This is a genomic window from Vagococcus changpingensis (genome assembly GCF_058211775.1).
Genome location: NZ_JBYVZB010000003.1, coordinates 115,344 through 173,014, shown reverse-complemented (window position 1 = coordinate 173,014; position 57,671 = coordinate 115,344). Strand labels below are relative to the sequence as shown.

Annotated in this window: 52 protein-coding genes, 3 pseudogenes and 1 other annotated feature (2 of these 56 cut by a window edge); of the genes and pseudogenes, 40 read left to right on the top strand and 15 right to left on the bottom strand. The window is 33.8% G+C overall.

Features of this window, described 5'->3' with window-relative positions; translation table 11 throughout:
* Window positions 1-180, bottom strand: the 5' portion of a protein-coding gene (locus AC37UB_RS07315) for an NAD-dependent epimerase/dehydratase family protein (protein ID WP_490685531.1). 453 nt of this gene lie to the left of the window's left edge; 180 of the gene's 633 nt are visible here — the first part of the coding sequence; it begins with the start codon at window positions 178-180; its stop codon lies beyond the left edge, outside the window.
* A 146-nt stretch (window positions 181-326) separates the two neighbouring features.
* Here AC37UB_RS07315 and AC37UB_RS07310 point away from each other — a divergent pair, with 146 nt between their 5' ends.
* From AC37UB_RS07310 to yajC, 11 genes are all read left to right on the top strand, one after another.
* Window positions 327-1,127: a TIGR00282 family metallophosphoesterase gene (locus tag AC37UB_RS07310; protein WP_117973326.1), complete on the top strand. Its 801-nt coding sequence runs from the start codon at window positions 327-329 to the stop codon at window positions 1,125-1,127.
* 24 nt (window positions 1,128-1,151) lie between these two features.
* Window positions 1,152-1,535 carry a YlbF family regulator gene (locus AC37UB_RS07305; protein WP_490685530.1) on the top strand — a complete coding sequence of 128 codons (384 nt, stop codon included), beginning with the start codon at window positions 1,152-1,154 and terminating at the stop codon, window positions 1,533-1,535.
* A gap of 12 nt (window positions 1,536-1,547) precedes the next feature.
* On the top strand, window positions 1,548-4,142 hold the full coding sequence (mutS, locus tag AC37UB_RS07300; RefSeq protein ID WP_490685529.1) for a DNA mismatch repair protein MutS: 2,595 nt from the start codon (window positions 1,548-1,550) through the stop codon (window positions 4,140-4,142).
* A 15-nt stretch (window positions 4,143-4,157) separates the two neighbouring features.
* The gene (mutL, locus tag AC37UB_RS07295; RefSeq protein ID WP_490685528.1) at window positions 4,158-6,083 is read left to right on the top strand and encodes a DNA mismatch repair endonuclease MutL; all 1,926 of its coding nucleotides are present in this window, start codon (window positions 4,158-4,160) and stop codon (window positions 6,081-6,083) included.
* 14 nt (window positions 6,084-6,097) lie between these two features.
* Complete coding sequence (locus AC37UB_RS07290) at window positions 6,098-6,649, top strand: Maf family protein (RefSeq protein WP_117973322.1); 552 nt, start codon at window positions 6,098-6,100, stop codon at window positions 6,647-6,649.
* The gene (msrB, locus tag AC37UB_RS07285; RefSeq protein ID WP_199500912.1) at window positions 6,646-7,080 is read left to right on the top strand and encodes a peptide-methionine (R)-S-oxide reductase MsrB; all 435 of its coding nucleotides are present in this window, start codon (window positions 6,646-6,648) and stop codon (window positions 7,078-7,080) included. The genes AC37UB_RS07290 and msrB overlap by 4 nt, the downstream gene beginning before the upstream one ends.
* Before the next feature lie 121 nt (window positions 7,081-7,201).
* On the top strand, window positions 7,202-7,819 hold the full coding sequence (gene ruvA, locus AC37UB_RS07280; RefSeq protein ID WP_241699467.1) for a Holliday junction branch migration protein RuvA: 618 nt from the start codon (window positions 7,202-7,204) through the stop codon (window positions 7,817-7,819).
* Between the two features lie 15 nt (window positions 7,820-7,834).
* Window positions 7,835-8,848: a Holliday junction branch migration DNA helicase RuvB gene (gene ruvB / locus AC37UB_RS07275; RefSeq protein WP_241699466.1), complete on the top strand. Its 1,014-nt coding sequence runs from the start codon at window positions 7,835-7,837 to the stop codon at window positions 8,846-8,848.
* Between the two features lie 80 nt (window positions 8,849-8,928).
* Window positions 8,929-9,963, top strand: a complete 1,035-nt coding sequence (gene queA / locus AC37UB_RS07270; RefSeq protein ID WP_490685527.1) for a tRNA preQ1(34) S-adenosylmethionine ribosyltransferase-isomerase QueA — start codon at window positions 8,929-8,931, stop codon at window positions 9,961-9,963.
* Between the two features lie 17 nt (window positions 9,964-9,980).
* A complete protein-coding gene (gene tgt, locus AC37UB_RS07265) occupies window positions 9,981-11,126 on the top strand; it encodes a tRNA guanosine(34) transglycosylase Tgt (protein ID WP_117973317.1) in 1,146 nt (381 codons plus the stop codon).
* Between the two features lie 83 nt (window positions 11,127-11,209).
* Window positions 11,210-11,584, top strand: coding sequence for a preprotein translocase subunit YajC (gene yajC / locus AC37UB_RS07260; protein ID WP_490685526.1), 375 nt, complete (start codon window positions 11,210-11,212; stop codon window positions 11,582-11,584).
* Between the two features lie 47 nt (window positions 11,585-11,631).
* On the opposite strand, the pseudogene AC37UB_RS07255 reads toward yajC, so the two are convergent.
* From AC37UB_RS07255 to AC37UB_RS07245, 3 genes and pseudogenes are all read right to left on the bottom strand, one after another.
* A pseudogene (locus AC37UB_RS07255) lies at window positions 11,632-11,942 on the bottom strand (transposase); the annotation flags it as partial.
* A 108-nt stretch (window positions 11,943-12,050) separates the two neighbouring features.
* On the bottom strand, window positions 12,051-13,979 hold the full coding sequence (locus AC37UB_RS07250) for a heavy metal translocating P-type ATPase (protein ID WP_490685525.1): 1,929 nt from the start codon (window positions 13,977-13,979) through the stop codon (window positions 12,051-12,053).
* 135 nt (window positions 13,980-14,114) lie between these two features.
* Complete coding sequence (locus AC37UB_RS07245; RefSeq protein ID WP_490685524.1) at window positions 14,115-14,684, bottom strand: GNAT family N-acetyltransferase; 570 nt, start codon at window positions 14,682-14,684, stop codon at window positions 14,115-14,117.
* A gap of 232 nt (window positions 14,685-14,916) precedes the next feature.
* On the opposite strand from AC37UB_RS07245, the gene rplK reads away from it, so the two are divergent.
* The 7 genes from rplK to AC37UB_RS07210 all read left to right on the top strand — a co-directional run bounded on the left by rplK (window position 14,917) and on the right by AC37UB_RS07210 (window position 20,251).
* Entirely contained in the window at window positions 14,917-15,339 is a 423-nt protein-coding gene (rplK, locus tag AC37UB_RS07240; RefSeq protein ID WP_071457521.1) for a 50S ribosomal protein L11, read from the top strand.
* A 105-nt stretch (window positions 15,340-15,444) separates the two neighbouring features.
* On the top strand, window positions 15,445-16,134 hold the full coding sequence (rplA, locus tag AC37UB_RS07235; protein WP_117973313.1) for a 50S ribosomal protein L1: 690 nt from the start codon (window positions 15,445-15,447) through the stop codon (window positions 16,132-16,134).
* Window positions 16,135-16,179: 45 nt separating this feature from the next.
* Window positions 16,180-16,307: a sequence feature (ribosomal protein L10 leader region), on the top strand.
* 36 nt (window positions 16,308-16,343) lie between these two features.
* Window positions 16,344-16,844 (top strand): 50S ribosomal protein L10, encoded by a 501-nt coding sequence (rplJ, locus tag AC37UB_RS07230; RefSeq protein ID WP_117973312.1) that lies wholly within the window; start codon window positions 16,344-16,346, stop codon window positions 16,842-16,844.
* 66 nt (window positions 16,845-16,910) lie between these two features.
* Entirely contained in the window at window positions 16,911-17,282 is a 372-nt protein-coding gene (gene rplL / locus AC37UB_RS07225; protein ID WP_117973311.1) for a 50S ribosomal protein L7/L12, read from the top strand.
* Between the two features lie 137 nt (window positions 17,283-17,419).
* Window positions 17,420-18,886, top strand: a complete 1,467-nt coding sequence (locus AC37UB_RS07220) for a nicotinate phosphoribosyltransferase (RefSeq protein WP_117973310.1) — start codon at window positions 17,420-17,422, stop codon at window positions 18,884-18,886.
* Between the two features lie 18 nt (window positions 18,887-18,904).
* Window positions 18,905-19,369: an ASCH domain-containing protein gene (locus tag AC37UB_RS07215; RefSeq protein WP_242093789.1), complete on the top strand. Its 465-nt coding sequence runs from the start codon at window positions 18,905-18,907 to the stop codon at window positions 19,367-19,369.
* Window positions 19,370-19,552: 183 nt separating this feature from the next.
* Window positions 19,553-20,251 carry a winged helix-turn-helix domain-containing protein gene (locus AC37UB_RS07210; RefSeq protein ID WP_241699461.1) on the top strand — a complete coding sequence of 233 codons (699 nt, stop codon included), beginning with the start codon at window positions 19,553-19,555 and terminating at the stop codon, window positions 20,249-20,251.
* A 424-nt stretch (window positions 20,252-20,675) separates the two neighbouring features.
* On the opposite strand, the gene pgmB is transcribed toward AC37UB_RS07210, so the two are convergent.
* Window positions 20,676-21,335: a beta-phosphoglucomutase gene (pgmB, locus tag AC37UB_RS07205; protein WP_242093787.1), complete on the bottom strand. Its 660-nt coding sequence runs from the start codon at window positions 21,333-21,335 to the stop codon at window positions 20,676-20,678.
* Window position 21,336: 1 nt separating this feature from the next.
* Window positions 21,337-23,616: a maltose phosphorylase MdxK gene (locus tag AC37UB_RS07200; protein WP_117973306.1), complete on the bottom strand. Its 2,280-nt coding sequence runs from the start codon at window positions 23,614-23,616 to the stop codon at window positions 21,337-21,339.
* Between the two features lie 200 nt (window positions 23,617-23,816).
* Here AC37UB_RS07200 and AC37UB_RS07195 point away from each other — a divergent pair, with 200 nt between their 5' ends.
* From AC37UB_RS07195 to AC37UB_RS07160, 8 genes are all read left to right on the top strand, one after another.
* On the top strand, window positions 23,817-25,988 hold the full coding sequence (locus AC37UB_RS07195; protein ID WP_241699458.1) for a PTS transporter subunit IIBC: 2,172 nt from the start codon (window positions 23,817-23,819) through the stop codon (window positions 25,986-25,988).
* A 15-nt stretch (window positions 25,989-26,003) separates the two neighbouring features.
* A complete protein-coding gene (locus tag AC37UB_RS07190; protein WP_071457512.1) occupies window positions 26,004-26,831 on the top strand; it encodes an endonuclease/exonuclease/phosphatase family protein in 828 nt (275 codons plus the stop codon).
* 18 nt (window positions 26,832-26,849) lie between these two features.
* The gene (locus tag AC37UB_RS07185; RefSeq protein WP_117973304.1) at window positions 26,850-27,857 is read left to right on the top strand and encodes a LacI family DNA-binding transcriptional regulator; all 1,008 of its coding nucleotides are present in this window, start codon (window positions 26,850-26,852) and stop codon (window positions 27,855-27,857) included.
* A gap of 92 nt (window positions 27,858-27,949) precedes the next feature.
* Complete coding sequence (locus AC37UB_RS07180) at window positions 27,950-28,825, top strand: AraC family transcriptional regulator (RefSeq protein WP_242093781.1); 876 nt, start codon at window positions 27,950-27,952, stop codon at window positions 28,823-28,825.
* Between the two features lie 77 nt (window positions 28,826-28,902).
* Window positions 28,903-29,982: a Gfo/Idh/MocA family protein gene (locus tag AC37UB_RS07175; protein WP_241699456.1), complete on the top strand. Its 1,080-nt coding sequence runs from the start codon at window positions 28,903-28,905 to the stop codon at window positions 29,980-29,982.
* Between the two features lie 8 nt (window positions 29,983-29,990).
* Window positions 29,991-30,701 carry a ThuA domain-containing protein gene (locus AC37UB_RS07170; RefSeq protein WP_242093779.1) on the top strand — a complete coding sequence of 237 codons (711 nt, stop codon included), beginning with the start codon at window positions 29,991-29,993 and terminating at the stop codon, window positions 30,699-30,701.
* Window positions 30,702-30,716: 15 nt separating this feature from the next.
* Window positions 30,717-31,685, top strand: a complete 969-nt coding sequence (locus AC37UB_RS07165; RefSeq protein WP_490685523.1) for a sugar phosphate isomerase/epimerase family protein — start codon at window positions 30,717-30,719, stop codon at window positions 31,683-31,685.
* An 11-nt stretch (window positions 31,686-31,696) separates the two neighbouring features.
* Window positions 31,697-32,722, top strand: a complete 1,026-nt coding sequence (locus AC37UB_RS07160; RefSeq protein ID WP_241699454.1) for a Gfo/Idh/MocA family protein — start codon at window positions 31,697-31,699, stop codon at window positions 32,720-32,722.
* 354 nt (window positions 32,723-33,076) lie between these two features.
* On the opposite strand, the gene AC37UB_RS07155 is transcribed toward AC37UB_RS07160, so the two are convergent.
* Window positions 33,077-34,033, bottom strand: a complete 957-nt coding sequence (locus tag AC37UB_RS07155) for a LacI family DNA-binding transcriptional regulator (protein ID WP_117973298.1) — start codon at window positions 34,031-34,033, stop codon at window positions 33,077-33,079.
* 190 nt (window positions 34,034-34,223) lie between these two features.
* Between AC37UB_RS07155 and AC37UB_RS07150 the strand changes: the two genes are divergently transcribed.
* The 6 genes from AC37UB_RS07150 (at window position 34,224) to AC37UB_RS07125 (ending at window position 42,046) form a co-directional block, all read left to right on the top strand.
* Complete coding sequence (locus tag AC37UB_RS07150) at window positions 34,224-35,864, top strand: alpha-glucosidase (protein WP_490685522.1); 1,641 nt, start codon at window positions 34,224-34,226, stop codon at window positions 35,862-35,864.
* A gap of 22 nt (window positions 35,865-35,886) precedes the next feature.
* Entirely contained in the window at window positions 35,887-37,659 is a 1,773-nt protein-coding gene (locus AC37UB_RS07145; RefSeq protein ID WP_490685521.1) for a glycoside hydrolase family 13 protein, read from the top strand.
* 81 nt (window positions 37,660-37,740) lie between these two features.
* Window positions 37,741-39,000, top strand: a complete 1,260-nt coding sequence (locus AC37UB_RS07140; RefSeq protein WP_117973295.1) for an extracellular solute-binding protein — start codon at window positions 37,741-37,743, stop codon at window positions 38,998-39,000.
* Window positions 39,001-39,075: 75 nt separating this feature from the next.
* A complete protein-coding gene (locus AC37UB_RS07135) occupies window positions 39,076-40,377 on the top strand; it encodes a sugar ABC transporter permease (RefSeq protein ID WP_117973294.1) in 1,302 nt (433 codons plus the stop codon).
* A 2-nt stretch (window positions 40,378-40,379) separates the two neighbouring features.
* Complete coding sequence (locus AC37UB_RS07130) at window positions 40,380-41,228, top strand: sugar ABC transporter permease (protein ID WP_490685520.1); 849 nt, start codon at window positions 40,380-40,382, stop codon at window positions 41,226-41,228.
* Between the two features lie 8 nt (window positions 41,229-41,236).
* Window positions 41,237-42,046 (top strand): DUF1189 family protein, encoded by an 810-nt coding sequence (locus AC37UB_RS07125; protein WP_241699451.1) that lies wholly within the window; start codon window positions 41,237-41,239, stop codon window positions 42,044-42,046.
* An 18-nt stretch (window positions 42,047-42,064) separates the two neighbouring features.
* Here AC37UB_RS07125 and AC37UB_RS07120 read toward each other — a convergent pair whose 3' ends face one another.
* The 4 genes and pseudogenes from AC37UB_RS07120 to AC37UB_RS07105 all read right to left on the bottom strand — a co-directional run bounded on the left by AC37UB_RS07120 (window position 42,065) and on the right by AC37UB_RS07105 (window position 44,076).
* Window positions 42,065-42,535, bottom strand: coding sequence for a sensor histidine kinase (locus AC37UB_RS07120; RefSeq protein WP_490685589.1), 471 nt, complete (start codon window positions 42,533-42,535; stop codon window positions 42,065-42,067).
* 39 nt (window positions 42,536-42,574) lie between these two features.
* A pseudogene (locus AC37UB_RS07115) lies at window positions 42,575-42,748 on the bottom strand (histidine kinase dimerization/phospho-acceptor domain-containing protein); the annotation flags it as partial.
* Between the two features lie 19 nt (window positions 42,749-42,767).
* Window positions 42,768-43,397, bottom strand: coding sequence for a hypothetical protein (locus tag AC37UB_RS07110; protein ID WP_490685519.1), 630 nt, complete (start codon window positions 43,395-43,397; stop codon window positions 42,768-42,770).
* Window positions 43,394-44,076: pseudogene (locus tag AC37UB_RS07105) on the bottom strand (response regulator transcription factor). The gene AC37UB_RS07110 and the pseudogene AC37UB_RS07105 overlap by 4 nt, the downstream one beginning before the upstream one ends.
* A gap of 564 nt (window positions 44,077-44,640) precedes the next feature.
* Between AC37UB_RS07105 and adhE the strand changes: the two are divergent.
* Window positions 44,641-47,241, top strand: a complete 2,601-nt coding sequence (gene adhE / locus AC37UB_RS07100) for a bifunctional acetaldehyde-CoA/alcohol dehydrogenase (RefSeq protein WP_117973291.1) — start codon at window positions 44,641-44,643, stop codon at window positions 47,239-47,241.
* A 45-nt stretch (window positions 47,242-47,286) separates the two neighbouring features.
* On the opposite strand, the gene AC37UB_RS07095 is transcribed toward adhE, so the two are convergent.
* The gene (locus AC37UB_RS07095) at window positions 47,287-47,937 is read right to left on the bottom strand and encodes a hypothetical protein (RefSeq protein ID WP_242093764.1); all 651 of its coding nucleotides are present in this window, start codon (window positions 47,935-47,937) and stop codon (window positions 47,287-47,289) included.
* Window positions 47,938-48,112: 175 nt separating this feature from the next.
* Here AC37UB_RS07095 and mreC point away from each other — a divergent pair, with 175 nt between their 5' ends.
* The 7 genes from mreC to AC37UB_RS07060 all read left to right on the top strand — a co-directional run bounded on the left by mreC (window position 48,113) and on the right by AC37UB_RS07060 (window position 54,339).
* Window positions 48,113-48,982: a rod shape-determining protein MreC gene (gene mreC, locus AC37UB_RS07090; RefSeq protein WP_242093762.1), complete on the top strand. Its 870-nt coding sequence runs from the start codon at window positions 48,113-48,115 to the stop codon at window positions 48,980-48,982.
* A complete protein-coding gene (mreD, locus tag AC37UB_RS07085; protein WP_117973288.1) occupies window positions 48,982-49,500 on the top strand; it encodes a rod shape-determining protein MreD in 519 nt (172 codons plus the stop codon). The genes mreC and mreD overlap by 1 nt, the downstream gene beginning before the upstream one ends.
* 158 nt (window positions 49,501-49,658) lie before the next feature.
* Window positions 49,659-51,050, top strand: a complete 1,392-nt coding sequence (locus AC37UB_RS07080; RefSeq protein ID WP_117973287.1) for a C40 family peptidase — start codon at window positions 49,659-49,661, stop codon at window positions 51,048-51,050.
* Between the two features lie 150 nt (window positions 51,051-51,200).
* Window positions 51,201-51,536, top strand: coding sequence for a PadR family transcriptional regulator (locus AC37UB_RS07075; protein ID WP_117973286.1), 336 nt, complete (start codon window positions 51,201-51,203; stop codon window positions 51,534-51,536).
* On the top strand, window positions 51,511-52,182 hold the full coding sequence (locus AC37UB_RS07070; protein WP_158559442.1) for a DUF2812 domain-containing protein: 672 nt from the start codon (window positions 51,511-51,513) through the stop codon (window positions 52,180-52,182). The genes AC37UB_RS07075 and AC37UB_RS07070 overlap by 26 nt, the downstream gene beginning before the upstream one ends.
* An 11-nt stretch (window positions 52,183-52,193) precedes the next feature.
* The gene (locus tag AC37UB_RS07065) at window positions 52,194-53,096 is read left to right on the top strand and encodes an ABC transporter ATP-binding protein (RefSeq protein ID WP_117973284.1); all 903 of its coding nucleotides are present in this window, start codon (window positions 52,194-52,196) and stop codon (window positions 53,094-53,096) included.
* Entirely contained in the window at window positions 53,089-54,339 is a 1,251-nt protein-coding gene (locus AC37UB_RS07060) for an ABC transporter permease (protein ID WP_117973283.1), read from the top strand. Before AC37UB_RS07065 ends, AC37UB_RS07060 begins: the two co-directional genes overlap by 8 nt.
* A gap of 36 nt (window positions 54,340-54,375) precedes the next feature.
* Here AC37UB_RS07060 and AC37UB_RS07055 read toward each other — a convergent pair whose 3' ends face one another.
* The 3 genes in view from AC37UB_RS07055 to AC37UB_RS07045 are tightly spaced (at most 12 nt apart) and all read right to left on the bottom strand, a layout consistent with a single transcriptional unit that may run on beyond the window.
* A complete protein-coding gene (locus AC37UB_RS07055) occupies window positions 54,376-56,319 on the bottom strand; it encodes a glucose PTS transporter subunit IIA (RefSeq protein ID WP_241699443.1) in 1,944 nt (647 codons plus the stop codon).
* A gap of 12 nt (window positions 56,320-56,331) precedes the next feature.
* Complete coding sequence (gene murQ, locus AC37UB_RS07050) at window positions 56,332-57,228, bottom strand: N-acetylmuramic acid 6-phosphate etherase (RefSeq protein ID WP_490685518.1); 897 nt, start codon at window positions 57,226-57,228, stop codon at window positions 56,332-56,334.
* Window positions 57,221-57,671 carry the end of a DUF871 domain-containing protein gene (locus tag AC37UB_RS07045; RefSeq protein ID WP_490685517.1) on the bottom strand. It continues 614 nt past the right edge of the window, so the window shows 451 of its 1,065 coding nt (coding positions 615-1,065); the start codon falls outside the window, past its right edge — the gene reads right to left on this strand; it ends in the stop codon at window positions 57,221-57,223. The genes murQ and AC37UB_RS07045 overlap by 8 nt, the downstream gene beginning before the upstream one ends.

The following is a 57,671-nucleotide window of genomic DNA, read 5'->3' as shown; positions in this document are numbered from 1 at the left end:
ATGGTCTACTACGTCGCTTGCAATCCAAGTCATGTTCGCATGATGGACCCAATCTTCATTTAAACTAGGTTTTCCATGCGTTGAAATGCTATAGACGTGATATCCTTGAATTAAAGCCTTTTGGCAAATGTTTCTTCCAATAAAACCGCTTCCTCCGAAGATAAGTAGTGTGTTTGGCATGATGTTTCACCCTTTCAAGAAACACTATTTTTTCCATTCTAACATAAAAATAATAGAATGAAAGATAGAAAAAATTTTGATTTCTTTTATTTAGGTTTGAAACTTGTTAAAATATACAGGTAGCTAATTAGAAAAGAGGAAAATAAATGCGTTTATTATTTGTTGGAGATGTTGTCGGGTCATTAGGAAGAGAAACCTTAGGCACCTATCTTCCAAAGTTAAAGAAAAAATATCATCCCCAAGTCACGATTGTGAATGGTGAAAATGCCGCAGCAGGTCGTGGGATTACAGAAAAAATATACAAAGAAATCTTACAATATGGGGCAGATGTGGTGACTTTGGGTAACCACGCTTGGGATAATCGCGATATTTTTGAGTTTATACAGGACGCAAAAAAAATGGTTCGACCAGTGAATTTTCCAAAAGACACAACACCTGGAAAAGGGATTGTTTATGTCAAAGTAAATACGATTGAGTTAGCCGTCATTAACTTACAAGCAAGAACGTTTATGATACCAATAGATGATCCATTTGATGTGATTGATAAATTAGTTGAAGAAGCATCACAAAGAACATCTCATATTTTTATTGATTTTCATGGAGAAGTAACGAGTGAAAAACAAGCAATGGGTTGGTTTTTAGACGGACGTGTTTCTGCTATTGTTGGGACACATACACATGTTCAAACAAATGATGCACGTATTTTGCCAGAAGGAACAGCTTATTTATCAGATGTTGGGATGACAGGGCCATATGATGGTATTTTAGGTATGGAAAGAACAGCTGTTATTGAAAAGTTTCGTACCGCTTTGCCACATCGTTTTGAAGTGGTTACAAGTGGGCGTTCAATCTTATCTTATTGTGTGATTGATATTGATGATAAGACAGGAAAAGCGAAAAAAATAGAAGCAAATACCATTAGTGCAGATAGTCCGTTTAGAGAATAGTGTAATAAGAAAGGGGCTTTTATGATGGAGAAAAGAGAAGTCTATGACACAAAAATAAATGAGTCTTTATCTATCTTGTTAGAGAGTTTAGAAGATCACGACACCATAAAAGCTTATAAAAGAATAGAGAAAAAAATTGATAAACACGATGGATTAAAAGAGATGGTGGAACAAATCAAACAGCTGCAAAAAGAAGCAGTGAAGTTTTCTCACTATGACAAACCAAATGCTGAAAAAGAAGTGTTAAGACAAGCCGATGAACTGCAAGAAGCATTTGATCATCATCCACTAGTACTTGAATATAGGGAGTGTTTGGTTGAAGCCAATGATTTGTTGCATCATTTAACGTCTTTATTGCAATCGCAAGTGAACGAGTCATTAGAAAAGTTATTAAATGAAAAAGAGTAGGGAAGTGATTGTATGCCACAAAAAACAAAACATACGCCAATGATGGAGCAGTATTTTGAAATCAAAGCGCAATATCCAGACGCTTTTTTATTTTATCGTTTGGGTGATTTTTATGAAATGTTTTATGAGGATGCAGAAAAGGTATCTCAATTATTAGAATTAACGCTAACTAGTCGAAATAAAAATGCAGAAAATCCGATACCAATGTGTGGGGTGCCCCATCATTCTGCTGCCAATTATATTGATATTTTAGTTGAAAAAGGGTATAAAGTGGCAATCTGTGAGCAAGTTGAAGATCCTAAAACCACAAAAGGTATGGTGAAACGTGAAGTCGTTCAGTTAGTCACACCAGGGACTGCGCTAGGAAAGCAAGAAACCGATGCAAAGCAAAATAATTTTTTAACAGCGATTGTCTATGATGAGGTTAGTGGCCGCTATGGTTTTTCTTATACGGATTTAAGTACAGGGGAAATGAATGTTGCCACATTGCTAGATGAAGAGACAGTTCAAAATGAGTGTAGTGGGTTAAGAACGAAAGAAATCGTAATCGGAAGTGACTTGCCACAGTCGTTATTAGAGTGGCTTGAATCACAATCGATTGTTCAGTCACCTCAAACGATAGGCGAAATAGAATCTGAATTTAGTTATTTGATGGAAAAAATAGAGGATAAGTTAGCCAAATTATCAACACAGATATTACTAACGTATCTTTCCAACACACAAAAAAGACAGTTAAGTCATTTACAGCAAGCTCAAGTCTATGAGCCAAGTCACTTTTTAAAAATGGATTATTACTCTAAATATAATTTAGAATTAACGCAATCCATTCGATCAAAAGATAAAAAAGGCACATTGCTCTGGCTACTTGATGAAACCCAAACAGCGATGGGTGGGCGTTTATTAAAACAATGGATTGATCGCCCTTTATTAAAGTTATCAGCTATTAAAGAGAGGCAAGAAATGGTTGAAAGTTTGACTCAAGCTTATTTTGAGCGAATGGATTTAAAAGAGTATTTACGCCATGTCTATGATTTAGAGCGATTAGCCGGACGCGTGGCATTTGGGACAGTTAATGGGCGTGATTTGCTTCAATTAAAACAATCACTTGAGCAAATTCCGATGATTCAAAATATCATTCAAGGATTAGATAATGGTCAGTTTGGTACATTGTTAGAACAAATTACACCAATGGATGATTTAGTTGCGATTATTAGTGAGTCAATTAATGAAGAAGCCCCTTTATCGATTACTGAGGGGAATGTTATTAAAGATGGCTTTAATGATGAGTTAGATAAATACCGTGATGCTATGAAAAATGGCAAACAATGGTTAGCCGAAATGGAAGCCAAAGAACGCCAAGCGACAGGCATAAAAACATTAAAAATTAAATTTAACCGAGTATTTGGCTATTTTATTGAAGTGACAAAAAGTAATATTCAAGATGTACCAGTTGATCGGTATGAAAGAAAGCAAACACTAGCCAACGCAGAAAGATATATTACACCTGAGTTGAAAGAGATGGAAACACTAATTTTAGAGTCACAAGAAAAATCACAAGAATTAGAATATCGTTTGTTCTTAGAAGTAAGAGAAACGGTCAAAGAGTCAATTGAACGGTTGCAGTCACTCGCAAAAGCTGTGGCAACACTTGATATTTTACAAGGATTTGCTGAAATTAGTGAAACATATCAATATGTTCGACCTGAAATGACAACGAATCAATCGATTATTCAAGTAGATAATGGAAGACATCCGGTTGTTGAAAAAGTATTAGGCAGTCAAGAATATGTGCCAAATAGTATTGAGATGGATAAAGACACGATGATTTTACTAATAACTGGACCAAACATGTCAGGAAAAAGTACCTATATGAGGCAACTAGCTCTAACAGTTATTATGGCTCAAATTGGCTGTTTTGTTCCCGCTGAAAAAGCAGTTTTACCTATTTTTGATCAGATTTTTACCCGAATTGGGGCATCAGATGATTTGATATCAGGACAAAGTACGTTTATGGTTGAGATGATGGAAGCAAATCAAGCATTGCAGTATGCGACACCAAATAGTTTGATTTTATTTGATGAGTTAGGTCGTGGAACTGCAACGTATGACGGAATGGCATTAGCTCAAGCAATTATCGAATATATTCACGAATATGTGGGAGCTAAAACTCTTTTCTCTACGCATTATCATGAAATTACAACACTTGAACAAGAATTAAAAGGTGTTAGCAATCGTCATGTTGGAGCAGTGGAAGAAAATGGTGAAGTCGTCTTTTTACACAAAATGATGGAAGGTCCAGCTGATAAAAGTTACGGGATTCATGTAGCTAAACTAGCAGGATTACCAACGAATTTACTACATAGAGCATCTGATTTATTAGAAAATTTTGAATCACAAGCAGTTCATACAACAGAAGTTAGTGACGCACATCTAATTTTTGAAAAAGAAATAACATCAACAGAAGATGCGGCACAACTATCATTGTTTTCAGAAGAAACACCTGAATCAGTTGAAGTGGTGAATGATATTAAAAATTTAAATCTGTTAAGTGTAACGCCACTCGAAGCGTTAAATATTTTATTTGAATTACAAAAAAAAGTGCAGTAAAAGGAGGCTAGAAGCATGGCGAAAATTGAAGAGTTATCACAGATTTTAGCCAACCAAATTGCTGCTGGTGAGGTAGTGGAACGTCCCGCTTCAGTCGTCAAAGAGTTGCTTGAAAACTCGATTGATGCTGGTAGTACGAAAATTGATATTTTTATTGAAGAATCAGGATTAAAGAAAATTCAAGTAATTGATAATGGGGAAGGTATTGCATCAGATGATGTATTAAATGCCTTTAAGCGACATGCTACCAGTAAAATTCATACACGTGAAGATTTGTTTCGTATTCGTTCACTAGGATTTCGTGGTGAAGCATTACCAAGTATTGCCTCAGTATCTGAAGTCACACTTGAAACATCCACTGGTGAAGAAGGAAGCTATCTTTTCTTATCGGGAGGTGTGGTGAAAGAGCATAAGTCTCACTCATTGCGTAAAGGAACTAGTATAACGGTTGAAAATATCTTTTTTAATACACCAGCTAGACTAAAATATGTTAAAACATTACAAACAGAGTTAGCTAATATTGGTGATGTAGTCAATCGGTTAGCTATGAGCCATCCAGATATTTCGTTTTCATTAACGAATGATGGTCATCGAATGTTACGAACACTAGGAAGTGGTAATTTAAAACAAGCGATTGCCGGTATTTATGGTGTTAATACAGCAAAAAAAATGATTGAAGTATCAGGGGATGATTTGGATTTTAAGCTAACAGGTTATGTGTCTTTACCAGAAGTGACACGAGCTAGCCGTAATTATATCTCACTCATCATCAATGGTCGCTACATCAAAAATTTTATTTTAAATAAAGCCATTGTGTCTGGCTATGGATCAAAACTGATGGTGGGTCGATTTCCGATTGCCGTGTTATCAATTGAGATGGACCCATTGCTTGTTGATGTGAATGTTCATCCAACTAAACAAGAAGTTCGCCTAAGTAAAGAAAAAGAACTCGTTACGCTAATTGAAACAAGCATTGCTAAAACGTTGGGTGAGGAAGTGCTGATTCCTCGCGTGAATGATAGCAAACCATTTAAAAAACAAGTTGAAACGGTTAAAGTGGAGCAACAACAATTGCCATTTGAGCATTCATCTAAATCACTAGAGCGTGAACAACAAATTAAAGATACCAATTTAGCTTATGATTCATTGACAGGTGAATTTTATTTAAAAAATAATGAAGAAAAAGAACTATTTAAAGAAGCAAAAGATTACACAAATGGTGTCTCAGAAAAATTAGATGATGCGACTTATACGCAAGAGAGTGACATAGAATCAAATACTGTTTCTCATGAAGTGATTGAAGAAGTGGTTGATCTACCAAAAACTGATACGCAAGAAACATCAACGCACAGTTTTCCCCATTTAGAATATTTTGGTCAAATGCATGGCACCTATTTATTTGCCCAAAGTGATGAGGGACTTTATATTATTGATCAACATGCCGCTCAAGAACGTATCAAGTATGAGTATTTTAGAGAAAAAATAGGAGACGTTGGGGAAGACAAACAACAACTTCTTGTGCCAATTATTTTGGAATACTCAGTAGATGATTACATAAAGATTAAAGAAAATCTATCGGTGTTTGAAGAAGTCGGGATTGAGTTAGAGGATTTTGGACAACAGAGTTTTATTATCCGTTCTCATCCAACGTGGTATCCAGTTGGAAAAGAAGAGTCGACCATCCGTGAAATGATTGATATTTTCCTAGAAGAAGGAAAAGTTGAAGTAAAATCCTTTCGTGAGGCTACAGCAATTATGATGAGTTGTAAGCAATCAATTAAGGCCAACCATCATTTGGATGAACGTCAAGCACGAGCTTTATTAGACGAGTTAGAAACATGTGAGAATCCGTTTAATTGTCCGCACGGTCGCCCTGTGTTGATTCACTTTACCAATCAGGATATGGAAAAATTATTTAAACGAATTCAAGAGCCACATTAGAAAGGAAGACGTACATGATACTAGCGTCAGCATCACCTAGAAGAAAAGAGTTATTGTCATTTGTGACAAGTCATTTTACGATAAGCCCAGCCGATATAGATGAAACGGTCAATTTAGATGAATTACCCAAAGATTATGTTCGTCGCATGGCCAGAGAAAAAGCTAAAGAAATTATTAAACTTTATCCAAATGAAACAGTAATTGGGTGTGATACAACAGTTGTGTTAGATAATAACATTATGGGGAAGCCGATTGATGAAAAAGATGCTTACAACATGCTAGAAAAACTAAGTGGCACCACACATAAAGTGATGACAGCCGTTTGTGTGATAACCCCTGAAAAAATATATGAACATATCGAAGTTGTGGATGTTTTGTTTTATGATTTGGATGAAGAAGACATCACTGGTTACATTAAAACTGGTGAACCAATGGATAAAGCAGGGGCTTATGGTGTCCAAGGAAAAGCAAGTGTGTTTGTCAAAGAGATAAAAGGGGATTATTTTTCTATCGTTGGCTTACCAGTTGGTTATTTAAACCAACTATTTAAAGAATTAGGAAGGTGAATGAGTTGGTAAATAAAGATGAATTAAAAGAACAATTAACTCCCTTACAATATCAAGTAACACAAGAAAATGGAACAGAACGTCCTTTTTCAAGTGAGTACGACCAATTTGATAAAGATGGCATTTACGTAGATATCGTTAGTGGGGAACCATTGTTTTCTTCAACGGATAAATATGACGCTGGATGTGGCTGGCCATCATTTACAAAGCCTATAGCAACATTAAAAGAACTTGAAGACACTACGCTTGCAAGAGTGCGAACTGAAGTCAGAAGTTCCCAAGCTGATTCTCACTTAGGTCATGTGTTTCCAGACGGACCACAAGACAAAGGTGGACTAAGGTATTGTATTAATGGTGCTGCGTTACGTTTTGTTCCAGTTGAAGATTTAGAAAAAGAAGGCTATGCTGAATATTTAGCACTGTTTAATTAATTAGGGCTTCCCATATTTATGGGGGCTTTTTTTAATAAGGAAAGCATAGGAAAGCATAGGATAATTGTTCGGGATATGGTACAATTTTAGGGAACATGCGTACGTGAAAGGAAGAAAACAAGTGTATGAATACATCAAAGGGACAGTAACATTTACTAGTCCTTATTATATAGTCGTTGAAACAAATGGATTAGGTTATCAAATTGCGGTGGCAAATCCATTTCGCTATTCAGCTTATTTAAATCAAGAGGTGACGGTTTACTTGCATCAGGTTATTCGTGATGATGCCCATTTACTTTATGGGTTTGCCACATTAGAGGAAAAACAACTATTTTTAAAATTAATTAGTGTCTCAGGAATTGGACCAAAAAGTGGATTAGCGATTATGGCGTTAGATGACCATTCAGGTTTAGTTCAAGCAATCGAAGCGCAAGACGCGACGTATTTAACGAAATTCCCAGGTGTTGGAAAGAAAACAGCACAACAAATGATTTTAGATTTACAAGGTAAATTAGATGATGTTGCAGTCGAAGCATCTGAAACGACCACTATTTCCACACAAGAAGATTTATTTACTGTAGAGACAACGCAACAATTAGATGAAGCAATCGAAGCCCTAAAAGCACTTGGGTATTCTGAAAGAGAGATTAAGAAAATTAAAAAAGAGCTTGAAAGTTATCAAGATAAGACAACAGACGAGTACTTACGTATTGGGTTGAAATTATTAATGAAAAAGTAGGGGATGGTAAAGAAGATGTCAGAACAAGAAGAAAGACTTGTCTCTTCTGAAACATTAGACGCGGAAGAAATGGTAGAAAAGTCGCTTAGGCCAACACGATTATCGCAATACATTGGTCAACAAAAAGTGAAAGATGAATTGACAATTTACATCAAGGCAGCCAAACAACGAAATGAAGCACTTGACCATGTCTTACTCTATGGACCACCGGGATTAGGAAAAACAACGATGGCTATGGTGATAGCAAATGAAATGGATGTCAGCATTAAAACAACGAGTGGACCAGCCATTGAAAAACCAGGAGATTTAGTGGCAATACTAAATGAGTTAGAACCAGGGGACGTGTTATTTATTGATGAAATTCATCGTTTACCACGTGTGGCGGAAGAACTTTTGTACTCAGCTATGGAAGATTTTTATGTCGATATTATGATAGGACAAGGGCCTACTTCTCATCCTGTTCATTTTGAGTTGCCTCCATTTACTTTGGTAGGGGCAACGACACGAGCTGGTATGTTATCAGCACCTTTGAGAGATCGCTTTGGGATTATTTGTCATATGGAATACTATGATGAAGCTGATTTGAAAGAAATTGTTATTCGCTCGTCAGATATTTTTGATGTGGTGATAGAGGAAAGTGGTGCGTATGAAATTGCTAGACGTTCACGTGGCACGCCACGTATTGCCAATCGTTTATTAAAACGTGTGAGAGATTTTGCTCAAGTCACAGGGGAAGGTGTAGTCACAAAACAAATTGCTGATGATGCATTAAAAATGCTCCAAGTCGATGATAAAGGATTAGATTATGTCGATCAGAAATTGCTTCGTGCGATGATTGAGTTATACAATGGTGGACCAGTTGGATTAACGACCATTTCTGTAAATATCAGCGAAGAACGTGAAACAGTAGAAGATATGTATGAACCTTACCTTATCCAGAAAGGGTTCATCAAACGCACACAACGAGGACGTGTTGTGACAGAATACGCGTATCAACATTTAGGTTATCCTTATAATCAAAATAGTTAAGCTATCTTGACTGTTTTTATTTAAGAGTAAAAGTGTTAAAATACAACAGGAGATAGAACAGAAAGGAAATAGGTGAGGATATGACATTAAAAACCTCTGACTTTGATTTTGATTTACCAGAAGAGTTAATCGCACAAACACCACTAGAAAATCGTGCGGCATCAAAGTTATTAATATTAGATTCGAAAACTGGAGCAATTGAGGACACGCAATTTCCTGCAATTATAGATGAATTAAATGAAGGAGATGCTCTTGTTATGAATGATACAAGAGTTCTTCCTGCAAGGCTTCACGGAGAAAAACCTGATACAGGTGGTCATTTAGAAGTTTTATTGTTAACGAATACAACAGGTGACACATGGGAAACCTTAATTAAACCAGCCAAACGTGCCAAAAAAGGTACCGTGATTTCATTTGGAAATGGGGCATTAAAAGCAGTCGTTGAGGAAGAACTAGAACATGGTGGTCGCATGATTACTTTTTCTTATGATGGAGTCTTTCTAGAGATTTTAGAATCTCTTGGTGAAATGCCATTACCTCCATATATCAAAGAGCGACTAAATGATAACGATCGCTATCAAACCGTTTATGCGAAAGAAAATGGGTCAGCAGCAGCTCCAACAGCTGGGTTACATTTCACACCAGATGTCTTGAAAAAAATTGAAGATAAAGGGGTTAAATTAGTATATTTAACCCTTCACGTTGGACTTGGAACATTTAGACCAGTCAGTGTGGATGATGTGGAAAATCATAAAATGCATAGTGAGTTTTATCGTTTAACTAAAGATTCGGCAGACACATTGAATGAAGTCAAAGAACAAGGTGGAAAAGTTGTAGCAGTTGGAACAACATCTATCAGAACGCTTGAAACCATTGGGACAAAGTTTGACGGCAAATTACAAGAAGACAACGGTTGGACAGATATATTTATTAAACCAGGTTATGAGTTTAAAATAGTCGATGCGTTTTTAACTAATTTCCACTTACCAATGTCAACATTGATTATGTTAGTCAGTGCGTTTGCCGGAAAAGACAACGTCCTTAATGCCTATGAGCATGCTGTAAAAGAAAAATATCGCTTCTTTAGCTTTGGGGATGCGATGTTTGTTAAATAAAGAAAGAGAGAAAAGACATGACAGAACCAGCAATTAAATACCGATTGATAAAAAAAGAAAAACATACTGGCGCAAGACTAGGTGAAATTATTACCCCTCATGGAACATTCCCAACGCCAATGTTTATGCCTGTTGGAACACTTGCCACTGTAAAGACAATGGCACCGGAAGAATTAAAAGAGATGGGTGCCGGAATTATTTTAAGTAATACCTATCATTTATGGTTACGCCCTGGTGAGGACATTGTAGAAGGTGCAGGTGGACTACATAAATTTATGAACTGGGACCAAGGAATTTTAACCGATTCTGGAGGATTCCAGGTCTGGTCATTATCAGATATGCGACAAATTGAAGAATCTGGTGTTCATTTTAGAAACCACCTAAATGGTTCTAAGATGTTTTTATCACCAGAAAAAGCTATTCAAATTCAAAATAAATTAGGACCAGATATCATGATGAGTTTTGATGAGTGTCCACCATTCCAAGAAAGTCATGACTACGTGAAAAAATCTATTGAGAGAACATCACGTTGGGCTGAACGTGGACTAAAAGCTCATCAAAATCCTGATAGACAAGGACTATTTGGTATTATTCAAGGAGCTGGGTACAAAGATTTGCGTGAACAAAGTGCGCGTGAATTAGTTAGCTTAGACTTCCCTGGTTATTCTATCGGAGGATTGTCAGTAGGAGAACCTAAAGAAGAGATGAACAAAGTGCTTGAATACACAACACCACTGATTCCAGAAAATAAACCTCGTTACTTAATGGGTGTTGGAACGCCAGACTCATTAATTGATGGCGTAATTCGTGGAGTTGATATGTTTGATTGTGTGTTACCAACACGTATTGCAAGAAACGGAACATGTATGACAAGTCAAGGACGTTTGGTCGTTAAAAATGCAAAATACGCAGAAGACTATCGTCCAATTGATGAGAAATGTGATTGCTACACTTGTCGCAATTACACACGAGCTTACATTCGTCATCTCATTAAATGTGATGAAACATTCGGTATTCGTTTGACGTCTTATCATAACTTGTATTTCTTATTAAATACCATGAAACAAGTCAGACAAGCTATTATGGATGATAACTTATTAGAATTTAGACAAGCGTTTTTTGAAGAGTATGGCTTTAATAAAGAAAATGCCAAGAATTTCTAAAATTTATAGAATTTTTGTAGTTAAATAATTAAAAATTTGTTACAGTTATAGTTGAGTGAAATAAGAAAGAGGTGAACTAAGTTATGCAAACATTGATACCATTGATATTAGTGATGGGTGGAATGATGTTTTTTATGAGTCGTTCTCAAAAGAAACAACAAGCTCAACGTCAACAATTATTAGATAGTATGCAACCTGGTAGTGAAGTTGTGACTATTGGTGGACTATACGGAATCGTTCATGAAGTAGATAAAGAAAAAGGCACAGTGACTCTTGATTGTGAAGGAATCTATTTAGAATTTGAACGAGGAGCAATTAAAACAGTTAAAGCACCTGCAGCACCTACATCTAATGAACCTATAGAGGATAATACGTCAGAAGTTGAAGTAACTGAAGTAACTGAAGTTGAAGTGGTTGAAGAACCAGTCACTGAAGAAGAAAAAAAAGATAACGAATAATAAGAAAATAGTACTTTTTAAGTGCTATTTTTTATTTTTTTTATTTGTCAAATTAAGCTAGACAAAATATCATTATCTATATAACTCAAAAATACTTCCAATGGTGTTTTATAGTTTAATGATTTTCTAGGGATATTATTTCTTTTAGATGCGATAGATTGGATAAAAGATTCCTTAACTTCGTTGAAATCAATTTGATTAGGTAATCTATCTTTGCGTAATAACCCATTAAAGAGTTCGTTTAAGTCTTTTTTAGGGTGTTCCTGAATTGGCAAAATAAATATCAATATTATTTAGCTTGCTGATTGATTTAAATAGATGGCATGGAAATTTTTTTAAACCAATTATTTAAACTATTGTGATCACTTTCCTTGTTGTCTTTGGTTGTCTAGCTTAATTTTACAATCGGCGATACAAAAAAACAGGAGATAGAATTTAGTCTCTCTCCTGAATATAATGATATATTTTAATTTTTAAGTGGTGTTAAAAGTCTTAATCCATTAAATAAGACAACTAATGTAGATCCTTCATGGGCTAAAATACCAATAGGTAAGTTCATTTGACCAAAAATATTTAATACAACAAGTAATGCGACAACACCCATAGAGAAAATAATGTTTTGTTTAACCACTTTATCTAATTTTTTAGATAGACGATAAGCGTAACCTAGTTTGTCTAAGTCGTTTTGCATTAAAACAACATCTGCTACATCAATGGCAACGTCCGTCCCATCACCCATAGCCACACCAATATCAGCTTTTACAAGAGCTGGTGCATCATTGACCCCATCACCAACCATGGCTGTTAAACCATATTTGTCTTGAAGTGAGCTAACAATTTGTGATTTGTTTTCAGGTAGGACATTTCCTGCAACTTCGTCAATTTTAAGCGTACTTGCGACCGCATGACCAGTACGTTCAGCATCACCGGTGATCATTGTAGTGTGAATATTATGTTCTTTGAAGTAAGCAATAAGTTGCTGTGCTTTTGGATTTGGTAAATCCATCATGGCGATTAATCCAATGACCACATCATCTTCAGAAAATAGTACGACTGTTTTTCCTTCTTCAGCATATTTTCTTTCAAATGATTCAATGTCAGAAGACACGTTAGTAAATTGAGAAGCTTTCCCGATTTTGTATGTATGTCCTTTATAAGTTGATACGAGTCCTTTCCCAATTTGATTTTCAATAGTTAATGGAATGTCATTAACTATTTCAATTGATTCGACAATCGCATTAGCTAATGGATGATTGGCTTGTTTTTCCATGGCTATAATTAAATCAGTATAGAATGTTTCTTCGTTTGTGATGTGATCAATAAAGTGAACATCAGTGACTTTTGGTTTTCCTTCGGTTAATGTACCAGTTTTATCAAATGCGATAGCTTTAATTTCTGAAAGGTTTGAAAGGTAAGAGCCGCCTTTGAATAGAACTCCGCGTTTAGCTAAGTTTGAAATGGCAGATAGTGTCGCTGGAATATCACTCGCAGCAAGGGCACAAGGCGAAGCAACTGTTAAGAATACCATGCCTTTGTAAAAACTATCATACCAAGCCATATTGAAAACAAGTGGCATTAATACAATGTATAAGAATACAAGAACCATAACACTCGTGACATATTTGGGTTCTAAACGTTTAATCTTTGTGGCAGTTTTAGATAGGTTTGATTGAGATTCATTGACTAACTGTAAAATTTTAGCAAATACAGTGTCTGTACTATCTTTTGTTACAACCATTGTAATAGTTCCATCACCATTGATTGTACTACCAAAAACATTATCACCAACTGTTTTTTCAGCAGGAATACTTTCACCGTTGATTGATGATTCATCAATTGATGTGTATCCAGTTAGAATGATTCCGTCAGTTGGAATTTGTTCCCCATTTAATACTTTCAAATGATCGCCAATTTTTAGTTGAGCAATATCTACTGTCTTAGTAGAACCGTCTGAAAGTATTAATTTAGCATCAGTTGGATTCATTTTCATTAAAGAAGTAATTTCTTTTTTACTTTTATTTTCCACATAATGTTCTAAAAAGTGAGCGGCAGCAAAGATAAGAATTAGAAGAGCCCCCTCGGTATAATCTCCGATAAGTACTGCACCGATTGCTGCAAGGGACATTAAAACATGGACATTTGGCATAAATTTTTTAAGTCGTTTGGTTTCTTTAATGGTATCTTCAAAACCCTCAATCATAATGTGATACCCAGAAAGAACAATAGTTGAAACGGAAAGAATGGTTTTTAAAGTGCCAACTGGTAAAAATAAACTAATCAGAAATGTTGCTAAACCTAGAAAGAATAGAACGACTGGTAGATTACCATGATTGTGATTATGTGCGTGGCTACATTTTTCATGATTATGGTCAACGGCATGTTGTGATTGTGACATGTGGTTCAACTCCTTTTTATATAAGTGGGCAATCATATGAATATCTGTTCATGTTTAAATTATATATCCTTATACAAGAAAAAGCAAATAAAACCTCGATTATTTTTTCGAATAATCGAGGTTTTATAATTTTGGCTAAATATGTTTCTGTAAATGCTCGTATCTATGACCGGCAATATCAATTTCACCTGATTTTTCAAAACCATTGTTCAAATAAATTCTTTTGGCATTGTCATTAACTAAATCACAATTCAAACCTATAGTAGAAAGATTTGATTGTGTCGCTAATTCAGAAAGAGAGTTAAGCAACTCTTTTGCGACACCTTTACCACGATGATTAGGAGAGGTTACTAATGTATCCAAATACCATTCATTATCAAAGGCTTCTTTTTCAGTAAATAAACGATATTTTTCTATTGGTAAGTTGTGTTGTTCTAGAATGTCAAAGAATCCTTCATCAATATTTTTTTCTAAATGTTGTGGGTAGCCAAAAGCCACACCAGCGACTTCACCATTAATTTCTTTTACCAATGCATTTTTGTAACCGTAACGATGGGTTGGCTTTTCTATAAAACCAGTAACGAGTAAATTTTTTACCTCATCCTCAGGTAATTTATTGAAGATATCTAATTCCATATCTCTTAGAACGATCATCACTAAGTCGATGGCTTGGCTAGCATCTTTTTTTTCTGCAAAACGAATCATTTTGAACGGTTCCTCCTTTTGTTATAAATTAAGTACTGTTACTATATCATGCGTATAATATAGTAGCAACTTGCAAAAAAGTAAAAATATAAAAAAGAGTATTGATTATTTTAAAAATGATAGTATAATATGAAGGTGCGTGTAATACACGTATTTCTTTTTTATTTACAGTGTGGGAGGAGAAATTTACATCTCCATTAAACCACATCACGGACTTAAGGAGGTATGTCTCGTGGCAAAGAAAGTTGAAAAATTAGTTAAATTACAAATTCCTGCAGGGAAAGCAACACCAGCTCCACCGGTAGGTCCAGCGTTAGGTCAAGCGGGTATTAACATTATGGGATTCACAAAAGAATTCAACGCTCGTACAGCAGATCAAGCTGGTTTAATTATTCCAGTTGTAATTTCTGTATATGAAGACCGTTCATTTACATTTATTACAAAAACACCACCAGCTGCAGTTTTACTTAAAAAAGCAGCTAACATTGAAAAAGGTTCAGGAGAGCCTAACTCTAAAAAAGTAGCAACTGTTACTAAAGATCAAGTAAAAGAAATCGCTGAAACTAAAATGCAAGACCTAAACGCAGCTGATATTGAAGCAGCTATGCGCATGGTAGAAGGTACTGCACGAAGCATGGGTATCACTGTAGAGTAAACTTCTACAGCGAGTCTTGAAGTAGCTTCTCAGTCGAATTTATATTGAAAAATATAAATACGTGGGAGGTACAACCGTTATAACCACAATCAAGGAGGAAACAAAATGGCTAAGAAAAGTAAAAAAATGCAAGAAGCATTGAAAAAAGTAGATGTAACAAAAGAATACTCTGTAGCAGAAGCAGTAGCTTTAGCTAAAGAAACAAACATTGCTAAATTCGACGCAACTGTAGAAGTTGCTTACCGTCTAAATGTAGACCCTAAAAAAGCTGATCAACAAATACGTGGAGCTATGGTATTACCTAATGGAACTGGTAAAACTCAATCTGTATTAGTTTTCGCTAAAGGTGAAAAAGCTAAAGAAGCAGAAGCTGCTGGAGCTGACTTTGTTGGTGAAGCTGACATGGTAGAAAAAATTAAAGGTGGATGGTTTGGTTTTGACGTAGTCGTAGCTACTCCAGACATGATGGCGCAAGTTGGTCAATTAGGACGTGTATTAGGACCTAAAGGATTAATGCCTAACCCTAAAACAGGAACAGTTACTATGGACGTAACAAAAGCTGTTGAAGAAGTTAAAGCAGGTAAAGTAACTTACCGTGTAGACAAACAAGGGAATATTCATGTCCCAATTGGTAAAGTATCATTTGATGATGCTAAATTAATTGAAAACTTTGAAGCGTTAAATGATGTTATCGTAAAAGCTAAACCAGCTGCTACTAAAGGAACTTATATTCAAAACTTAACAATTACAACAACTTTTGGACCTGGTGTTAAAGTTGATAAATTTTCATTCTAATTAATAAAAACAGTTGACCTAGATAACTGTAGATGTTATAGTTATCTAGGTTAAAATATTATGCCGAAGACAGTAGGTGGTTCTAGAACCTTAATTTCCTACCGAGGACAATGATTAATACAATCAATAGTCCCTCTATGTCAACGGTGGCATGGAGTTTTTTTGTATAAAAAATTCCACCATCTATTAATTAACGGAGGTGAAAATAAATGAGTGAAGCATCAATTGCAAAAAAAGCACAAGAAGTTGAAGTGATTTCTGCTAAACTAAAAGAAGCTGCATCTGTTGTTGTAGTGGATTATCGTGGTTTAACGGTAGAAGAAGTAACTAACTTACGTAAACAATTACGTGATGCAAACGTTGAGATGAAAGTTATCAAAAATGGTATCTTACGTCGTGCCGCTGAAAAAGCTGGATTAGAAGGTATGGAAGATGTATTCTTTGGACCTACTGCTGTAGCATTCAGTAACGAAGACGTTGTTGCACCTGCTAAAATCATGAATGATTTTGCAAAAGAAGCAGAAGCGCTAGAAATTAAAGGTGGCATTATCGAAGGAAATGTTTCTTCTAAAGAAGAAATCATTGCTTTGGCAAAACTACCAAGTCGCGAAGGCTTACTTTCTATGTTACTATCTGTACTTCAAGCTCCTGTCAGAAACGTGGCTTATGCAGTCAAAGCTGTGGCAGAAAAAGAAGAAGAAGTTGCTTAATAGCAGCTTAGTTTATTAAAAAATAAAAATTAAATAATCGAAAGATTTAAAATGGAGGAAAACAACATGGCATTAAACGTTGAACAAATTATTGCTGATTTAAAAGAATCAACTATTTTAGAATTAAATGATTTAGTTAAAGCTATTGAAGAAGAATTTGGTGTATCTGCTGCTGCTCCTGTAGCTGTAGCTGGTGGCGCTGCTGAAGGCGGATCTGCTGCTGAACAAACTGAATTTACTGTAGAATTAACTTCTGCTGGAGATTCAAAAGTTAAAGTAATCAAAGCAGTTCGTGAAGTAACTGGTTTAGGATTAAAAGAAGCTAAAGCATTAGTTGATGGAGCTCCATCACCAATTAAAGAAGGCGCATCTAAAGAAGAAGCTGAAGAAATCAAAGCTAAATTAGAAGAAGTTGGCGCTTCAATTACATTAAAATAATCATTTATTTTAATAATTGAGAGGAAGAGAAATCTTCCTCTTTTTTTATTGTCTCAAAAGGATAAAAGTTGAGAATTTTGTTTATAAGACGTAAAATGTAAATGATAGAATAAAAGGAAAAAGAATTGGAGAAGATGATGATTAATCGATTACATGACGATAGTTTGGCATTACACACGGATTTATATCAATTAAATATGATGAAAACATATTGGGAATTAGGACGTGATGATAGACATGCTGTATTTGAGTGCTATTTTAGAGATATGCCATTTAAAAATGGGTATGCTATTTTTGCAGGATTAGAAAGAGTGATTGATTATCTTGATAATTTAGTATTTTCTGATACAGATATTGACTATTTAAGACGAGTTACAACCTACCCTGAGGAATTTTTAACTTATTTAAAAGAATTTAAATTTAAGTGTACAGTACGATCTGCTCTAGAGGGAGAATTAGTTTTCAATAATGAACCAATATTCCAAGTAGAAGGGCCTCTTGCACAATGTCAATTGATAGAAACGGCCGTACTCAACATTATAAACTATCAAACACTGATTGCGACAAAAGCTGCGAGAATCCGTGCAGTATGTGGCGATGATTTAATTATGGAATTTGGAACACGACGAGCACAGGAACTTGATGCATCAATTTGGGGAACTAGAGCAGCTTATATAGGCGGTTTTGATTCAACAAGTAATGTTAGAGCGGGTAAAATGTTTGGTATACCTATTGCAGGAACACACGCTCATAGTTTAATTCAATCGTATTTAAATGATTATGAAGGGTTTAAAGCGTATGCTCAAACGCATAAAGATTGTGTGTTTTTAGTTGATACATACGATACATTACGTTCTGGTGTACCTAGTGCGATACGAGTAGCCAATGAAATGGGTGATAAAATTAATTTTATTGGTGTTAGAATTGATAGTGGAGACATGGCTTATATCTCCAAAAAAGTAAGAAAGCAGTTAGATGAGGCAGGATACCCAGATGTTAAAATTTATGCATCAAATGATTTAGATGAATCGACCATTCTAAATTTAAAAATGCAACGGGCAAAAATTGATGTTTGGGGGATCGGAACAAAACTCATTACAGCTTACGATCAACCAGCGCTGGGTGCGGTTTATAAAATAGTTTCTATTGAGAATGATGATGGAAAAATGGTGGATACAATCAAGTTATCAAGTAATGCAGAAAAAGTTTCAACACCTGGTAAAAAACAAGTTTGGCGAATTACTGGTAAAGATGGGAAATCTGAAGGAGATTACATCACACTTTGGACAGAAGATCCACGAAATCAAGAAGAGTTATACATGTTCCACCCAGTTCATACTTATATTAATAAAACAGTGAAAAACTTTACAGCACGTCCAGTTTTACAAGATATCTACATAGACGGTAATCGAGTGTATGAGTTGCCCACATTAGAAGAAATCAAAAAATTATCTAAAGACAATCAAGACTCATTGTGGGAAGAATACAAACGTAATTTAAACCCTCAAAAATATCCAGTTGATTTATCAACAGAGTGTTGGAATCATAAGATGACAACGATTAAAAAAGTACACGAAATGACACATAACCAATCAAAAAAATAATCATATAAGGATAATCGCATGAATAAAAAAGAAGCTGCTTTTTGGCAAAAGTTTCTTAGTCAAACAACGATTGAAAATCCAATATTCGGTGAAGCTTGGTCATTTGGAGCTACAGATGAAATGGCTGATGAATTAGCAAAGCTTGTACTAAATGGTACCAAGACAGCAACAGCTAGTGCTAAAGTTGAGTATGACTGGGAAAACGAGGCGTTACCAAAATCTAATCATCATTATGATATGTTGTTAGATGGAAGTGGAAATCCAGTAGCAGTCCTTATGACAACTAAAGTCTATATGACAAAATTTTGTGAAGTAACACCAGAACATGCCTATAAAGAAGGAGAAGGGGATTTATCACTTAAATACTGGAAACAAGTTCATTACAATTTTTGGCAAACATTATTTAAAGATATCTATAATAAAGAAGTAGATATAACAAATATGGAAGTAGTATGTGAAGAATTTGAAATAATTTATAAATAAATAAAAAAAGACATCTTTTTTTGAAAAGTTGTCTTTTTTATTATCAAATATATTTAAATGATATTTAATGTAAAATATCAATTATTTTTTTATTAAAAGTTTATTATTATTACATATGATGATTATATGCATATGCTATATGATAAACTACCAGATATTACAATGAAAAAGGGGTATATAATGGTGGAACAAAAAAGTATTTATATAAATAGTTTTGGCAGAGGGCGTTTACTTAATGACAAAGGAGAACGTATTTTACTTCGTACAAAGAAAGCATATGAATTATTTTTTTATCTTTTCCATTATAGAGAAGAGTTGGTGACTAAAGATGATCTAGTTGATATATTATTTCCAGATATGACTGGTGAGCGAGGCGGAAGTAACTTACATACAACCATTTATCAAATTAGGAAAGAGTTTGATAAACATGGTTATCCTGATATTATCGTGTATAAATCTGGAACTTATTTTATTAATGCACAAATCAAAAGTGATTGTGAAGAAGTTCAAAAAATTTTAGTGGACATGTTAACAGAAGAATCCTTGAGGAGAATATTAAAAGTTTATGATGGTCAATATTTTGAAAGAGATAACTATGAGTGGAGTGAGTACCGAAGAAATGATATTCATAGTAAGGTTATACTAGGTGTGAAAGAAGCGATATCTTTAAATAAACTTTCTAATATGGTATTAATGCAATTTTTACTTGTATTTAAAGAGGATTGTTTATGTGATTTAGAATTATTGGATAGTATTTTAGACCAATTTAATCAAAGTAGGGATAGATTAAAAGTTAAAAAGATAATAAATGATGCACAAAGATATTGGGAAATTAATATGTTGTGCACTTTACCTGAAGAAATTAGTAAAAAGTATCAATAAATGTTAATACTGTATTATGATAAATAGTCTAATAAAGGTATTGGACTATTTTTTATGCGTATTATTTTTAGTTTTATTAGACTAAAAGTAATATTTTCGTTACCGAATAAGGTAAATTTTTCATGATTGACAAGACTTGTAGCCATATGAGATATTATAAAATATTATCATATGATACATATTTTATAATATCTCATATTGTTTAAAAAGTATAAATTGCGGTATTTTCCAACAAAATGGCTTATATGATATAAAGGAACTGCTTTTTTGAATAAAATAACTAAGCTAGTTAAAAGGTTAAGTTGACTTTAAGAGCAGATAAGTTTCTTTAACGTTACGTCAAAATAGATGGTTTGAACAAGTTTTATAACAAAGAAAAAAGCTTCGAGCCTTGGGTTATTCCATGGCTCGAAGCTTTTATAGATTAGTCCACCCAATTTTTTGTTAAAAACTCATAGGTTAAGTCGTTAGTTGTTGAAACTAGTGTGATGTCTGTGCCTAAATCTTGGCTGTTACCAACACCAATTGGTAAAGCACCACTTTTTTTGATTGCTGTAATACCTGCTTTTGAGTCTTCAACCCCAATACAACTTGATATCGGACAATCAATGGCTTTTGCAGCAGCGATAAAAATATCTGGTGCAGGTTTGCCAGAAGCCACACTAGTAGGATCAACAATAGCATCAAAATAACTCGTTAATTTCATTTTTTCTAATAATAATGGGCCATTTTTACTGGCGGAGGCTAAGGCTATTTTTATATGATGTTGCTTTAATTCTTTTAGTAGGGGAAGAATTCCTGGAAAAATATCGTCTTCTGAAAAATATTGTATCATCTCAACGTAAACATCATTTTTTTTTGCAGCAAGCTCTTTAAAGGTATCGTCATCAATATCAGACCTTTTTCTACCGTGTTTCAAAATTAAGTCTAGCGAATCTTCGCGACTCACACCTTTTAATTGTTCATTAAATTCTCGGTCGATATCAATACCTAACTCCTGAGCTAAACTTTTCCATGCTCTATAATGGTATTCTGCCGTATCTGTGATGACACCATCTAAGTCAAATAGTACTCCTTGAAACATATTATTCCACTCCTTTAGTCATTAATTTAACTGTTAATGAGTCGGTTAGTGTGTGCCTATTACCATAAATTGTGACATCTAAAGGTTCACCATTTAACAAATCAATGGTAATGTTGTCTGATACACTGATATAAAGTAGGCGACCTCGATAGTTTATATGGAAAGCATAACTGTCCCATTTTGTTGGTAAGAAAGGAGCAAAACTAAGTGATTCATTGAAAACTTTCATCTGTGCAAAGCCTTGTACAATGGTCAACCAACTTCCAGTCATTGATGTGATATGTAGCCCGTCATCTGTGTCATTATTGTAGTTATCTAAGTCTAGTCTAGCAGTTCGTTGATACATTTCTACCGCTTTTTCTTCTATCCCTAATTCTGCAGCTAATATGGAATGGATACATGGAGAAAGGGATGATTCATGTACGGTCATTGGCTCATAAAATTCAAAGTTTTTACGTTTTTCTTCAATAGTAAATTGATCGTTAAAGAAATAAATTCCTTGTAGTACATCTGCTTGTTTGATAAAACAAGAGCGTAAAATTTTATCCCAAGACCAGTTTTGATTCAACGGAACATCTTTTTTATCTAAATCAGTGACAGGCATTAAATCCTTGTCTAAAAAAGTATCGTGTTGAACAAAAATGCCGAGTTCTTCATCTTTCGGTAAATACATTTTATCGATAATATCTTGCCAATGTGCTATTTCTTCTTCAGACAAGGATATAGTTGTATCGTTTTTATAAAGTTGATAATTTTCGATTGTGTAGCTTAATACCCAGCGTGCAATATAGTTTGTGTACCAGTTATTATTAATATTATTTTCATATTCATTTGGTCCAGTAACACCATGAATCATGTAAGCGTCATGACGTTTAGAAAAATGAACTCTGTCAGCCCAAAAACGTGAAATTTCAGATAATACTTCTAGTCCTTCGTGTTTCAAGTAGGAAGTGTCACCAGTATAGTTTGTGTAATTATAAATAGCATAAGCAATAGCGCCGTTTCGGTGGATTTCTTCAAAGGTGATTTCCCATTCATTGTGGCACTCAACTCCTGTAAAAGTAACCATTGGATAGAGAGCACCTTGTAGTCCTTGCTGTCTAGCATTGTGCTGTGCTTGAGGTAACTGGTTATGACGATATTTTAATAAGTTTTTCGTTACATTCGGTTCTGCTAAGGACAAATAAAGTGGAACAGCATAGGCTTCTGTATCCCAATAAGTAGCACCGCCATATTTTTCACCAGTAAATCCTTTTGGACCAATATTTAGGCGTTCGTCTTCACCATAGTAAGTTGAAAATAATTGGAATAAATTGAAGCGAATACCTTGTTGAGCTTCGTCATCACCTGTAATAACCACATCTGCTATTTCCCAACGTTTTAACCAAGCGTTTTTATGTTGAGAGATTAATTCTTCTACAGTATTTTTATTAACTTGATTTAATAAATTTCTAGCATGCTCTAATTGATTATTTTCTGCAATATCTCGGCTTGTAACGACAATCACTTTTTTATCTAATGAGATGATATCGCCAGTTTGTAATGTCGTAGTGATTATTTCTGAAGCTTCAAACTCTTTGAATTCTTTTTTAGTAGGTAAGTTTGGTTGAGATAAATCATTTTGCATGAACGTTGTCACACAGAATTCATCTATACCAAAAGGGTTGCTGATAGTTTTCGCTGTGACAAAGTTCTCACCACTTTGTCTATGTTCCCAAAACATATCATCGTAATTGCTATCTTCATTATGAACATGGTTATCTAATTTAGAGACTAATGTAATTTCGCCTGAACCTTCTAACATTTCGACAGATACGTTAACTAAAGCCAGTTCTTTAATAGTTAAGCTAAGCAAGCGTTTGAAAGAACACTTAACAGTGCAATCGTTAATAGTTACTGTAAACTGGCGTGATAGAATGCCATGTTGCATGTCTAATTCTTGATAAAAATCTGTAGGTGTTATCGTATTTAAATCAACTTTATGATTGTTAACATATATATCAACAGCAATAAAATCAATTGCATTAATGACTTTTCCAAAATAGTCAGGGTAACCATTTTTCCACCAACCAACACGTGTTTTATCAGGATACCAAACACCTGCCAAATAAGTTCCTTTGTGATTATCTCCTGAGAAACCTTCTTCAAAGTTTCCTCTTAATCCCATATAGCCATTTCCAATACTTGTTAAAGATTCTTGCAAACGGATGTCTTCTTTGTGTAATGAGTGAGTGGTTAATTTAAATGGGTTAATGTCAAACAGTCTTTTTAAATGAGTCATACTATTCCCTCCATGGATTAAAGTTGTTAATTACATGATATACGCAAACGATTGCGAAAGCAATATAAAAATAAAAATGTTTTGTTTATATTGTTTAATTATGATTTAAAAAAGTGTTTACTTTTCATAAACTGATACGTATAATATGAATTACGCAAACGATTTCATTTAAGATTAATTTAAGAAAGAGGTAAGGTACAATGAAAAAGTTACTAAGTTTTGAGTTTTGGCAAAAATTTGGAAAAGCATTAATGGTTGTGGTAGCTGTCATGCCTGCTGCTGGATTAATGATTAGTATCGGAAAAACGATTCCGATGATGTCACCAGATATGGCGTTTTTAGTAACAACAGGTGGAGTAATTGAAAATATAGGGTGGGGAATTATTGGAAATCTTCATTTATTATTTGCACTAGCAATTGGTGGTAGTTGGGCTAAAGAACGTGCAGGTGGAGCTTTTGCTGCAGGTATTTCATTTATTTTGATTAATCGCATTACTGGCTCAATTTTTGGTGTGACTTCAGAAATGCTGACAAACGATGAAGCATTTACTCACACATTATTTGGAACTAAAATCATGGTTAAAGGATTTTTCACTAGTGTACTTGAAGCACCAGCATTAAATATGGGTGTTTTTGTCGGAATTATTGCGGGATTTGTCGGAGCGATGGCTTACAATAAATACTATAATTATCGTAAATTACCAGATGCATTATCATTCTTTAATGGTAAGCGCTTTGTTCCATTTGTTGTCATACTTTGGTCAACGATTGTTTCAATTGGTTTAGCTATTGTATGGCCAGTTATTCAATCAGGCATTAATAATTTTGGTTTGTGGATTGCTCAATCACAAGAATCTGCACCAATTTTGGCACCGTTTTTATATGGAACACTTGAGAGATTATTACTACCATTTGGATTGCATCATATGTTGACCATACCAATCAACTATACTCAGTTAGGTGGAACCTATGAGATTTTATCTGGGGCACAAGCTGGAACGCTTGTCTACGGACAAGATCCTCTATGGCTTGCTTGGGCAACTGATTTATTTAACTTAAAAAATGCTGGAAATATCGAACAATATAATTATGTGTTATCAAATTGGACACCAGCTCGTTTTAAAGTAGGGCAAATGATTGGCGCATCAGGTATTTTAATGGGCTTCACTTTGGCGATGTATAAAAATGTGGATAGTGATAAGAGAAAACAATATAAATCAATGTACGTCTCAGCAGCGTTGGCAGTATTTTTAACCGGTGTTACAGAACCGTTAGAATTCATGTTTATGTTTGCAGCCGTTCCGTTGTATCTAGTGTATGCAGTGATTCAAGGAGCGGCATTTGCGATGGCCGACATCATCTCATTACGCGTCCATTCATTTGGAAATATTGAGTTATTAACAAGAACACCATTAGCCATTAAAGCAGGTTTATCACAAGATTTGATTAACTTTGTAATTTGTATTATTGTGTTTGCTATTGTTTCTTATTTTATTGCTGGATTTATGATCAAGAAATTTAATTTAGCAACACCAGGTAGAAATGGAAACTATGATGTGGATACGTCAGATAACCCAACTTCATCAGGAAGTTATGAAGGAATCTCTCCACAAATTGTATCAATCATCCAACTACTTGGTGGAAAATCAAATATTTCTGAAGTAGATGCTTGTATGACCCGTTTAAGAGTTAGTGTCAAAGATGCAGAACTTGTCGGCTCAGAACAGGAATGGAAAAAAGCAGGAGCACTTGGTTTAGTGATAAAAGATAAAGGTGTTCAGGCGATTTATGGACCAAAAGCTGATGTCATTAAATCTGATGTGCAAGATGCTTTGGATAGTGGGGTTGACATTGATTCTCTTACTGTTGATACCGTTATTAATGAGCCAAACGAACAAACAACTGTTCAAACAAATGTTACCATTCCATTTGTTTCTGTAGCAGACGGAGAAGTCATTTCGATAGAAACTGTTTCAGATGATGTGTTTTCGCAAAAAATGATGGGCGATGGTTTTGCGGTAAAACCATCGAATAGTCAAGTGGTTTCACCAGTATCTGGTGTGGTTCAGTCTATTTTTCCAACAAAACATGCCATAGGATTATTAACACCTGAAGGATTAGAAGTGTTAGTACATATGGGACTAGACACTGTAGAGATGACTAAACAAGTATTTGACGTATCAGTTAAAGAAGGTGATACTGTAAAAGCGGGTCAATTATTAGCAACAGTCGATTGGAAAACAGTTGAGAATGAAGGGAAGGGTACCACGATTGTAGTAGTTTTTACAAATACACAAGAAATTAAAACGCTCGAGTTATCAACTGTTGGTGAACATAAATCATCAGAAAAAATTGGTCAAGTATCATTATAAAGTGAGGAAAAAAAGATGAAGTGGTTAACACTAAATATACATAGTTGGATGGAAGAAGATACTGAAGAAAAGATGGATATACTGGTGCACTATATTATATCTAGTGGGTTAGATGGAGTGTCTTTACAAGAAGTCAATCAACGAATTGATGCGTTACCAGAGGAAAATCCACTTCATTTTGTTCCACCAATCAATGAAAAGACAATCATTAAACAGGATAATTATGCCTTATGCTTAGTTAAACGATTAGCTGAGTTAGGGGAAGAGTATCATTGGAGTTGGACTTATAGTCATGTGGGATATGGTATCTATGAAGAAGGTGTGGCAATTTTATCAAAAAAACCTTTACAATCACAAGCAGTGTTAGTATCATCAGTGGATAAGAAGACAGATGTAACACGACGAATGATGCTTTGTTCAAAGCTAACAGTGCAGGATAAAGAACTATTTGTAACAAGTAGTCATTATTCTTGGTGGAATGAAGAAACGAAACAAGGGTTTCAAGATGAATGGACTTTAAGCAAACTCTTTTTAGATAAATTATCTGGTTTCATCTTGCTATGTGGAGATTTTAATGGCCCTGATACGATTAAAAATGAAACATATGATTTAGTCACGAAAAGCTTTGTGGATACATTTGAATTAGCCGAACATCCAAGTGGGCGTTACACCATCCCAAAAGAGATTGATGGATGGAAACACACGAAAGAACAGTTAAGAATAGATTATATATTTGCCTCTGAACCTTGTCAGGTGAGGTCGCATGATGTTATCTTCGATGGAGAAAATTATCCATGTATTAGTGATCATTATGGTGTCGTTGTGTCGATTGATATGGAATAACTAATGGGAGAGTAGATTATGGGAGTTACAATTAAAGATGTTGCAAAAGAAGTAGGTGTTGCCCCTTCAACAGTATCGCGTGTTTTGAAAGATCATCCAAGTATTTCAGGAGAAACCAAAGAGCGCGTAAGAAAAGCGATGGATAAGTTAGGCTATGTTCCAAATATTTCAGCAAGAAACTTAGTTAGTAAACTATCTAATGCTATTGGGGTAGTCTTGCCAATTATTGAATCCAAAGAGCGAGCAAGTGAGCCGTTTTATTTAGAAGCGATTACGGCAATGAATGAAGAAGCAAGTAAACATCAAGTAAGTCTTGCTATAGCATCAGGTAATAACGAAACCGAATTACTGGAAGCAGTGACACTACTTTATTTACAAAGACGAGTGGACTCTTTTATCTTGATGTATGTAAAAGAAAATGACCTCATTTTAGACTTTTTAATTGAGAAAAATATTCCATTTACAATTATTGGACACCCATATCGTTATTATAATGACACTAGCTGTGTTGATAATGACAATCAGCTACTAGGTAGGAGTGTCACACAGTACCTTATTGATAAGGGACACAAGGATATTTTATTTGTAACAAATAATTCAACTGAAAATTTCTTTAAGGAACGTTTTTATGGGTATGAAATGTGTTTAAAAGATAATCACTTACCCTGTTATCCGGTATGTGATTTAGAAAAAAGCAATGAATTTATTCAGTTAGATACCTTGTTAAGTGAAAGGAAAATCTCAGCATGCATTGCGATTGATGATATGTTTGCTTTAAAAGTGATTCAGTTTATCCAATTGATTGGTCTAACAGTTCCTGATGATGTATCTGTTATTAGTTTTAATAATTCTATTTTTTCAACATTAATTCACCCTTATATTACGTCAGTTGATATTAATACACGTGAACTAGCAAAGTCAGCTGTACTGGAGTGTCTAAACCAAGTCAATTATCCGGATGAGTTGAAAAAAAGAGTGATTATTCCACACAAATTAATTGAACGAGAAAGTGTCATAGACTATTAATAAAAAAATTCACCACATTCTTTTTAGAATATTGGTGGATTTTTTTATATAATACAAGAAAGACAACTTGAGATAATTAGGGAGGGAAGATAATGAGTTTATATTTAGAAATACCAGAATGGGATAATAGCCTACCTTTTAGGGCATTTGAAAACCAAGGAGAGATTGTTGTACCACCACATTGGCACAAAGAAATTGAGATGATATATGTGACAAAAGGGCTAGTCAATATTGGGTATGATAATCAATTATTTCAAGTACAAGAGGGAGAAATTTTTATGTTTGGTAGTGGTGAATCTCATTATTTTTTAGCTTCACCAGGCAGTACACGGATTGTTTATCAATTTGATTTAGCAGTTTTTCAAAATTATTTAGTAAATCAATCAGATTATAAAGACATTGTCACGCTATTTGAAAAAGCGGAAAATCTTAGTCGGTTTTGGGGGAACGACGTCGAGCAAGAGATGAGAAGTCTTGTAGAAAAATTATTTAAAGAAGTACAGCAAAAAAAGTTGGGCTATGATTATGCTATATTAAGTTTGTTGCATCAACTATTGGTCTTCTATTATCGTGAGATTCCTCAAAAAAATCGTACTCTCAAAGAAGGAAATTTTGTCGAATCCACTCTTCAAAAACAGACATTGGAAAGACTGAATGATGTCTTTATCTACATAGAAAATCATTTTCAAGAGGTGATTACACTAGAGGATGTTGCCAAATATGTAGGATTTAGCCCATATTATTTTTCACGTTTTTTTAAGAAAAATACAGGGCAAAATTTTAGTCAATTCCTGACAGAGTACCGATTAAATCAAGCTAAATATATTCTTTCCCATGAAAATATTCCAATGATAGAAGTGGCAGAACGTTCAGGATTTAATAGTGTTAAAACCTTTCATCATGTATTCAAAGAACATGTTGGACTATCCCCTTTAAAATATCAAAAGACAATATATGGGAATAATTGACCAAAATAACAGGAAGAAAACCTTATCATTTTTTTGTATGATGAATCTATCAACAAGAAAACGATGGAGGTTTTTTTATGACATTAAAAGTAGGGATTATTGGTTGTGGTGGTATTGCTAATGGAAAACATATGCCAGCACTAAGCAAAGTAGAAGAAGTTGAAATGGTCGCATTTTGTGATGTGATAGTGGAACGTGCTGAAAAAGCAAAAGTAGAGTATGGGACGATGGATGCAATTGTGTATCAAGATTATCATGAGTTATTAGCAGATAAAAGTATCGATGTGGTACACGTTTGTACACCAAATAATTCTCATGCGGGAATTTCCATCGCTGCAATGAAAGCGAATAAACATGTGATGTGTGAAAAACCAATGGCTAAAACAAGTCAGGAAGCAAGAGCCATGTTAGAAGCAGCGAAAGAAACAGGAAAGAAATTAACAATAGGGTATCAAAATCGCTTTACAACAGCTGCTAACTATTTACATCAAGTATGTGAAGAAGGCGAGTTGGGAGATATTTATTATGGAAAAGCACATGCGATTCGTCGCCGTGCGGTACCAACTTGGGGAGTATTCCTTGATGAAGAGGCACAAGGCGGAGGTCCATTGATTGATATTGGGACACATGCACTAGATTTAACCTTGTGGATGATGAATAATTATAAACCGAAATATGTGGTAGGAAATACCTATCATAAACTGTCACCAACAAAAAATGCAGCCAATGCATGGGGACCTTGGGATCCAGAAAAATTTACTGTAGAAGACTCAGCATTTGGTTTTATTACGATGGAAGATGGCGCAACGATTTCTTTAGAATCAAGTTGGGCATTAAATAGTCGTCAAATAGGAGAAGCCAAAACCAGTTTATCTGGCACAAAAGGTGGGGCAGATATGTTTGATGGCTTGACTATTAATGGTGAGGATCATGGTTTACTATATGAAAAACACATTGAATTAGAAACAGGTGGCGTTGATTTTTATGATGGTGAAGGAAATGACCCAGCTTTTTTAGAAGCACAATCTTGGGTACAAGCAATTATAAATGACACAGAACCAGTTGTTTTACCAGAACAAGCCTTAGTTGTCACAGAAATTTTAGAAGCGATTTACCAGTCTTCAAAAACTGGCGAGCCAGTATATCTTAATAAGTAGGTGAAAAAATGATTCACGTAACAGTGTGGAATGAATACAGACATGAAAAGACAGATGAAGAGGTAAAAAAAGTTTACCCAGAAGGCATTCATAACCAATTAGCTTCTTTCTTAGAAGAAGAGTTTGACGTTAAAACAGCGACACTTGATGAACCAGAACACGGTTTAACAGAAGGTGTACTGAATAACACAGATGTATTGGTTTGGTGGGGACATATTGCTCATGATGAAGTGAGTGATGAAATTGTTCAACGTGTGCATCAACGTGTCCTACAAGGGATGGGATTGATTGTACTCCATTCAGGGCATATGTCTAAAATTTTTATGTCGTTAATGGGAACGTCATGTGATTTAAAGTGGCGTGAAGCAGATGAAACCTGTCGTATTTGGAATGTTAATCCTAGTCATCCTATTCTAGAAGGGGTTGGTGAATACATTGAACTAGAAAAAGAAGAAATGTATGGCGAACATTTTGATATACCAGCACCTGATGAATTGATTTTTGTGAATTGGTATAAAGGTGGCGAAGTATTTAGAGGTGGCTGTACGTTTAGACGTGGAAACGGTAAAATTTTCTATTTCCAACCTGGGCATGAAACGTATCCATCATATTACAACGAACAAGTTCAACTAGTGATTAAAAATGCAGTGAAGTGGTGTCAGCCAATGGATAGCACCTACCCAACATATGGACATCATGAACCATTAGAAGAGTTATAAAAGGAGGAAACAAACATGAAATTAGGCGTTTTTACCCCATTATTTAACAATTTATCATTTGATGAGATGATTGAAAAAGTAGCAGAGCAAGGGTTACAAATGGTTGAGATTGGAACAGGTGGCTCTCCAGGAAGCGCGCACTGTGATGTGGATGCGTTACTCGCCAGTAGTGATAAACGAAAAGAATACCAAGCAAAATTAAATGATAAAGGATTAGAAATTAGTGCCTTTAGTGCGCATCATAATCCTATTTCACCAACACCTGCAGAAGCAAAAGAAGCGGACGAACTATTAAGAAAAACAATTAAGTTAGCATCTCTAATGAATGTACCAGTGGTAAATGGATTCTCTGGTGTTGGTGGAGGAAACGAAACAGATACATCTGTGAACTGGCCTGTTTTACCATGGCCAACAGATTACACAGATATCTATCATTATCAGTGGGAGACTAAATTAATCCCTTACTGGAAAGATATCAATCACGAATGCCAAGTAGCTGGAGTGAAAATTGGGATTGAACTTCATGGTGGGTTTTTAGCTCATACACCATACACTATGTTGAAATTACGTGATGCAGCTGGGGTCAATATTGGGTGTAATTTGGATCCTTCTCATTTATGGTGGCAAGGAATTGAACCAGTTAGTGCGATTAAAATTTTAGGAAAAGAAAATGCGATTCATCATTTTCATGCAAAAGATACTTACCTAGATCAAGATAACATGAATATGTATGGTGTGACAGATATGCAACCTTATACAAACGTTCAATCAAGAGCATGGACATTTAGATCAGTAGGATGTGGTCATAGTTTACAAGATTGGTCAGATATAGTTAGCGCGTTGCGTTTATATGGTTACGATTATGTGTTAAGTATCGAACACGAAGACCCGTTGATGTCGATTGATGAAGGTTTCTCACGTGCAGTGACGAATCTTAAGTCAATTATGATTCATGATAAACCAACTGACATGTGGTGGGCATAGGAGGTCGTCAAATGCTTAATATAGGAATTATTGGGTATGGTGGTATGGGAAGCTACCATCACCGGGAATTAATAAAAAAAGAAGACGGGATACAAGTAGTCGGTGCGTATGATATAAAAAAAGAACGTTTAGACGCAGCAAAAAATGCAGGACTAACAAGTTATGAATCATTAGAAGCGTTATTATCAGATAATACGATTGATGCAGTATTGATTGCGACACCTAATGATGTCCATAAAGAGTTGTCTATCCAAGCGATGACAAGTGGAAAACACGTGATTTGTGAGAAACCAGCTATGATGTCAACCAAAGAATTAGATGATGTAATTAAAGTGTCAAAAGAAACGGGTCAAGTGTTTATGGTACACCAAAACAGACGCTGGGATAATGACTTTTTAATCATTCAAGATATGTATCAAAAGAAACCGATTGGTGAGTTATTTCAAATTGAGTCACGTGTTCATGGAGCGAATGGCATTCCAGGAGATTGGCGTCATTTAGAAAAACATGGTGGGGGCATGTTGCTTGATTGGGGCGTTCATTTACTGGATCAGCTTCTTTTTATGGTAGATAGTCCAGTAAAAGAGGTGTCCGCTGATTTAAGCTATATCTTGGGTGACGAAGTGGATGATGGATTTATTGCATACATCACGTTTGAGAATGGTGTCAAAGCATTAGTTGAAGTTGGCACAACTAATTTTGTGAAATTACCACGTTGGTATGTCAAAGGCCTTGAAGGAACGGCTGTCATTGACGATTGGGATTTGTCGGGTAAAATAGTGAAACAAACCGGTGTGATTGATCATCACAATTTAGTGCCAATTAAAGCAGGACAAGGATTAACTAAAACAATGTCGCCTCCTTCTGAAGATGCGACAACGACGTTACCAATTATCGAAGTTGAAGCTGATTATGATGGATTTTATCAAAACTTCTATGATGTCGTTGTTAATAATGCAACACCAATTGTAAAAAATGACGAAGTAAGAAATGTCTTAGCACTGATTGAAAGAATTTTCGAAGTGGCTAAAATCTAAAGTATGAAAAACGAGTAAATGGGTTTAAATCCATTTATTGGTCTTTTAACATAGTTAATTGTAATAGAATGATATTTAAATATCTTTTACTTTATTATCTTATTATTAAATCTATTTCATCACGTCTAATTTTTGTATAATAGGAAGCCAAGCACATTTATGTGCTTTTAGTGAAACAGCATATGGTTTGACAAATGAACCAAAAGAATTGTTTGTGGTAGAAGGAGTGAATCATGTTGATTTATACGACAAGGAAGAATTGATTTCTTTTGAAAAATTAGTGTGGTTTTTTACTGAACTTTAATATCATAGAGAGTAAAAACATTCCATTGAAAAATTAATGGAATGTTTTTATTATAGTTTCTCCATGGTCGTACCTTTAATAACAAGAGTTGGATTGAAAAGTTCATTTCCTTGAGGTGCTCCATCTTGTTTGATTTTATTAAGAATCATTGTCGCACAAGCCATTCCCATCTCAATGACAGGCTGCTTAATAGTAGTTAGTTGTGGATGAGCAATTTGATCTAAAAATACTCCGTCAAAACCGATGATACCATAGTCATCAGGTAATTTTTCTCCTTTATTTTGTATTCCTCTTTCAATCCCAATAGCTAATCTATCCGAGCTGCAAATAAAGGCAGTTTTTTTAGGGAAACGGTGAATATTTTTTGTAATAAAGTCAAAAGTATATCGTGAGCGATTATCGAAACGATATATTTTTGGTATCATTTTGTATTTTTGCATGGTGTTGATATATCCTGCTTCACGAGAATACTCAAAGGATTCTTTAACGTCGATGCCAATGTATACAATATTGGTATATCCCATATCTATTGCATATTCGGTAGCATAAGTCGTTCCTAAAGAATTATCGGTGTCTACATAATCATACCCGTAACGGTTTTCACCAAACAGAACAAATGGTTTTTCAAGCCGTTCAATCCACTCAGAGTGCTTTTCTCTCATACCTGTTATGATATAGCCATCACTTTGTCCTAAATCAAAACTATTTTGAGTGATTAATTGTAAAGAGTATTGGTTTTGGTCTAAGGTTTTTGAAATTCCCATTAATAGGTTCATATAATAAGGTTCTGTGGTATCAATCTCTTCTAGTATGAAGAATTTAATGACTTGTGTTCTATTATTAACTAATGCTTTAGCTGCAGCATTTGGTTTATAATTTAAGTCTTTCATTGCTTGAAAGACAAGTTCTTTTAATTCGTCTGTTACTTTTTCTGGGTGATTTATGACTCTTGAAACTGTCATGTTTGAAACATTTGCTTTTCGAGCAACATCAGATAAAGTTACCATAAACGTCGTACACTCCTTTACAAGGTTCTCTTAATTATAATTATACCTGTATTCGTATAATTTTCATCATATATTTTTAAATACCCTTATCCTAGTGTTACTATATCAATAATGTTAACGCTAACACTATTTTTGTGCTTGTATGTTAGTGTAACATTTTCTAGACTGATGTTAGATAAGGAGGGAGAGCATGCAAAAAAATTGGTGGCAGGAAGCAATTATTTATCAGGTGTATCCCAAGAGCTTTAAAGATACTAATGGAGATGGTATAGGTGATATTAAAGGGATTACTTCATCATTAGATTATATTAAAAGTATTGGGGTTAATACAATTTGGATAAACCCAATTTTTGTTTCACCACAAATTGATAACGGTTACGATATTTCTAATTTTTATGCGATTGATGATATTTTTGGAAATGTCGATGATGTAGAAATGTTAATAGAAGAAGCTCATAAACGAGAAATAAAAATAATTTTTGATTTGGTATTAAATCACACATCATCAAAGCACCCATGGTTTCAAGAAGCTTTAAAAGGAAAAGATAATATTTACCGGGATTATTATATATGGGAAGATGCAGGTATCAATGGTGAAGAGCCAAATAATTGGGCCTCTTTTTTTGGCGGATCAGTATGGGAAAAGGATAAATTGAGTCATCAATATTATTTTCATCTTTTTGATAAAGAAATGCCAGATTTAAACTGGGAAAACCTAGAAGTTCAAAAAGCAATGTTAGATATAGCTAAGTATTGGATAAGTAAAGGCATAGATGGTTTTAGGTTAGATGCGTTTATTCATATAGCTAAAGCTGATTTTAATCAACAAAAAGAAACTAATAATTGTGAACCTGTGATAGCCGAAGAATACTATGCAAATTTACCAAAGGTTAAACACTATTTATCTCATTTTGTTAGAGAAATAAAAAAAATAAAACCAGATGTTTTTATTTTAGGTGAAGCTGCATCAGCAACGCCGATTATAGGTAAAGATTATATTTCGGAAAACTTATGTAGCACCATTATTTCATTTGATCATTTTAGAGAAACAAGTCATTCCGAAAAAGAGAGTCATTTGCCTACTTCCTTAGATTTTATTTCTTTTAAAGAATCAATTTATAAATGGCAAAATGAATTATCGGATGAGCAAAAGCCTACTCTTTATTGGAATAATCACGATATGCCCCGTGTGTTGTCACGATTTGGTAACACTAGTTTTTATAGGAACGAAAGTGCTAAGTCGTTTGCAACGGTGATGTATTTATTAAAAGGGATACCTATTATTTATTATGGGGAAGAAATAGGGATGAAAAACTTGGACATTCCAACAATTGACTTCTTTGAAGATAAAAAAATAGTTGAAGAATATCAGTTCCTGATAACGCAAGGATATAAACCAAAGGAAGTATTAAGAAGTTTAGCCGAAAAACATAAAGAAGTTAGTCGAGGTTGTATGCAGTGGGATTCAACAGAATATGCTGATTTTTCATCAGTTTCTCCGTGGAACAGTGTCAATCAAGAAGACGGTTTTAACGTGTCGGAGCAAGAAAAAGATGATCATAGTATATTAAATTTTTACAGACAGTTACTTGAATTAAAAAAGACTCCGCTATTCCAAGAAGGACACGTAAATTTTTTGGATACACCTCCTGAGATTATAGCTTATAAAAGATTTTACAAAAGTGAAGAAGCAATAGTTATAGCTAATTTATCAGATAAACAAATAAACGATATCGACATCGTTATTCCAAGTACATCAAAGATTTTATTAGGTAGTTTGGAGAATGCAAAACAGATAGCATCATATGAATTTGTTGTATATAAAACTTAAAACATATAGGAGAGATTATAAGATGGAAAAAGCAGCTTTATATCACAGACCTGAAAGTGAGTATGCTTATTTATATGATAAAGATACTATGCATATTCGGTTAAGAACCAAAAGAAACGATGTATCTAATGTAAAACTTATTAGTGGAGACCCGTATTTAATTCATGAAACTAAATGGTATAACCATTCAGAAAACATGCAAATAATGGCGCAAACAGAAGATTATGATTATTGGTTTATTGAAAAAACAGCCGGTTTTAAGCGGTTACAGTATGCGTTTGAGCTAACTGATAATAAAGAGCGTGTATTTTACGGTGATAGAGGGTTATTTGAAATGACTGAGCAGGCACGTATGAAAGCGGAAAATTATTTTAGGTTACCGTATTTTCATGATATAGATAGAGTTAAGACGCCAGAATGGGTTAAGAAAACTGTTTGGTATCAAATATTCCCTGAACGATTTGATAATGGTGATACAACAAATGATCCAGATAATGTTTTGGAATGGGGCTCAAAAAATCCTGATCGTGATGATTTTTTTGGAGGAGACTTACAAGGTGTGATTAATCGCTTGGACCATTTAGTAGACCTAGGAATTAATGGTATTTATTTCTGTCCAATTTTTAAAGCAAGCTCAAATCACAAATATGATACAATCGACTATTTTGAGATTGACCCTCAATTTGGTACAAAAGAACTTTTTAAAGAATTAGTTGAAAAAGCACACGAAAAAGGAATAAAAATTATGTTGGATGCTGTGTTTAATCACACAGGATATTATTCGAAAGAATGGTTGGATGTTGTAGAAAATGGAGAAAAGTCTAAATATAAAGATTGGTTCCATATTAATCGTTATCCGGTAGAATTCGGAAAAAATGGTAATTTTGAGGGAGCAACAACAATTGCTTATGACACTTTTGCTTTTACACCTCGCATGCCAAAATTAAATACAGCTAATCCAGAAGTAAGAGAGTATCTATTAAAAATAGCTAAGTATTGGATAGAAGAATTTGACATAGATGCATGGCGATTAGATGTTGCTAATGAGGTAGATCATCATTTTTGGAAAGCTTTCTATCATGAAACAACTTCTTTAAAAGAAGATTTCTATATACTAGGAGAGATTTGGCATTCTTCTCAAAGTTGGTTAAACGGTGATGAATTCCATGCTGTAATGAATTATGCCTATACGGAAACAATTATAAATTATTTTGTTAAAAAAGATATTAGTTCAACTAAGTTAGCAAGTGGATTGTACGAACAATTGATGTTATATCGAAATCAAATTAATCAAGTAATGTTTAATTGTTTAGATTCACATGATACAACAAGAGTATTGACATTATGTAATGGCGATAAAGATTTAGCAAAAATGACATTAGCTTTTACGTTTTTGCAACAAGGCTCACCATGTATTTATTATGGAACAGAGTATGCGATGGAAGGAGAAAATGACCCTGATTGCCGTCGATGTATGGTTTGGGAAGAGGACAAACAAGATAAAGAATTTTATGAGTTTATAAAAGAGTTGATACAACTTAGACATAACGAGCAACATATTATAAGTTATGGTTCCTTAGATTTTAATCTATTGGATAATGAGAAAAATATTGTTGGTTTCAAACGAGTATTAGATAACCAAGAACTGATTGCAATTTTTAATAACAGTTTGACGGAAAACATTGGTTTAGATAATAAAGAAAATGTGATATTTAGTCAGAATATTATATTAAATTCAGAAAAAATCATTATTAAACCTAAAGGGTTTGTCGTGTATAAAAAATGTTACCGATAACAATAAAAAAGCGTTTGCAATAAGTTGTGTAACAACATAATCTAAGAATGTAGTTAGTTGAAATATAGGGGGATAATTTAGATGAATAAGATGAAAAAAATCGGATTAGGCTTATTAACTTTAAGTGCAGTAGTGGCTTTAACTGCATGTGGTGGGAGTAAAACAAGTAAAAAGGAAGCGGAAAGTAGTAGTGACACACTGACAGTCTCAGTAGATAAAGGGTATATAAAGTATCTAGAAAAAGTTAAAGGTAACTTTGAAAAAGAGAATGATATTAAGATTAAATTAGTTGAGAAAGACATGTTTGATCAGTTAGATGCGTTATCTTTAGATGGTCCTGCTGGAAAAGCACCTGATGTTATGATGTCAGCATATGATCGCTTAGGGCCATTAGGACAACAAGGACATATTGCAGAAGTTAAGTTATCTGAAGATAGTCATTACAATGATAAAGATAAACAACAAGTAACAGTTGATGGAAAATATTATGGGTCACCAGCCGTTATTGAAACGTTGATTATGTATTACAACAAAGCATTAATTGATGAAGCGCCAACAACTTTTGAACAATTAGAAGAAATGTCTAAAGATGATAAATTTGCGTTCGAAGGTGAAAAAGGAAAAAATGTTGCGTTTTTAGCAAAATGGACAGATTTCTATAGTGCATATGGTTTATTAGCAGGATATGGTGGATATGTATTTGGTGACAATGGAACAAATCCTGAAGATGTTGGTTTAGCAAGTAAAGGTTCTATTGAGGGAATCGAATATGCGACTAAATGGTACCAAGATGTTTGGCCCAAAGGAATGATGGATATTAAGAGCGCTGGAGATTTCATTGATAACCAATTTATCAATGGGAAAACAGCTGTTGTAATCAATGGGCCATGGGCAGCGCAAGGGTATACAGAATCAAATGTAGAATATGGTGCAGCAAAAATTGCCAAGTTACCTAATGGAAAAGATTACGAACCATTTGGTGGAGGAAAAGCTTGGGTAGTAAGTAACTATTCAAAAAATAAAGAATTAAGTCAAAAATTTGTTGATTACTTAACGAATGTAGATAATCAAAAAGTATTTTATGATATGACAAAAGAAGTACCAGCTAACAATGAAGCAAGAGAATATGCTAAAACAAAAAATGACTCTATCACAACTGCTGTAATTGAGCAGTATGAATCTGCAAGTCCAATGCCAAATATTCCTGAAATGGCTGAAGTTTGGACAGGAGGAGAAAACTTAATGTTTGATGCAGCATCTGGAGAAATGACTCCTAAAGAAGCTGCTGAAGCGGCTGTTAAAATTATTAATGATAATATTTCACAAAAATACAGTGAATAGGCAATGACTAATATAAACAGCGAAAGAGATTCTTTTGCTGTTTTATTTATACTAATGAAGGTAGGGGAGAGAGCCATGAAGGATGAAGAAAAGCAGTCTACAGTAAAAAAAGCAATGTTATTGTCATTGATACCTGGTTTAGGCCAATGTTATAACAAACAGGTATTTAAAGGTATTATATTCTTAATTATTTTTGTGTTGTTTGTTGTCGAATTTATATTTTTTGGTTTTAGTGCACTTCAAGGATTTATTACATTAGGAACTGAACCCATAGTAGATCATTCATTATTTATGTTAATTGAAGGAACCTTACAATTAATTATAACGTTTCTATTTATTGTATTTTATGTTTTAAATATCAAGGATGCTAAAACAATTGCCACTCGTTGGCAAAAAGGAGAAAAAGTTAATACAACAGCAAAATCAATTATTCTAAATGTGTTTGACGAGGGATTTCCATACATTTTAACGTTACCTGCTTATATCGTGATGACTATTTCGATTATTTTTCCAGTTTTGGTAACCTTGTTCATGGCATTTACAAATTATGATTTTAAACATATCCCACCAGCGGGCTTAATTGACTGGATTGGTTTTAAAAACTTTTTTAGTATTTTCTTTTTGAGTTCTTACAGAGAAACATTTGTTTCTGTTTTAGCTTGGACACTTATCTGGACTATTTGTGCCTCAACGTTACAAATTGTTTTAGGCGTTGCGACAGCAGTAATTAGTAATCAGCCATTTATAAAAGGAAAGCGTCTGTTTGGTGTCATTTTCCTTTTACCATGGGCAGTACCAGCATTTATCACCATTATGAGTTTTTCAAATATTTTTAATGATAGTATCGGGGCAATCAACACACAAATTTTACCATTATTAAATCATTTACCATTGATTGATATTTCGCCTATAGCATGGAAAACAGATCCATTTTGGACAAAAACAGCCATTATTATGATACAAGGATGGTTGGGATTCCCATATATTTACGTTATGACAACAGGTATCCTACAATCAATACCTGGTGAATTATACGAAGCAGCCAAAATAGATGGCGCAAATGCTTTACAACGTTTTAGAACGATTACATTACCAATGATTTTATTTGTGGCAGCTCCAATTTTTGTCACACAATATACTGGTAACTTTAATAATTTCTCTATGATTTATTTGTTCAATAATGGAGGACCAGGAAGTGTTGGTGGGGGAGCTGGCTCAACAGATATCCTAATTTCTTGGATTTATAAATTAACAACAGGAAATGCACCACAATATTCTGTTGCTGCAGCGATTACACTGATCATTTCATTTATTGTTATTAGTGTGTCACTTATCGTATTTAAGAAAACAAAAGCCTTTGATATGGAGGGAATGTAAAAATGAAGACAAATCATTCAGTTAAGCGAGCTAGATTTTTAAGTCATTTCTTTACCTATCTTTTCTTAATAATATTGTCAATTATTGTTATATATCCTCTGTTGATTACAGCTAGTACGGCATTTAAAGAAGGGAACGTTGGGGCATTTACATTAGATTTTTCTAGCGATTGGACATTATCTAATTTCTCTAGATTATTTTCAGAAACAATGTATGGTACATGGTATAAAAATACACTCATTATTGCAGCTTCCACTATGTTCTTTCAAGTGCTGATTATAACATTAGCAGGATACACATACAGTCGATATCGTTTTGTGGGAAGAAAGAAAAGTTTGAAATTCTTTTTAGTAATTCAGATGGTACCAACTATGGCAGCTTTAACAGCCTTCTACGTTATGGCACTGTTGTTAAACGCATTAGATCAACCATGGTTTTTAACATTGATTTACATCGGTGGAGGAATCCCTATGAACACATGGTTAATGAAAGGATATTTTGATACTGTACCAATTGATTTGGATGAATCAGCTAAGTTAGATGGAGCAGGCCATTTTAGAATCTTTTGGCAAATTATTTTACCTCTTGTGAAACCAATGATTGCAGTTCAAGCATTGTGGGCATTTATGGGACCATTTGGTGACTTTATGTTAGCTAAATTTTTACTAAGAAGCCCAGAAAGTATTACAGTAGCTGTGGGTCTACAAACATTTATCAATAATTCAAGAGATCAAAAAATCGCACTGTTTTCAGCTGGAGCAATATTAATTGCTTTACCAATTTCAATTTTATTCTTCTTTTTACAAAAGAATTTTGTGTCAGGTTTACTATCAGGTGGAACGAAAGGATGATTTAACTTATGATAGAAGACAAATTTCCAATGAACTATTTTAAAATGTCGTTTAGTCCTAAAAAAATGTTTTTAGGTAGAGATTCTTTACGTTGGTATCAAAAAATGGTGATTGTGTTCTTTTTACTGTCATTGATGTTGATTCCAATTTCAATCCAATCAAAAAATGTCCCTTCTATTAAATTAGATGCGCTATACCCAAAATTAGTACAGCAATTAAAAACTGAGCCATCTAACAAAGAGTTACTTAAAGAAATTTCTATTGTTGATGGAAAATTAATGGGCAAATCAAGTGACATTAAAAGTAGCAATATCGTTATAAATCCTGAAAAAACAGATCAAGCATCATTAACAAATAACGTTGTTTTCTTCTCAGATAGATTAGAGCTAGTTGATGGGGAAAAAACAATAAAAATAGCATACGATGAAGATCTGACGATACATGGAATAGCGTCAATGGAAGAATTTATTTCTTTTGTTGAGGAGAATTGGAATGAACAAACTGTTTTCTATCGAACAATCGGTTATACCTTTTTAATTGGCATGTTGGTATTAGTGAGTAGCGTGTTTCTAATTTTTGGCACCAGTTTGTTCATCTATTTAACTAGAAAAAATGATTTATCTAGTATCAAAACTTACCGTGAAGCAACCAATTTAGTGATGAATGCGTTATTCATCCCAACATTAGTATCAGCTATTTTTGGCATGTTTCACTATGATGTTTCATTGATGCTAACTATACAAGCACTAGGGTTAGCCATCATTATTTTACTCATTTTTGTAAAAACAAAATTTAATGATAAGCTAGTAACAGTGTAAATAAAAACCAAAACATGATTAGTGTTTTGGTTTTTTTACATGCATTAATGGCAATCGAAAGGTGAATGATACACCAACAGGGGTAAGATTTTTTGCTTGTATATTGCCTCCATGTTCTTCAACAATCTGCTTAGCAATGGATAACCCCAAACCATTTCCACCAGTTTCTTTGTTTCTTGAATCATCTTCACTGTAAAATTTAGTGAAAATATGATTTAATTTATCTTCATTAATGTGAGGTTCGAAATTTTTAATCGAAACTTCCCATTGCTTTTTATTGGTAAGAGAGGAAGTGACAGTAATAGAATCCCCAGTTTTTGTGTATTTAAAGGCATTATCTAATAAAATTAGCAATACTTGATGGAGTTTTACTACATCTATATCGGCGTTAAATGACTTATTTTCTTTAAATATTAATTGTTTTTCTTGTTCTTCAGCGAGTAATTGAAAGGGATCCAATACTTTATGGATAAATGTATTGGTATCGATTGTTTCTTTATCAAGGATTAAAGTATTAGAATCTCCCTTAGCTAAAAGAAGTAAGTCACTTGTCAGTTTGGTAAGTCGCTGTGCTTCATTCAGGGCTTGAGCAATAGTTTCAGATTCATTAATTATTGTATTATTTGGGTGCGTAAATAATTTTTCCAAATTTAAACGAATAATTGTCAAAGGAGTTCGTAATTCATGAGAGGCATTTTCAACAAACTCTTGTTGTTTTTTTTCATGATTTTAATATAGGTTTCATCGTAAAATTAGATAATCCGTAGCTGATAACTAACGATAGAATCCAAAAAATAAACATACAAATTAAAATAATCAGACGAGATTGTTTAACTGCTTCATCTATTTGATTAACATTGACTAGTACTTGAGTATAGGCTATGTTCAGGTTATTTTCACTTGGGGAGATGGTAACACTACGAAATGAAAATTTAGAGTCATTATTTTTATTCTTCAAAGATAGAGTAGAAATAATACCGGTATTTTTTTTATCTAGTGTAGGTTCTTCTAAATTCTCTAACCTATCTTCTACCGAAGAGTTATTTAAAATTTTTCCATTTTTATCCCACAGAATAACGACTGTATTAAACTGATTATTGGGCCCATCAAAATTAAATTTTGGGGTTCCAATAGGGCTGTCTTTTCCAACTTTATTTAACATTCTGATTTCTCTGTCTAATAGACTGGGATCACTAGCCATTCTTTCTAAAGTAGAATCGGTTTCTGTATAAGCAGAGTATTGGATGACTTGAATAGTGATAAAAGATAGTAAAGAAAATATAACGGCAAAAGCGCTACAGTTAATAAGGAAAAATCTTAAACGTTGTTTTTTTGATGCAGGTGACTTCATAGCGTTTCCTCTTTTTGTAAGATGTAACCAACGTTTCGGATAGTAGATAGTTGTTTGTTTAGATTAGTTTCTTTCAAATGTTTTCTTAAATGACCCATATAGACTTCCACTATAGATAATGCTGTATCAGAGTCATAGTCCCAGATACGATTAAAAATTTGTTCTTTCGTTAGTATTATGTCTTTTTTTTGTAGCAAGTACACAAGCAAATCATATTTTTTCCTTGAATGGGTAGAATATTGTCCTGGTATTTGACTTCTCGTTGCAATAGAAGACAGGTCAAATCGCCATAACTAAGGGTATTGTCTTCATATAATTCGAAGGTTCGTTTTAAGATAGCTTTACTTCTCATTAGTAATTATTCACGGTGAAATAGCTTGGTCAAATAATCATCGGCATCGACTTTAAATCCTTCCAGTTTATTATCTAAACTGTCTTTGGCTGTTAGTATTAAAATAGGAATATTATTTTTATCGTTTCTAAGTTTTTTTAATATAGATACCCCATCCATATTTGGTAACATCAAATCAAGAATAACAAAGTCATACCCGCCTGATTCTACCTCATAAAGAGCTTCCTCTCCATCATAGACTTGAGTGACATTACCTAACTCTACTAAAATATCTCGGATATGTTGAGAAATCTCTTTTTTATCTTCTATTACTAAAATATTAATCATCATCTCACTCCTTTATTTACACTTCTTTTGTACCTTAAGTACACAAAAAAACAAACATTAACTAATCAGTTTTAAACAAACTGATTAGTTAATTCGTTTTTAATTATTATCTAGGCACTCCTAGTATTCCCATCTTAATTAATATTTAGGATGTAAATCATATTTATCAGTAGACATATAATGTTGTAAATCTGATATAAATGTTTCATATCAATCTTCTGGAATCAGATATTTGTGTTCTTTTCGTTTAAATTCTTTTTTTGATTCCATCGTAATCAACCTCTTTAAAATGGATATGCATACAGTCTAAGATATAAGACTTAAATAGAGCTTAAATGAAAACATAAAGTGATGTAAGTCACAATATCGTAATTATTAAGAAAAATATCACTCGAATAAAGAATGAAATCAGATTTAAATGTTTATTTTAAGGTTTTATTAAGAGAAAACGTATTCATTTAAATAAAGTGAAAAAAATCACATAAAAGTATTTACAAGGTGAAAAAAGTGTTGTATATTATATTTGTGAAATACATAACGAATTTAATTCAGGAGGGTATTACTTTGAAAGATAAAAATAAAAAAGCTGAAGTAAAAGAACAATCAGTAACAGAAACAATTGATCATTTAGTCGCTAATGCTCAAGAAGCATTAAAAGAAATGAAAACTTTTGATCAAGAAAAAGTGGATCATATCGTTCACCAAATGGCTATGGCTGCCTTGAATGAACATATGCCTTTAGCCAAATTAGCAGTAGAAGAAACTGGCCGTGGTATTTATGAAGATAAAGCAATCAAAAACATGTTTGCTTCTGAAAGTATTTGGAACAACATTAAAAATGATAAAACAGTTGGTGTGATTAATGAAGATGAACAAAAACAAATCATTGAAATTGCTGACCCAGTCGGAGTGGTATGTGGGGTAACACCAACAACAAACCCAACATCAACAACCATTTTCAAATCAATGATTGCGATTAAAACACGTAACCCAATTATTTTTGCTTTCCATCCAAGTGCACAAAAATCATCTGCAGCAGCAGCAAAAGTTGTAAGAGATGCAGCAGTTAAAGCTGGCGCTCCTGAAAATTGTATTCAATGGATTGATACGCCATCTATTGAAGCAACAAATACATTAATGAACCATGAAGGTGTTGCAATTGTTCTTGCAACGGGTGGTTCTGGAATGGTTAAAGCAGCTTACTCTACTGGTAAACCAGCTCTTGGTGTAGGTCCTGGTAACACACCAGCTTACGTTGAAAAAACAGCTAAAATTAAACGTGCGGTAAACGACTTAATTACATCTAAATCATTTGATAATGGGATGATTTGTGCGTCAGAACAAGGTGTCATTGTTGATAAAGAAATCTATGATGCAGTGAAAAAAGAATTTGAAGCGCATCAAGTATACTTTGTTAAACCAAACGAATTAGAAAAATTAGAAAAAGCAGTAATGAATGAAACAAAAACTGCTGTTAACCCTAAAATTGTTGGACACTCGGCAGTATCTATTGCTAAAGATGCTGGAATTAAAGTACCAGAAGGAACTAAAATTTTAGTAGCTGAATTAGAAGATGCTGGTCCAGATTACCCATTATCACGTGAAAAATTATCTCCAGTATTAGCAATGTTTAAAGCTAACAATACTGAACATGGTTTAGAATTATGTGAAAAAATGTTAAAACTTAATGGTGAAGGACATACAGCTGTTCTACATTCTGAAGATGAAGATTTACAATTGGAATTTGGTTTAAGAATGAATGCTTGTCGTATTTTAATTAACTCTCCAGCGGCTCAAGGTGGTATTGGTGATATCTACAATGAAATGATTCCATCATTAACTTTAGGTTGTGGATCTTATGGTAAAAACTCAGTATCTAAAAACGTTTCAGCAGTTAATTTGATTAACACTAAAACTTTAACGAAACGGAGAAATAACATGCAATGGTTTAAATTACCTGAAAAAATCTACTTTGAATTAAATTCAATTCAATATTTACAAAAAATGAAAGACGTTGAACGTGTATTCATCGTTTGTGACCCAGGTATGGTTGAATTTGGGTATGCTCAAAAAGTGATTGATGAATTAATGAAACGTCAAAATAAAGTGAAATTCGAAATGTTCTCAGATGTTGAACCAAATCCTTCAACAAATACAGTTTATGCTGGTACAGAACAAATGATGAAATTCCAACCTGATACAATTATTGCTATTGGTGGTGGATCTGCTATTGATGCGGCTAAAGGTATGTGGTTATTCTATGAACACCCAGAAACAGAATTCTTTGGCGCTAAACAAAAATTCTTAGATATTCGTAAACGTGCTTACAAAATTCCTGAAGCTAGAAAAGCTAAAATGGTTGCTATTCCAACAACATCAGGTACTGGTGCGGAAGTAACACCATTTGCGGTTATTACTGACAGTGAAACTCACGTGAAATACCCATTAGCAGATTATGCATTAACTCCAGATGTGGCAATTATTGACCCACAATTTGTTATGAGTGTTCCTGCTTCTGTTACAGCTGATACTGGTATGGACGTATTAACACATGCAATCGAGTCATATGTATCTGTTATGGCAAGTGATTACACGAGAGGTTTAAGCTTACAAGCTATTAAATTAGTATTTGAAAACTTAGAAGACTCAGTTAAAAATCCTAACTTAGAAAACCGTGAAAAAATGCATAATGCTTCTACAATGGCTGGTATGGCGTTTGCTAATGCATTCTTAGGTATTTGTCACTCAATTGCTCATAAAATTGGTGGAGAATACGGTATTCCTCATGGACGTACTAATGCGATTCTTTTACCACATATTATTCGCTACAATGCAAAAGATCCTTCAAAACATGCATTGTTCCCTAAATATGATTACTTTAGAGCTGATACGGATTATGCAGACATCGCGCGTTTCTTAGGACTTAAAGGTAACACAACAGAAGAATTAGTAGAATCTTTAGCTAAAGCTGTTGATGATTTAGGAAAACGTGTTGGAATCGACATGAACTTATCAGCACAAGGATTAAGCAAAAAAACATTGGATGAAACAGTTGATCGTATGGCTGAACTTGCTTACGAAGATCAATGTACAACTGCTAACCCTAAAGAACCATTAATTAGTGAATTAAAACAAATTATTATTGATTCTTACGAAGGTAACTAAAAGAATCATGTTAAAAAAGGTCGTCCCAAATGTTGGGGCGACCTTTTATTTTAATAAATCGTAAGTTTTTGTTTTGGGTTGATAGAGCACATTTTCTTTAGATATAGGAACCATAATAGAGGATATACCTGGTCCAATTTTTTCTTTGAAGCCAACAGATGCAAAAGAGGCATCAGTTAAAATAGCGTATTCTTTGGAAATAGATACTTGATTGACAGGTTTAAACTGGATTAGGTCACGGGATATATCCGATTGGTAGATGTCCTTATCATCTGTAAAATAATAAAACACGTCGTTTTTTCCAAGATATTTTATGCTATTTTGTTCTATTGAGACTTCTTTTTTATAAAATGGAAGATTTAATGTTTTATCTACATCGTATAATGAGGCTCGATTTGAGGAATCATTAGGTCGTGTTTGATAATGTAAAACAGCCATTTTTATTTTTCGATTAGCATTTGTTTCAAAAGAAATGAGCTTACGATAATCCTTTGTTATTAAAAAAATAGTGGAAATACATACAGTAGTAATAAGAAAAGTTAGTCCAATGATTTTATAAATTTTGTTAGCATTTGTAGTTGAAGGGATAATATCAAATAAAATAAATAGAATGATAGCTACTATAAATAAGATAACAGGTAATACAACGTTAATTAAATGTTCGGAAAGGTGCCAATAATTACCATTGACTGTCATAATACACCCTCCTGATGAGTTGATAATCTTATTATAGTCTAAAGAGTCTGACAATAGTAAATTAGTTTATTAAAATTTTGAAAACAAATAGGTAGTTATGTGGTTTATATTGAAGAATAATGGTAAAATCAAGGATGTATGTTTTTTAGATTATAAGATATTACGGGGTGAAATAGTGAAAAAAAATAATTCGAGTCGAAATATCATTATAGCGATCACTGTTGTGATTGTTATTATTTTATTAGTGACATTTAGTGCGATGCAACGAGATAATAATAAAAAAAGTTTACCAGGTCAGTCGCAAACGAATAATGTAATTGCAAAAGTAGACTATGTCGTGAAAGCTCCTTTTAGAATGCTTGAAAGCGGAGTAAAGAGTATTAATAATTTGTTTAATACCTATACAGAAAATGAAGAATTAAAAAAACAAATTGATAAAAGTGCTTCTTTAGAAGCTGAGTTAGCAAGTCAAAAATCTGAGACAAGAAAATTAAAAGAACAATTAAAATTGAATGATACATTAACTGATTACGATGTGATTAATGCTAGTGTCATTAATCGTTCACCAGACAGTTGGCAAGATGTGTTGATTATTGATAAAGGAACGAAAGATGGTATAGAAGTGAATATGGCAGTAATGGGGGATAAAGGGTTAATTGGTCGAGTGATTATTGCTGAATCTGGTAGTTCAAAGGTAGAATTATTAACCACTCAAAATCAAAATACTAATCATTTTCCTGTAATGATTCAGACGAAAGATGATAAATCTGCGTATGGATTAATGGAAGGTTATAACAGTAAGACGCATACTTTAATCGTTTCCCAATTAACGAGTGTGGATAACATTAAAAAAGGAGATTTGGTTTCAACATCTGGTTTAGGAAACAATTCTCCAGAAGGGTTAGTTGTTGGGGAAGTCAAAGAAGTGAAAAAAAATAAAACAGGGTTAAATGCAGAAGTATTGGTGACTCCTGTTGCTGATATGTATGACGTTTCAAGCGTAACAGTTATTAAACGTCTTGCTGGAAATCAAGGGGTGGAGTAATGGAACAAAAATCATACTATCCATACTATTTACCTGTTTTATTGTTTGTTGCAATGTTAGTTGATGGTCATGTAAGCAGTGCAATGATGGGGATGTTATCTATTCCTATGACATTTACAAGTCATTTAGTTTTGCTAATTTTAATGTTTTCGACGTTTAAAGTAAATCAAACTTATTTAATGATTTGTGCAACAGTTATTGGATTATTATATGATTCTTATTTTTATAACGTTTTGGGAATTAATTTAATATTGTTACCCATCCTCGTTTTTTTCATGTATAGACTTTTTGAATATGTCGAACCAAATACTCTGACACTTATATTAAGTTTTATTGTGTTTGTCACACTTATGTCCATAGGAAGAGCGGTTTTACTTAGTATTTTCAAATTAACTAATGCTAACTTTTTAGACTTTTTCACGCGAAATCTAGCTCCATCTTTATTAATCAATGTATTGTATATATGTCTGTTAGTTATACCACTATCAAAGGTATATGGAGTTTACAAGAAAAAGTGATTATTTGAAATGTTTTTGTAACATTCCTATCATCAAAGTGACATGTATCTATGTTAGAATTTGGTTATTGTTAAAGTTAACGTAAATTTAAAAAAATGAATAAAAATTTAATCAAATAAAAATAAATGTGAAATGAAAAAAATGGAGGATGGCTAGCTTTGAAAAAGAAAGTATTATCGACGATTTTATTAAGTAGTATATTATTAAGTACAGTGGGTGCGCCAGCGTTAGCTACTGCAGCTAACACAGACTCAAAAGTAGAAGAACAAAATAAAAAAATTAAGGAGTTAGCCTCTAAAGAAGAAGAAGCAACTACGCAATTATCAAGTATAAAAGAAAATATTTCATCAATTAAAGAAGAAGCATCAGCATTGCAAACGAAACAAGTGGAATTAACAAAAGAAATTTCTAGTTTAAATAGTGAAGTAAAAGATTTAGAAGCACGTATTGCAAAACGTGATGCATCAATCAAAGAACAAGCTAGATCGGTTCAAGTAGAATCAAACAGCTCAAATGTTATTGATTTAGTTTTAAACGCTGATTCTGTTTCAGATGCTTTGACAAAAGTTATGGCGGCTAATCGTCTAGTAGGTGCTAATAATGATATGATGAAACAACAAAAAGAAGATAAAGAAGCAGTAGAAGCGAAAAAAGCATCTGCAGAAAAAAAAGCAAAAGAAGTACAGGAAACAGCTGTTACTTTAGAAGCAAAAAAAGGTGAATTAGAAGATCAGGAGTTAGCACAACAAGCAACTGTTAGCCAAATTTCTGCTGAAAAAGCGACAGAGGAAAATAAAAAAGAACAGTATTTAGCTGAACAAAAAGCTGCAGAAGAAAAACGTGAAGAGCAACGCAAAGCTGTAGAAGCAGCAGCTCAAGCAGCGAAAGAACAAACTAAAACTGTCAAAAGTGAAAAAGTAGACACCGCTAAAACTAATAGCGACAGTAATAATACTGCTAATAGTAATAATACTGATAATACTTCTAATGAAACTAATAATAATACAACAGATAATTCTGGAAAAATCGATAAACAAGTGACTGTTGTGACACCAAACGATATTAATGAAAATAAACCTGCTCAAACACAACCAGAAGTAGAAGAAACAAATACAACAGAGACAAACACAACAGAGACAAGTACGCCTGTTGCGACAACACCAGCGCCATCACAAACTTCTACAACACCAGCTGCAAATGGTAATGCTGTTGTATCTGAAGCATACAAACATATTGGAAAACCATATGTTTGGGGAGCAAAAGGACCTAGTTCATTTGACTGTTCAGGATTTACATCTTATGTATTCCGTCAAGCGGCAGGAAAAGAAATTGGTGGATGGACTGTCCCACAAGAAAGTGCTGGAACACAAATTTCGTTAGGTGAATTACAACCAGGAGATTTGGTATTCTGGGGTTCTAGAGGTGCGACGTACCATGTAGGTATCTATGTTGGTGGAGGTCAATATATTCATGCTCCACAACCAGGAGAATCAGTTAAAGTGACAAGTATGTCATATTATTCACCAGATTTTGGTGTAAGAGTTAACTAATTTAAACGATTATTATTAAAAAGATGATTTCAAGCAAAAACTTGAAATCATCTTTTTTTATTGACAAAAACTATATCATTATATAATATATCAGTTAAAGATATATTATATAATGATATAGTTGGATATGGATTAAAGGAGAGTGAAAAAATGGAATCTATGACAGACTCGACGTATTTAATCTTGTTAAGTTTATTAGAACCAAGACATGGCTATGCAATAATGAAGGGTATCAGTGAGATGACACATGATAGTGTAACAATTGGTCCAGCAAGTATGTATACTATTTTAAAAAAATTAGAAAAAAAAGGAGATATTCGTCTCAAAGAGGATAAAGATAGAAAAAAAATATATGTGATAACTTCTCAAGGACAAGAAGAATTGATAAAAGAAGTTGACAGACGACGTATGTTTTATGAAGCGGGACGTTCTCTATTAATGGGAGATAGGGTGGATGTGTATGATATGGAAAAACACGAAAATTAAACTATCTAAAGGTTTAGCTTTTTACGCTGAAAAAGAAAGTATTTATTTTTCGAAAGAAGCTAGTAAGGGGTGGCAACTAAAAAAAATTAGTCCTTTAGGATTTTATGTATTTAAAAAAGCAGCAGAAGAAGAATCAACTTGGGTCATTGATTTTTATAGTGGGAAAAAAGAAGATATTAATGAGTATGTTGAGTTTTATAAAGATTCAGGTTGGTCGCTAGTCGAAAATTATCGAAATCGTTATTTTGTATTTAAATCAACTGGTAACCATGTTTTTAACTATACTGACAGACAAACTTATAAAGAACGTTTGAAAAATGAAACAGTCTGGATGTTATTACAGTCTTTATGGGCTTTTTTTCCAAGTTTGGCTATATATCTGATGTTGTTTTATTTCAATCATTTTGACATGGGCTTGTGGTTAAAAGCAATCATTAGTGGCATATTATTTTTGGGGATTATTTTTCCAGTGATGTTGGCTGTTTTACTATTATATTTCAAAATGATATATCGTAAACGGCCAGAATTGTATAACAATCCCAAGGCAATAGATAGAAGCCAAAAATTTGGAAGAGATATGGTTATTGCGATGATTATTGGGGCTCTTTTCGGATTTGTTAGTAGTATGTTATTTTTTAATCAATAGGAGGGGAAAGAATGTTAGAAGTAGAAGGATTAACAAAATATTTTGGGGATATGGCAGCAGTAGATGATGTATCTTTTCGTATACCTGATGGCAAGATTTTAGGATTAATCGGACAAAATGGTGCGGGAAAATCAACAACCTTTCGTTTGATTTTAAACTTTTTAGATGCAGATGATGGAACGATTTTATGGAATGGAAAACCATTAAAAGAGAAAGATTATGATGTTATTGGTTATTTACCAGAAGAAAGAGGACTTTATCCTAAAGTAACAATTGAAGACCAGTTGATTTATTTTGGTCGCTTACGTGGAAAAAAGAAAAAAGAAATTGTTCCGCTAATTGATAAATGGATGGAAAAATTTCAAGTAAAAGGGAAAAAAACAGATAAAGTAAAATCGTTATCTAAAGGAAATCAACAAAAGGTTCAGTTGATTGCAACACTTATCCATGAACCTAAATTGATTATTTTAGATGAACCATTTAGTGGATTAGATCCAGTAAATGCTGAGCTTTTAAAAGAAGGTATTATCGAATTAAAAGAAAACGGTTCGTGTGTTATTTTTTCTAGTCACAATATGGAAAATGTTGAAAAAATTTGTGATCATCTAGTCATGTTGCGAGATGGTGAAATGGTATTGGATGGATCTGTTCAGGCTATTAGAGAATCATTTGGAAGAACTCACTTAGAGATAGAAACAACTCTATCTAAAGAAGAATTAGAGGCTATTCCTGGAGTATTAAGAGTAGAAAATTCAAGAGAAAATTATTATCATCTAAGATTGGAATCTTCAGAGGTAGGTCGAGATGTATTTGAAGAAGTAATCAAGGTGACTGATTATATTCCAATATTTAATCAACAGCCACCGACATTAGAGGAAATATTTAAATTAAAGGTTGGTGAAGAGGATGAATAAATTTTGGGTTGTTGCACTTGAAACGTATAAGAAACATGTTAAATCTGCAAGTTTTATTATGATGGTTTTAGCACCATTTTTATTAATTGGCTTTTCTTTAGGAATGGGTTACTTTGGAGATAAATTTTCAGACGTAAATGAAATAGCGATTGTCTCGGATGATAAGGCTATTAGTGAAACCTATAGAGAAATGGCTAAAGATGATTTCGATATAAACAAGAAGATTACGACAGAATCTGAGGCAAAAAAAGCACTTGAAAACGAAGAAATTGATGGGTATCTTTCTATTTCGGTTTCTGAAAATCAATTAAAAGGACAGTATACAGGAGTAGAAACACTTGGTACAACAAATCAACAAATACTACTTGGATTTCTAAATCAAATGCAGCTAGGTATTAATTCAGGTTCATTAGGGTTAACGCAAGAGCAAGTGACGACATTGTTATCTCAAGCAACTTTATCAGAAAAACAAGTCAAAGTATCAGATGGACAGATTAAGGAAAATAAAGATAATCGGATGGCATTAACACTAGTGGGATTCTTTATTGTTTTAGCGATGTATATGATAGTCTTACTATATGCTTCTATTACAGCGCAAGAAGTGGCGTCTGAAAAAGGGACACGTATTATGGAAATCATCTTGTCCAGTACAACGGCAGCAAAACATTTTTACGGGAAAATTATGGGGATTTTCCTCGTAATTTCAACGCAAGTTCTCATCTATCTGTTTTCTGGCGTGATTGCTTATGTTTTAGCAAAAGACATAGATATGGTAAAAGGATTTTTGGAAACAGTATCAATTGATGAATTAATCAAAGGAATTTTAGGTTACAATCTCTTATATTTACTATTAGGTGTGTTAATCTATACGATTTTATCAGCTTTTACAGGCTCGTTAGTAAGTAAATCAGAAGATGCTGCAAAAGCTGTAACACCTGTGACTTATTTGATTATGATTGCCTCGTTACCAACAATGATGTTAGGAATGTCTGATCCACAAAATATGCTAATTAAAATCTTTTCATTCATACCGTTTTTCTCATCATTTGCTATGCCTGTTAGAATCGCAAATGATAGTGTCACCAATACAGAAATTCTTATTTCTTTAGGCATACTATTAGTTGGAATTATTTTATTACTTAAACTTTCAGCTAAAGTATACAAATCAACTGTTTTAATTTATAGTGATAAGAGTATGATGCAAGTATTTAAAGATGCGTTAAAAGTGACAAAAACAAGATAAAAGAAACGCTTGGAAAATTTTTCCAAGCGTTTTTCGTTATGTCATTTTTACATTTAAAAGATGGTCTGTATGTGTTACAGTGCCTGTTTTTGTTAAAACGAATGTGTCAATATCATCCATGTTAGTTAAAACAACAATCATAGAAGTTTCTTTTTTCGCTTCTTTAATTTGTTCTAAATCAACCCTGGCCAATAAGTCACCTTGTTTTACTTTCTGACCTTGTGTTACTTTAACATCAAAAGGTTTTCCATCAAGATTGACAGTATCAATTCCCATGTGGATTAAAACATCTAGTCCATTAGTTGTTGTGATACCAATGGCATGTTTTGTTGGGAAAACAGTGGTAATTGTTCCGTCAACTGGAGAATAGATATGACCATCACTTGGATCAATAAAATAACCATCGCCCATCATTTTTTCTTGGAATACAGGGTCACTTACTTCTTCTAATGTATGAGCTACACCATTTGCAATAGAAGTTAAACTCACTTCTTTTACTTGAGTTGTAGGTTTGACAATAATATCCTCTGTTGTTTCTGCTAAGGTGTTTTTTTCTAATTGTTCTTTTGGAATACCAAAGAAGTAAGTCGCTAAAAATCCACCAGCGTAAGCAGCAAGTAATCCTAAAACATATCCCCACCATCTACCATTCGCAATTAATGGAATTAAGGCTACACCAGAAGGGCCAATAGCAATCGCGCCGATATTTCCAACTAATCCAACAACAGCCCCACCAATACCACCACCGATACAAGCAGTAATAAATGGACGGCCTAAAGGTAAGGTTACACCGTAAATTAAAGGTTCACCAATACCTAAAATCCCAACAGGTAAAGCTCCTTTAATCATTTCTGTTAATTCTTTGTCTTTTTTGCATCGAACCCATAGTGCAATCGCAGCTCCGACTTGTCCAGCACCTGCCATTGCTAGAATTGGTAGTAACATGGTTTGTCCTGTTTCATTAATCATTTGGACATGGATGGGTGTTAGTATTTGATGTAAACCAAACATCACCATTGGTAAGAAGAATGTTCCTAAAATAAATCCAGAGAAGGCTCCACCAACGTTTAGTACCCAATTAATCCCACCAACCATACCATCAGAGATAAATCCAGCTAGAGGCATAATAAAGAATATTTCAATTAGTCCAATAATAATCAAAGATAGAGTTGGAGTCACAATAATATCTATCGAATCAGGAATGATCTTATGTAATCTTTTTTCAACAAGAGAAAGTAACCAAACAGCAAAGATAACACCTAAAATCCCACCTTGGCCAGGAGAAAGAGCTTGCCCGGTGAAGAGATTTTTAAGTGGTGCTTCAGGGTTCATACCTGTTAGCATGACAACAGCCCCAATAACCCCACCTAGAGTGGGTGTTGCTTTAAATACTTGAGCAGCGTTAATCCCTGTATAAATAACTAAATAACCAAACATCCCATTTTTTAGAATATTCATCACGTCGATATATTGTTGCCAAGTTGCCCCATTAATACTACCAGCTGTTACTAAGTTGGTTAAAATAGCAGCAATCCCTGCAACAATACCAGTACCAACAAAAGCTGGAATCATCGGAACGAAAATATTAGAAATGTCCTTAAGAATGACTTTTAAGGTAGATTGTTTTTGCTTGGCTTTTTGAGCTTCTTTCATTTCTCTTGCTTTTTCATTAACCATTTCTTTTCCTGAATGGGCTTCAGGGAACGTTTCACCTAAATCAACGCCAGCCATATCAACCATCTCTTTAGCTACTTTATTGACTTTTCCTGGTCCAATAATAATTTGTAATTGATCATCATCGACTACTCCTAGTACGCCAGGAATAGCTTTTAACCCATCTAAATCAACTAAATCACGATTTTTAAGAGTCATTCTAACGCGTGTCATACAATGAACAATAGAGACAACGTTTTTCATTCCACCAACATGATTGTAAATTTGTTGTGATAATTCGTTTAAACTTAAGTCATTCTTTGCCATAGTGATTCTCCTTTATAATGTTTTTTTTATAAAACCTTTAGCCTGAGTTAACTTTTCCGTTGCGTCATCTTTGCTACTATTTGTCAAAATCATGACAATAGCTAATTTGACATCTTCATCTGCTTCATAAAAATACGTTTCAGCTGTCTCATAATCTACTTCTGTTGCTTGCATAATAATGCGTTTTGCACGCTCTACGAGTTTTTCATTAGTTGCTTTCACATCGACCATTAAATTATTAAAGACTTTTCCAATTCCAATCATGCTAATAGTTGAAATCATATTTAAAACGAGTTTTTGAGCTGTTCCTGATTTTAGTCGAGTGGATCCTGTTAAAAATTCTGGACCAACGCTAACTTCAATTGGAAAGTCAGCACTTTGGCTAATCAACGCGTTTTTATTACAAGATAAGCTAGCTGTTTTTGCCCCTATTTCTCTAGCGTAGTTGAGACCACCAATCACGTAAGGAGTTCTACCACTTGCGGCAATCCCAATGACCATATCGTGTTTTGAAAGATTTAAATCAACTAAATCTTTTCTACCAAGTTCCATGGAATCTTCAGCCCCTTCGACTGCAATAGTCATCGCTTTTTCTCCACCGGCAATTAAACCAATCACCATATCAGGACTAACACCAAAAGTTGGGACACATTCAGCTGCGTCTAAAACACCCAGTCTGCCACTTGTGCCAGCCCCCATATAAATAAGACGTCCTCCTTGGTTAAAGGCTTCAATTGTCTGGATAATCACTGGTTCAATGCTAGATAATTCATCTTTAACTGCTTCGGCTACTTTTTCATCTTCTTGATTCATTAATAAAAGAGCTTCTTTGACACTCATCGTATCTAAACCTAATGTATCTTGGTTGCGCTGTTCAGTAGTTAAATTAGTTAAATCGACTTTACTCATTATCATCATCCTTTCTTAATTCATAACGCATGCCTGCTTTGATGTGGTCTATTATGGGAATGTCTTTTTCAATCACATATGCGACAACATTGACTTTATCGTCTTTAACCAAATCTCTTTTGGTAATTTGTAATTCTCCCATATAGCGTAAATATGCGTGATTATCTAACGTCACACTTCCTTTTAAGCGTGGTAGGTTTTTTTTGGGGGGAATATCAGGTATTTGTTTAAATCGTGCATTGGCGCTTCTTACCACATCGCGTGCTTCATCTTGACGATTGTGATGTTGACCAAGAAAGAGAGAGCTAAATTCTTCATCAATGGTATTAACATGGAGAGTGAGAGTATCATTTTGTAAAAACTCTTTAAACTGAGATTGTGTGACCTCGCTTAAGCCGCCGTCTCCAATATAAATGTCATCAGTAAGTTGGTTAGCTAAATCT

What these genes read in the sequence shown, in the direction of transcription:
- AC37UB_RS07065 (WP_117973284.1), top strand. Translation starts at nt 52,194, where the DNA reads ATGTTAGAAGTAGAAGGATTAACAAAATATTTTGGGGATATGGCAGCA.
- mutL (WP_490685528.1), top strand. Translation starts at nt 4,158, where the DNA reads ATGGCGAAAATTGAAGAGTTATCACAGATTTTAGCCAACCAAATTGCT.
- AC37UB_RS07135 (WP_117973294.1), top strand. Translation starts at nt 39,076, where the DNA reads ATGAAGGATGAAGAAAAGCAGTCTACAGTAAAAAAAGCAATGTTATTG.
- pgmB (WP_242093787.1), bottom strand. Translation starts at nt 21,335, where the DNA reads ATGTTTCAAGGAGTACTATTTGACTTAGATGGTGTCATCACAGATACG.
- mutS (WP_490685529.1), top strand. Translation starts at nt 1,548, where the DNA reads ATGCCACAAAAAACAAAACATACGCCAATGATGGAGCAGTATTTTGAA.
- AC37UB_RS07130 (WP_490685520.1), top strand. Translation starts at nt 40,380, where the DNA reads ATGAAGACAAATCATTCAGTTAAGCGAGCTAGATTTTTAAGTCATTTC.
- AC37UB_RS07165 (WP_490685523.1), top strand. Translation starts at nt 30,717, where the DNA reads ATGAAATTAGGCGTTTTTACCCCATTATTTAACAATTTATCATTTGAT.
- AC37UB_RS07060 (WP_117973283.1), top strand. Translation starts at nt 53,089, where the DNA reads ATGAATAAATTTTGGGTTGTTGCACTTGAAACGTATAAGAAACATGTT.
- yajC (WP_490685526.1), top strand. Translation starts at nt 11,210, where the DNA reads ATGCAAACATTGATACCATTGATATTAGTGATGGGTGGAATGATGTTT.
- AC37UB_RS07195 (WP_241699458.1), top strand. Translation starts at nt 23,817, where the DNA reads ATGAAAAAGTTACTAAGTTTTGAGTTTTGGCAAAAATTTGGAAAAGCA.
- rplA (WP_117973313.1), top strand. Translation starts at nt 15,445, where the DNA reads ATGGCTAAGAAAAGTAAAAAAATGCAAGAAGCATTGAAAAAAGTAGAT.
- ruvB (WP_241699466.1), top strand. Translation starts at nt 7,835, where the DNA reads ATGTCAGAACAAGAAGAAAGACTTGTCTCTTCTGAAACATTAGACGCG.
- AC37UB_RS07200 (WP_117973306.1), bottom strand. Translation starts at nt 23,616, where the DNA reads ATGACTCATTTAAAAAGACTGTTTGACATTAACCCATTTAAATTAACC.
- AC37UB_RS07150 (WP_490685522.1), top strand. Translation starts at nt 34,224, where the DNA reads ATGCAAAAAAATTGGTGGCAGGAAGCAATTATTTATCAGGTGTATCCC.
- AC37UB_RS07110 (WP_490685519.1), bottom strand. Translation starts at nt 43,397, where the DNA reads ATGAAGTCACCTGCATCAAAAAAACAACGTTTAAGATTTTTCCTTATT.
- AC37UB_RS07125 (WP_241699451.1), top strand. Translation starts at nt 41,237, where the DNA reads ATGATAGAAGACAAATTTCCAATGAACTATTTTAAAATGTCGTTTAGT.
- AC37UB_RS07055 (WP_241699443.1), bottom strand. Translation starts at nt 56,319, where the DNA reads ATGGCAAAGAATGACTTAAGTTTAAACGAATTATCACAACAAATTTAC.
- AC37UB_RS07095 (WP_242093764.1), bottom strand. Translation starts at nt 47,937, where the DNA reads ATGACAGTCAATGGTAATTATTGGCACCTTTCCGAACATTTAATTAAC.
- AC37UB_RS07185 (WP_117973304.1), top strand. Translation starts at nt 26,850, where the DNA reads ATGGGAGTTACAATTAAAGATGTTGCAAAAGAAGTAGGTGTTGCCCCT.
- AC37UB_RS07140 (WP_117973295.1), top strand. Translation starts at nt 37,741, where the DNA reads ATGAATAAGATGAAAAAAATCGGATTAGGCTTATTAACTTTAAGTGCA.
- AC37UB_RS07305 (WP_490685530.1), top strand. Translation starts at nt 1,152, where the DNA reads ATGGAGAAAAGAGAAGTCTATGACACAAAAATAAATGAGTCTTTATCT.
- tgt (WP_117973317.1), top strand. Translation starts at nt 9,981, where the DNA reads ATGACAGAACCAGCAATTAAATACCGATTGATAAAAAAAGAAAAACAT.
- rplL (WP_117973311.1), top strand. Translation starts at nt 16,911, where the DNA reads ATGGCATTAAACGTTGAACAAATTATTGCTGATTTAAAAGAATCAACT.
- AC37UB_RS07070 (WP_158559442.1), top strand. Translation starts at nt 51,511, where the DNA reads ATGATATGGAAAAACACGAAAATTAAACTATCTAAAGGTTTAGCTTTT.
- AC37UB_RS07190 (WP_071457512.1), top strand. Translation starts at nt 26,004, where the DNA reads ATGAAGTGGTTAACACTAAATATACATAGTTGGATGGAAGAAGATACT.
- AC37UB_RS07160 (WP_241699454.1), top strand. Translation starts at nt 31,697, where the DNA reads ATGCTTAATATAGGAATTATTGGGTATGGTGGTATGGGAAGCTACCAT.
- AC37UB_RS07220 (WP_117973310.1), top strand. Translation starts at nt 17,420, where the DNA reads ATGATTAATCGATTACATGACGATAGTTTGGCATTACACACGGATTTA.
- rplJ (WP_117973312.1), top strand. Translation starts at nt 16,344, where the DNA reads ATGAGTGAAGCATCAATTGCAAAAAAAGCACAAGAAGTTGAAGTGATT.
- AC37UB_RS07170 (WP_242093779.1), top strand. Translation starts at nt 29,991, where the DNA reads ATGATTCACGTAACAGTGTGGAATGAATACAGACATGAAAAGACAGAT.
- AC37UB_RS07215 (WP_242093789.1), top strand. Translation starts at nt 18,905, where the DNA reads ATGAATAAAAAAGAAGCTGCTTTTTGGCAAAAGTTTCTTAGTCAAACA.
- AC37UB_RS07175 (WP_241699456.1), top strand. Translation starts at nt 28,903, where the DNA reads ATGACATTAAAAGTAGGGATTATTGGTTGTGGTGGTATTGCTAATGGA.
- murQ (WP_490685518.1), bottom strand. Translation starts at nt 57,228, where the DNA reads ATGAGTAAAGTCGATTTAACTAATTTAACTACTGAACAGCGCAACCAA.
- AC37UB_RS07180 (WP_242093781.1), top strand. Translation starts at nt 27,950, where the DNA reads ATGAGTTTATATTTAGAAATACCAGAATGGGATAATAGCCTACCTTTT.
- AC37UB_RS07250 (WP_490685525.1), bottom strand. Translation starts at nt 13,979, where the DNA reads ATGTCACAATCACAACATGCCGTTGACCATAATCATGAAAAATGTAGC.
- AC37UB_RS07245 (WP_490685524.1), bottom strand. Translation starts at nt 14,684, where the DNA reads ATGATTCGTTTTGCAGAAAAAAAAGATGCTAGCCAAGCCATCGACTTA.
- AC37UB_RS07155 (WP_117973298.1), bottom strand. Translation starts at nt 34,033, where the DNA reads ATGGTAACTTTATCTGATGTTGCTCGAAAAGCAAATGTTTCAAACATG.
- AC37UB_RS07310 (WP_117973326.1), top strand. Translation starts at nt 327, where the DNA reads ATGCGTTTATTATTTGTTGGAGATGTTGTCGGGTCATTAGGAAGAGAA.
- AC37UB_RS07145 (WP_490685521.1), top strand. Translation starts at nt 35,887, where the DNA reads ATGGAAAAAGCAGCTTTATATCACAGACCTGAAAGTGAGTATGCTTAT.
- mreD (WP_117973288.1), top strand. Translation starts at nt 48,982, where the DNA reads ATGGAACAAAAATCATACTATCCATACTATTTACCTGTTTTATTGTTT.
- AC37UB_RS07290 (WP_117973322.1), top strand. Translation starts at nt 6,098, where the DNA reads ATGATACTAGCGTCAGCATCACCTAGAAGAAAAGAGTTATTGTCATTT.
- AC37UB_RS07075 (WP_117973286.1), top strand. Translation starts at nt 51,201, where the DNA reads ATGGAATCTATGACAGACTCGACGTATTTAATCTTGTTAAGTTTATTA.
- queA (WP_490685527.1), top strand. Translation starts at nt 8,929, where the DNA reads ATGACATTAAAAACCTCTGACTTTGATTTTGATTTACCAGAAGAGTTA.